The sequence below is a fragment of the Clostridium uliginosum genome (assembly GCF_900112485.1).
In the GTDB taxonomy this organism is placed as follows: domain Bacteria; phylum Bacillota; class Clostridia; order Clostridiales; family Clostridiaceae; genus Clostridium; species Clostridium uliginosum.
In genome coordinates, this window is record NZ_FOMG01000002.1 from 57,672 (window position 1) to 115,342 (window position 57,671).

Sequence of the window (57,671 nt, forward strand, 5' to 3'; positions counted from 1 at the left end):
TATCTTTTAATGTATAATCAAATTTTCCTTTTATTTCTGATTCATACATATCAGCTGGTACTGAATTATTAATATCAAGTAAAGTAACAACATCTTTGCTGATGCAAGTTCCAATATACTCACTTAATGCACCATAAATATCAACTTCACATGATACTGGAATTCCCATTGCTGTTAGACGACTATTTACATAACAAGGTACAAATCCAAATTGTGTTTGGAATGATGGCCAACATTTATTTGCAAATACAACATATTCTCTTGAACCCTTATGTTCTTCCATCCAATCTAATAATGTAATTTCGTATTGTGCAAGTTTTGGTAAAATACCAGGCATTTTATTTCCTTCTCCTAATTCTTTTTCCATGCTAGCTATTACGTTTGGAATTCTTGAGTCATTTTTATGAGCATTGAATGCAGCATATAAATCAAGTTCTGAGTTTTCTTCTATTTCAACACCTAAGTTATATAATTGTTTAATAGGTGCATTGCAAGCTAAGAAGTCTTGTGGACGAGGTCCAAATGAGATAATTTTTAAGTTCTTTAATCCAAGCAATGCAGTAGCAACTGGTACAAATTCAGAAATCATATCTGCAACTTCTGTTGCTGTTCCAACGGGATATTCAGGGATATATGCTTTTATATTACGAAGTGCTAAATTATAGCTTGCATTAAGCATTCCACAATATGCATCTCCACGACCATTAATTAAATTATCTCCAGTTTCTTCAGCAGCTGCAACAAACATTACAGGACCATCAAACTTTTTAGCAAGTAAAGTTTCAGCAGTTTCAGGTCCAAAATTCCCAAGGTATACTACTAATGCATTTACACCAGCTTCTTTAACTTCTGCTAATGCTTTTTCTATATGTTTTTCATTTTCAACAGCTGTTTGACATTCATAAATGTCTCCATTAGATTTTTTGTAAGCTTCTACTACAGACTTTCTACGATTAACTGATAACTCCATTGGGAAGCAATCTCTACTTACTGCAACAATTCCTAATTTTATTTCTGGTATATTATTCATTGCTAATTCCTCCATTTATTATAATATTTTTTACATACTTTTTATTAATTTATATATTTTTATAAATAACTTTTATTTTATTGATATATTTTCTCCAATTAATCCTATAAATGATCCTTGTTCAGCCAAATCAGTATCTTTATGTCCAATTAACCATTTATTTTTAGCAAATAGTAATGCATCTTCACCCACTTTTTCAATGTTATTTTCTAAAGGTAAATTAGTATCTCTTGGCAATACAACAACACACTTAAATCCATCTTCATTTGCATTGCAAGGTGCATAGTGTAGCGTAGTTGCATATACTTCTATTGTGCTACCAGCTGGAACCATAAAGGCTTCTATTTTTGAAGTATCATATGAGTAATCGTCTTCAATATCTTGCTGACAACCTATAAGTAAAATAAGATCTGTTACAGCTATATTTATTTCAGATGAACGGTGATATTCAACTGCATTTAACAAATAATTATTACCATTGCAATATCCTATTTGAATTGGTAATTCACCAAATTCTCTTTTTCTTAAATCTTCAGCAATTTTTAAATCTTCAAGTTCTTTTATAGATGGTTCATATATTACATCACTTGGTAATGGTGTGCTTTCCATCTTTTTAATTATCTCAGAGCAATCATAATTTTTTAATACTTGTCCATATTTTTTAAACTCTCTATCAGTAACATTTTTAATAAACATATTAATCATCCTTTCTAAATCAACACCTACATACTTATAACTCTTACATCTATTCCTTTAGCTGCTAATTTATCAGCAGATTTGTATTTTAATCATCAAAAACTTAAATAATATATTTTTAAAATTCATTTAATAAGTTTTTAAATAAATGGAGTAGTAAAATTTACTACTCTATTATTTAATTTCTAAAAATTCTTCTATCGGCATCATAGCTGCACCTAACAAATAAGATTCTTTAAAACTTGCAATACTAATATTACAGCTATTCTCATCTGTAAATAAATTATCCTTATAAATATTCTTTTTCAAAATATCTATCTTATCATTTAACAGATTATTTATGTCTCCACCTATGACTATGCTATTAGGATCTAGTATCATAATTAAATTTGATATTCCTAAGGATAATACCTTTAAATACTCATTCAATATCTTTTGAGCTACTTTATCATTTTGATTATATTTTTCTTCAAATTCACCTATATCTGTGATATTTGAATTAGTATCCTCATTATAACTATCAATTAAAGAATTCATAGAAGTATATGCTTCTAAGCATCCTTTAGCTCCACACTTACACTGTTTTCCATCCATCGCTATTTTAATATGGCCTAATTCACCTGATGAATTATTGTCACCTCTATATATTCTACCATTTATTATTATTCCTAGGCCTAACCCATCTGTTATTGAAACATATAATAAATTTTCTAATTTATCTTTTCTATTTAAAAATTCATAATAAGCTGATAAATTAGCTTCATTATCTACATATATTGGTATATTTAAATATTCAAACTTTTCTTTTAAATTAAACTCTTTAACTCCAAGAAAATATGAATATTTTATTATACCTTCTTTAAAATCTACAGTTCCAGGCAATGAAATCCCAATCCCTAATAATTTTTCAGAACTTATATTATATTTTTGCATAAGTATATCTATATTTTTAATGAGAAGACCTATTATATTTTCTATCCCATCCTTTTTATGTCTAATCCTTATATTTTCAATAATATTTTTCTTTAAATTAACTAGTGATATTTTTAAGTGATTTGATGTTAATGCTACTCCAATTGAATATTTACAGCTTTCATTTAGTTTAATTGCAATTGCTTTTCTTCCACCAGTAGATTCTAAAGATCTTACATCTTCTACAATACCTTCATTTTTTAGTTCAGTAATATTCGTAGAAACTGTTGTTATACTTATATCTAATTTTCTAGAAATATCTAATTTGGTAATTTCACTTTTTTCCAGTAATAATGCTATTATTTTTTTTCTATTAGTTTCTTTTATTTTACTATGGTTTATCTCTATCAAATTTAAAAATACCCCTCTCGCCTGCTATTATAGACAATAATAGTTTTTCTTAAATAATATCACTATTATAAGTTTTGTTAAAGTCTACCTAAATTCAACTAATTAGAAATACAAACAATTAAGTATGATTAGCATTTATTTTTATTTACCTAAATATTTTTTATTTTAGGATAAGCTGAGTTATATACATTATATACTTTTGAATATACTTCTTTTAAATCAGCGTTTGGATATAACATTGAATTTCCTTTTATGATTTTACTACAAGCATCCTCTACTGAATCATATATTCCTGCTCCAACGCCTGCAAGTATCGCTACACCAAGTGCTGGTCCTTCTGATGCTTTAACAGTAGTTAATGCATATTGGAAAACATCAGCTAATATTTGTCTCCAAACACTACTTTCTGCACCACCCCCACTTACTCTTATTTCACCAATACTTACATTCATATCTTCAATAATATCAAGACAGTTCTTTAAGCTAAAGCTAACTCCTTCTAATATACTACGTACAAAATCATCATGATTATTTATAAGTGATACTCCTAAGAATGCACCCTTTACATTTGGATCTATATGTGGAGTTCTTTCTCCCATAAGATATGGCAAATAAACTATTCCATTAGAACCTGGTCTTGATTTTGCTGCTTTTTTTGTTAGTAAATCGTATACATCAACTCCCAACTTTTCACTGTTTTCAACATCTTTAGCACAGAATGTTCTTTTAAACCAATTCAATGATAAACCTGCCCCTTGTGTAACACCCATTATATGCCACTTATTAGGTACTGCATGACATAAGGTATGAACTCTTCCCTCTTTATCAAATCTTGGTGTATCTGTTGCTGCAAATACTACTCCTGATGATCCTATTACAGTTGATATTATTCCTTCACTTACTATTCCATTTCCTATAGCTCCAGCTGCTTGATCTCCTGCGCCTCCAACTACTGGTGTATTTACTTCTAGCTTTGTAAGCTTAGCAGCTTCTTCTGTAACATGTCCACTAACAACAACTGATTCATAAACATCTGATAATATGTTCTTATCTATATTTAAATCCTTAAGTAATTCTTCACTCCAATTTCTAGTATTTATATCTAGCATTTGCATTCCGCTAGCATCTGAAACTTCTGTTGCAAATATATTAGTTAGTTTAAATCTTATATAATCTTTTGGAAGAAGTACTTTATATATCTTTTTATAATTATCAGGTTCATTATTTCTAACCCATAATAACTTTGAAAGTGTAAATCCAGTTAATGCAGGATTTCCTGTTATTTTTATTAATCTTTCTTTTCCTATAACTTTTGTCATGTAATCACATTCTTTTTCTGTTCTTTGATCACACCAAATTATAGAATTTCTAATCACTTTGCATTCTTTATCTAATAAAACAAGTCCATGCATTTGACCACTTAATCCAATACCTTTAATATCTGAAGCTTGTACATTGCTTTTTTCTATAACATCTTTTATCCCGTTAACACATGCTTGCCACCAGTCCTCTGGATTTTGTTCTGCCCATCCTACTTGTGGTTGAAATAAATCATATGCATATGTTGCAGTTTTTATTGTGTTTCCTTCTTCATCAAATAATGCTGTTTTAGTTCCTGATGTTCCAATATCCAAACCTAATAAATATCTCATAATTAAACCTCCCATTTTTATATACATATTTTTATTTATACTTAAATCATAACTTTTTGATTTTTATTTAAAATAACTTTTTAAATGTATTTTAATAAGTTTATTATACTTACTATTTTACTCTTAGTCAATATTTTTCAGTAAACTTTTACACAATTATTTAAAGTGGTAGTTATGACTTAATAACTACCACTTTTAATTTATACATATCGTGTCGTGGATTTCATGGTAAGGCGAAGCGTTACCTATATACCCTCGACCTTCTTATTAAGTTTTAAAAGATACTAATGCCATTTTTTTATCTAGCTCTCACCATTAAAGGCCCGGAATTTAAAGATACCTATCTAAGATAGTTCTAATACTCCAGTATAAAGCTGATAATATTTCCCCTTTTTCTTTATTAGCTCCTCATGTGTGCCTCTCTCAATTACTCTACCATACTCCAATACCATTATAGCATCAGCATTTCTTATAGTTGAAAGTCTGTGAGCAATAACAAATACAGTTCTTCCCTTCATTAAACTGTCCATTCCATTTTGAACAATTGCTTCAGTTCGAGTATCTATGCTAGAAGTTGCTTCATCTAATATCAACACTGGTGGGTCAGCTACTGCTGCTCTTGCAATAGCTAATAGCTGTCTCTGACCTTGTGATAATTCTTCTCCATCTCCTAAAATCATTGTTTTATATCCATCTGGTAAAAGTTGAATAAACTTATCTGCATTAGCTAGCTTTGCCGCAGCATAAATTTCTTCATCAGTAGCATTTAACCTTCCATAACGAATATTATCCATAATTGTTCCTGTAAAAAGATGTGTGTCTTGAAGTACTATTCCCAATGATCTTCTTAAATCATCTTTTTTAATCTTATTAATATTAATATCATCATAACGAATCTTTCCATCTTGTATATCATAAAAACGGTTAATTAAATTAGTGATTGTAGTTTTACCTGCACCTGTAGATCCAACAAATGCGACTTTTTGTCCAGGTTCAGCATCTAATGTAATATTATGTAGTACCATTTTATCATCATTATAACCAAAACTCATATCAAAAAATTCAACATCTCCAAGCAATTGTGTATAGGTGATACTTCCATCATTATGTGGATGTTTCCACGCCCAAATTCCTGTTCTTTTTTCTGATTCAACTAGATTATCATTATGATCAAATTGTGCATTTACTAAAGTTACATATCCCTCATCATTCTCCACTTCTTCATCCATTAAATCAAAAATTCTTTCTGCACCTGCCAATGCCATAACAATAGAATTAAATTGTTGAGAAATTTGACTAAAAGGCATATTAAAACTTCTTGTAAACTGTAAAAATGAAGCAATTGCACCAAGGGTTAAGCTACCTACTCCACTTATTGATAGAAGTCCACCAATAATAGCCGTTAGAACATATTGCAGATTCCCAAGGTTACTCATAATTGGCATAATAACATTTGCATATTTATTTGCATTAGTAGCACTATTACAAAGTCTTTCGTTAAGATAATCAAATTGAAACTTAGTTTCTTCCTCACGGCAAAAAACCTTGATTACCTTTTGCCCACCCATCATTTCTTCAATATAACCATTTACTCTACCTAAGTCATATTGTTGCTTAATAAAATACTTTCCACTTTTACCTCCAAGTATTTTAGTAAGCAGTGTCATAATACCTACAATTACAACTGCAACCAAAGACAAATGTATACTTATTGCAAGCATTACACAAAAAATCGTAACAACTGTAACAAGTGCAGAAAATACCTGTGGGATACTTTGACTAATCATCTGTCTTAAAGTATCTGTATCATTAGTATAAAGACTCATTAATTCACCATGTGAATTTGTATCAAAATACCTAATTGGAAATCTTTGCATATGTTCAAACATTTCATCACGAATTCGTTTTAAGACGCCTTGTCCTATATTAACCATCAACTGATTATAAATATAAGTACAAATTACACCAATATAATAAAGTACTGCTAGTTCCAATACAGTATGGGACAAATAAGTAAGATTAGGATTCTGCTGTCCAAGTAATGGGGTAATAAAATCATCTATCAAATACATTAAAAATAATGGACCAGCCAGTCCAGCCAATGCACTAATAATGATTGTAACAACTACAAAAGTAAACTGCATTTTAAAAGTACTTGCTACATATCCCATTAATCTTTTTGCTGTTTTTCCATAATGATTTTTCTTTTGCAAATTATTCTTCATCATTACTTCCCCCCTTAACCTGAGATTTATATACTTCCTGATAAATCTTATTACTCTTTAACAATTCATCTGGTGTTCCAATAGCGTCAATTCTTCCATTGTCAAAAACAATTATTTTGTCTGCATCTTCAATAGAAGAAATACGCTGTGCAATAATAATTTTTGTTGTATTAGGTATTTCCTCACGAAAAGCCTTACGAATTAAAGCATCAGTTTTTGTATCAACTGCACTAGTAGAATCATCCAAAATTAAGATCTTAGGTTTTTTCAATAAAGCTCTTGCAATACAAAGCCTCTGTTTTTGTCCACCAGACACATTCGTGCCACCTTGATCTAACACAGTATCATATCCATTTGTAAGGCTCTGAACAAACTCATGTGCTTGTGCTAGTTTGCAGACACGAATAATTTCTTCATCTGGTGCATTCTGATTACCCCATTTAAGATTATCTCTAATTGTCCCAGAAAACAGCACATTTTTTTGTAATACCATCGCAACTTCATTACGAAGTGTTTCCAAATCATATTCCCTAAGGTCTAAGCCTCCAACTTTAATACACCCTGAAGTGACATCATATAAACGTGGAATTAATTGAACAAAGGTTGTTTTTGCACTGCCTGTCCCCCCAATTATCCCAATAGTTTCTCCAGATGCTATATGAACATTTAGTTCTTTTAGTGCTAACTTTTTAGAATCTCCTATATAACTGAAATGTACATTTTCAAAATCTATATCTCCACTTTCTACAGTATAAATAGGATTTTTAATATTCTTTAAATCACTTGTTTCATTTAATACTTCCACAATTCTTTTTGAAGATGTTTCTGCCATTATAATCATTACAAACACCATTGAAAGCATCATTAAACTAGAAAGTATTTGAGTTACATATACAATCATACTCATAAGTTGTCCTGTAGTCATTGTCTCAGAAATAATAAGCTTTGCACCTAGCCATGATATCAATAAAATGCTTGTATACATGGCAAACTGCATAAGGGGACTATTAAAGGCTACTATCTTTTCTGCAGATTTAAATTGATGATAAACGTCATTTGATATTTCATGGAATTTTTCATTCTCATGATCTTCTCTGACATAAGCCTTCACAACACGAACTGCAGTCAAATTTTCCTGAACAACACTATTTAATTTATCATAACGTTTGAATACTTTTTCAAAATATGGATGTGCCTTTATTACAATCCAGAAAAGACCAAATCCAAGAATAGGAATTACAAAAAGAAAAACAATAGATAACTTCAAGTTAATACCCATTGCCATAATTAATGCGAAGATAAGCATAATTGGCCCACGAATTAATATACGAATAACCATTTGGTAAGCATTTTGTACATTTGTAACATCGGTTGTAAGTCTTGTTACAAGACTAGCTGTGGAAAATTTATCAATGTTAGAGAAAGAAAAGTTCTGGATATTATAGAACATGTCTTTTCTAAGATTTTTTGCAAACCCAGCTGAAGCTCTTGCTGCAAATTTACCTGATAATGCTCCAAAACATAATGACATTATTGCTGCAATTACCAATATGAAACCAATTTTTATAATGTAAGGCATATCTCCGTTTGCCATACCAACATCAATAATATTAGCCATGAAAAGTGGAATAAGCACTTCCATCACCACTTCTAACACAACAAATAACGGGGTGATCAAAGAATCTTTTTTATATTCTCTGACTGATCCCGATAATTTTTTTAACATAATTAATTCCTCCTTATCTAGTTAAAATATAATTGTAAGGAACCTAACTATATGTGTAAAATTTTTTTATTTTTTTATTCCAAGTTTTTTGACATTTGATTTATAACTTTAAAAAATAATTCTAAGTCCTTATCTGAGATATTTCTTTTTAACTTTTCCTCTAATAAATGTATTTCCTGTAACACTTGTCCTTTCATCTGCATAGCTTTCTCAGTTATGATGATTTTTTTTAACCTTGCATCATATGAAACACTCTCACGTCTTATTAAATTATTCTGCTCCATTAATTGAAGAACTCCAGTAGCAGAAGAACGTCGAAGATTGAATTCTTCCTCAATATCTTTTTGAAAAATATCTATTTCCTGAGACTGTGCCAAAATAAAGTGAAGAACTTTTCTTTGAACACCAGTAACTCCATTAACAGAAGTAGTGTTATCAAATTGTCGTCTTATTTGGTTAGAAAGAATACTTATCCTTCTTCCTACATCATTATTATTATTCATTATTTACCTCCATAAATAATTGTTAGGTTGCTAACATATATGATAATAGCAATTTTTTCTATTGTCAAGTTTTTATTGACTTGTAATCACCAATACTGTTCAAATCATACCCTTCACTTAAAGCTTATGCCAAACAAAAAGTTAATGAGTTGTCATATTGATATGCTCCCTTTATAGTAGACAGTTAAAATAATAAAACTGTTTCTAGAAAGTGGGTATTTTGATAGTTCTCTAATGCTTGTACTAGAAGTTTACTTTCTAAAATTTATTTACAAAGATGAATAACGTAAACTTCTTCCGTGAATAATAAAAAATAAAGTAAGGTGGTGATGCTAATGGGTAATTCTCAATACAACAAGAACAAGAATGATAAGAGTAATACTGACAAAAATAAAAATAACAATAACAAAGATAAAGGCAATAATAAAGTAAAATAAAATATATTGCAAATATACTTTGTATAAGTCGAGGAAATCTGCTCATAACAGTAAGCAAAGTGACAGCAAATCCATTTTTAAAATGAAAAAGTAGCCCTTTGTGACTACTTTTTTTGATGTTGCTCCATTATTGAATTATGCTTATATTAACTCAAAACTTCAGTAATAAAGAAATAAAACATAAGTTAAAGAATAAATAAAGTATCAGATATAATAATATAAACATTAACTGGTATAAAATATTTATATTAATTTTAAATTACTTGAAAAAAGTCTACGTTACTATAGGTGCGGTTCACCTTTATAGCTACTAAAATTATTTAGATTTTTGCTTTTAATATAATATATTTTCAAAGTGCTTTTTATGTTCTTTAGCTATAAGAGGTTTGATTTCTTGTATATCTTTATAGAACTTAAACATCAAACCAGCGGTAGTAGCTTGAGCCATTGTTAAAACCTTTGAAGTAATTATGTGAAACCTAACTTGCCTATTTTGCACATGGGAATGCTTTCTGTATATATTTATGGCTTCTTTGCTATTAAAATCAATATAATGTTTTAAGGAATTAAAATATATTCCCCCTTCTTGAATTTTAAACTCATCATGATATCTATGGGTTCTAATTACCCAATTCTCATAACTTTTATGATTATTTAATAAGTGAACATTAGCATGTTGAGGAACTGTCAAGTCTTGAATTAAATGACAGGCAACACCTAAATAGAACATTGAATCTTTAATGTTACCATGGAAATATTCATTTAATGCTCTAGTATAGTAAGATATGCCTTCTTTTTTTGCATCACTACTACCGTATAATCCCTTGTTCGTATATGGATTATAAAAATGATTACTGCTTTTTAAATCCTGATCAGCCCAAACTACTCCAGCATTAATATCACTTATATATGATTTCATAAGTTTATAAGCTTCTATATGTCCATCATTTTTTAATACTATTAAAGACTGATTATTTATAAATTTATGAACTATACACTCAGCTTTCATTATTCTCTTCTTTACAGGATTTACAGTTTTTAGTACTTTTTTAAATACGTATGAATATGATTTTTCTAAAACTTTCATAATTATCATCCCTATGAATATATTTGTAATCTAAATTATTATAAACATATATTTTACTATTATTCATGTGGCATGTGAAGAAACTGTATGCCTTCATGCTATAAAATTGAATAATAAAATTATTTATGAAGATTACGGATTCACTATAAACAAGTGTGATAGTAATAGAGTGTTGAAATTTCTGATTAAAAAAGTAAAGAAATAGAAATAATAAGTATAAATAAAATTAGGAGGGAAATTATGAAAGTTAAAATAGTAGATCCTAGAACAAATATGTGTAGAGAAGTAAATTTGCCTATGGAGGAACTTGAGATTAAGAGAGTACAGGGTGAGGTTCTTGATAAAGATAAGGATGGGATTCTTCTGCTTGCTAGGGACCTTGAATTTTATGATGAGGAGGATAACAGGCTTAATGAAGATATTTTTAAGATAAATAAGGATTTAAAAGGGTAAATTCTAAAAGGAACTGTTATTTTACAACAGCTCTTTTTTACTTGATTTTTATGATTGGTTTATGTATGGTGGAGGCGAACCACGATATTTGTATCCTCGACTCCACCATATTTTTTATGCAAAACTACCTTTCCTTGTTATCTAGCATGTTTTGAGATAACACTTTTTCTTTCTTACTTATATAACAAATTCTTTTGTTGAAAAATAAGAAGTACCTCTTTATATACTTCTTATCATTCTACTTTTAACTGTTATATCATATAAGAACATTATGTAATAACATATTAGACAAGAATTAAACTAAATTTATTCTCCATTCCTCTAAGTTATAACAAAATGTGTATTAATAATAACGGATATTTTGGTTTCAGTATTGAAAATTCAATTAGTTACTTGTCGCTTTTTATACTATTGATATGCTTTTATATTTAATAATTCATCAAGAGTAACTATTTTATAACCCTTTTTTTTAAGACCTTCTATTATAACAGGCAGAGCCTCTAGCGTTGCTTTTTTATCCCCATCGGAATGCATTAGAACAATATCCCCATCCCGAGCATTATCTAATACATTCTTTGTAATGTTTGAGCTTTCCTTTTGAGACCAATCAAGGGTATCAATGGACCAGATTACTATTTTATAATTGTTTTTTACAATTTCATCTATGCTGTTTTGAGAAAGTGCACCGTAAGGTGGTCTTATAATAGCTGGTCTTTTATTTATTAGTGAAAATATCCTATCTCCAGTACTTTCTATCTCACTATCAATCACTTCAGCCTTTTTATTAGATAAATCGACATGAGTTAAAGAATGATTCAAAATAAGGTTTCCTTCATTATAAGCTCTTTTTACTACCTCTGGATATAATATAACATTTTTTCCAATGAAGAAAAATGATGCTCTCACATTTTCGGCTTTAAGAACATCTAATATTTTAGGAGTTACAATTCCATCAGGACCATCATCGAAGGTTAAAGCTATTTGTTTTTTTTCCGTGGAGCCATTAATATATACCGAAGTTTTATTTTTCTTTGCAAGTTCTATAATACCATTCCTCCACCTCTTCATGTTTTCCTTTTCTTTTTTAGTAAGATTCTTTGATTCTCCAAGTATAGGTAAATATATAGGGACGTTAGAAAGCTTATTAGTACTATTCTGATTAATTAATTTATCACTAGAATTCTTATAATCTTCTTTAGTGCTGGTACTACCTAAAACATTACTTTGTCTTTTCATTTTTTTCTCCTAACTAATACAAGTAGTTTAATTTGATTTTTCTTTATTCTTATTTGCAAATTTCTGCATTTCATATATCGTGTCAAGACCAAATACTTTTATCTGATCCTTCCTATTTAATATACGAGATAATAACTGCAATAGTTCACTTTAAATTACTATTCTTCATGTTATATTACATATTTTTCAAGTATTTCTTCTCTAGTTAAATATATGACTTTCTTATACACAGTTTCTCCCTTAGCAACAGAAAAGACCACGTTGAATACTACTTCAACGTGGTCTTTAAATACTATGACTTCATCTACAAAGTCTTGTATGAATTTTTTTACATTCGGAAAATAAATTTTTCAGTAGAGTGTTAAACAGCAAATTAAAGTATTGCATTTAAGTCAAATTATTTAATCTTAAAAAGCTTATTTAATGGATTATTACAACAATAACAGGTGACAAGTTAAATGATCATGAATATATATTATATCGTGAGGATAAAAGCAATAATACAGCATTTTATGAATGTGTAAGAGTTGGAAAAAGATATATATCTATATAGATATATATTTCCTACCATAAGTAAATCAAAAATCTAGATTCTATGAAATACGCTTTTTTCTCCAATCTTTTAATGCTTCAATATCATCATTAATCTTATATGCTTTTTCTTTATATAACAAAATTAAATTATTCTGCTCTTTCAAATTGTTAGTGATTGCTACAATGCTATTTTTTATTACACCTTCATACTTCATAATCTGTTCATCTATAACATTCATAAATCTTCTTACATATGAATTACTGCTTTCTATATCTAAATCCTCATTACATTTATCAATTATCATATCTTGTGTATCAAATAATGAATCCACATATGAATCCCATATCTGTTTCTTTATATCTTCTATATTTTCATTGGAAGATCCAAAAAATTTGCTTCCTATATATCCTCCTATTAAAGCTCCTATAGGACCAAACATCATTCCGATACCTGCGCCAATAAGTGCTATTTTAACATTATATCCGGAATTTACATTAATATTATCTATTGAGCTGATATTATGTACATTCAGATTTGTGCTATATCTTAAAAGCTCTTTGCTATCAAAGACTCCATTAAATGAAAGCTGCTTATATAGTTCCTGAAAGACTTTTATAATTTCATTTATAATTTCTTCACCTATCATCGATAATTCTTTATACTTAATTTCGCTAATTGAATCAACTGCATCACCTAGAATTGTTTCTGCATAAGATTTAGCATTGCTAAGTTCAGTTTTTGTTTCTGCCATTTGAATCCAGTTTAAATATTTATTTTTAGTATATTCAAATTGTTCTTTTATATCAGTATCAAGTTTACTTATATAATTATCTTTAAGCAGAATAAGTTTTCCAAATACTTCATTTTCAATATGATCTCTAAATAATTTAGGGGCACTAGGAAGAGATGTATTTAACTTCCTTTCTTTATCCTCAAGTCTTTCAATGGACTTAATATAATTTGGCATTATCTTTTCTGATACTCTTATTGCTTCTTTTGCTGCCATATTAATTAATAAATCTAATTTTTTGCTATCAGACTCCTGAAACACTGCTTCTTTTACCTTTGAAACATTATTATAATATTCCTTTATTTTTTCTTTATATGATTCCTTATATACAGATGTAATAGGATATACGTACGCATCTTCAATATCCAAGTGACGTTTTATCTCTATCTGTACTCTGCCTATAAGCTCTCCTGCTACCTTCTCAATAAGAAACTCTTCACTTTCTTCGCTATTATCAAGGTCTTCATCATATGTAACAGAATCCATTTTATTTAATAAAAATATTACCTTTCCAGCCTCATCTTCAATTAAATCAAGTATTTTCATTTCATTCTTTTTAAGTGCATTTCTTGCATCAATAAGAAAAAGACATACATGTGCATTTAATATTTCCTTTTTTGCTATATCAGTTCTCTTTTCATTTGCATTAAATCCAGGAGTATCTACAATTACAACATTTTCTGGCAAGTCTTCTATTGGCAAGTAAACTTTTACTTTATTTACCCATACTAAAGTTTCTTCACCTACTTTAGTATGCTTGGCTACAAAATCACGTGGATTGATATTTTCTAATGTTTGTAATTTTTCATCTTCAGCAGATAGAGTCTCAAGTAATTCAATGTTATCATAGTTACTTTCAACATCTGCATTCTTATTAAACCAGGTTCCTTTATTGGTATTATATGCACTTCTAACATTATTTTCTTTATCCAATACTTCAATAGATATCTTCTGCCCTTTTCTTATCTCAGTTGCTACTCCTGTTGCTTCTTCCTGAGTTGAAAAAAATAAATCTGTGTTAAACATAGCATTTAAAAATGTAGTTTTTCCTGCGCTCGTTTCACCAACTACTGCTATTCTAAGTTCATTATTTTCTAATTTATCTTCTATTCTATTTATAGACTCTATTATTTCCAAACTTTTTCCTTGCTCTATTTGATTTTGATCTTCTGCTATTGATTTAAATCTTGAAATAACACTGTTTATTAAATTTAATGCATCATACTCATTTTCAATTTCCTTAGTTATATTTTTATTACTTTCAAGTAGCTCATGAATCCATTTTACTTTATCTTTTGGTATAGAATAAATAGCTTTTTTCATTTCATGATAAGAGTCTAATGCCCATGCTTCATAGAAGTCAGCTATATTTCCAGAATATAAATATATCTCATGAAAACTTGTAATAGTCCATTGTCTTAAATATTTTCTTAGTTCAGTAACTTTTTTTAAGCACTCTCTTTTCTTATCAACTAATATATGAATTTCAAAGCATAAAATATAATAAACTATATAAGCTAAATATTCACGGTCATTAAAAAATCTTCTTTCCTGTCCATCAATTAATTTTTCTATTTCATTTAACTGTATTAATAATTCAACTGGTGTATAGCTTTTATTACGAAGTTTTGCAAACAAAGTAAATATTTTATGAGTACATTCTAATTTATAATTATCTGCTATTGAATATTCCTCAATAAATTCAATACTATAATCTTCAATTTTAGATAATTCTTCTTCATCAAATTTCAGATTTCCTAATTCTCGAAAGTTATTGTCATATAAACATTTTTCTAAATTATTACCCCAATCCCTTGCAAATTTCAATGGATCTTTTTTTAATTCATTAAAATGACCAGTCATTATATCTGAATTTTCTTTTTCATTTTCATCTTTTGCTTTTAATGCTTTTAATGATAGCATTTTACATCCCAAATCAAAAATAGCATCTAAAAGTTTTGATTTATTATCTGGCCCATAATACTTTATACAGAATTTAAAACTTAACAATATTGAATCATTAATATTTCCTTTTTTAAGAAGAGCTTTTATAATATTTAATGCATATAACATCATCAATTCATTATTATCTTCCATATTTGACTTTATGTATGATAATAAATTCCTATCAATATTATCTAAATTGCTGCTAATTGAAGGTAGATAATTAAGGGCCTCCTTATTCCAGTCAATAGAAATAACTTCATTTATTAAGCTTTCCTGACTACAGCAGCTTAATTTTTCAAAATTTCCTGCTACTAATAAAGCTACAACATCTTGCTTTCCCATCATCTTATAAACTTTATTTTGTATAATTTGTGTTATCCCATTTAAAGGATCGAGTTTGTCAGCTTCTTTTAGACATTTAAGTGAATCTTCAAATTTATATTTATAAGCAAGGTCTACTGCCCTATCTATCATTGGATAAATACATTGCATTGGATACTTATATCTATATATTTGAACTGAATCAAAGTTTTCTAAAAGCTTATCATAATTTTCACTATTTAAGATTAATAAATCATAATCTTTTTCCAGCTCATTATAACTTTCCATGTTAGTTATTTTTAAATGAACATTCTTATTATTATCAAAATATAAATTTCTTATATAATCTAATAAAGCAAGATTATATACTCCTCTTTCAGTTACAAAACCTACTCTGTGACTGCTTATAAAAAACGTCACTTTAGTTTCTTCACTTATATCGCAATATTTACATATAACCTTTTCCTGTCCTTCATAAAATATATCTTCATCGTCTATTTTAAATTTAAATAAAAGTGCCTTTAATATTTTGTTATTTACATCCACACTTTTCATTGTATAGGGCCTCCACGTTTCTATAATAATGATGGAAATGAAATATTATTTACATTATGTAACGGGTCAACATTTACACCATTAAAAACATTATCATGCCATGATATATGATTTCCATGTAAATCTGTAAAAACACCACCGTCTGCCGTAGGTGATGCATGTCCTATATAACTGTTATGATCATTATAATAATCAATACTATGATCAGCATTCATGTGAGATGAAGCAATCATATGATTATTTGAATCATATATATTATCTCCCCCAAATCCATTAGCATCACTATGGCCTATTATATGATTATTTGAATCATAATAAGTCTCATGTCCGTAACTATTAGACTGTGAATGTCCACTAACATGATTATTATCATCATAATATGTCTGTCCTTCAAATATATTTGATGTACTGTGGTTAAAGTAAGTATTATCCATTATTTTCTCCCCTTTATTTTCTATATATTATTTACTAATAATTCAAGTTCTGTTTTTAGTTGTTCTAGTTTTTCATTTTTATTTTTCAGTTGCATATCATTATTTTCCTGTGGTTCTATATTTAACTTTAAATTTAATTCACTATTATTATTCTCATTCATGATTCTTACATTTTCAAAAAGTTTATCAAAACATTTATCAATTGATTCATGAACACCCTGTGAATATTGTCCTAAAGTTTCTTTTAAATAATCTGGCATTTTTCCAATTAATTCAGCTCTTAACTGCTCATTTTCTTTTTCCCTTTTAGACACACTTATTATTTGACCTGCTGCCCCTCCAAGTATCGTTCCTATTCCAGGCATAAAAATCATCCCAATAACAGATCCTATAGTAATTGGTAGCATATTTTTAACAAAAGGATTTAGGTCTTCACTTGGTTTATAATCAAGCTGCCATTCTGGAATCTCAACGCCTTCAAATTTTAATTCTTCCATAATTGGAATCTTAAAATTTTTATTATACTCATTAACAATATGATTGGTGATCTTAGATAAATACATATAAATTTCCCTTGCCTTTTCTTCACCAAATCTTCTAAGCTGCTTTTCTATTACTACAGGCATTATTCTTTCATAATAATTTTTAACATTATTATCGATCCTTAGGGCATCTATACAGTCTTTTGTAAGATTCTTCAAGAAAACTTCAAAGGATTTATCAAATATTTCATGAAGTGTAGTTCTCCCTACATATTCTCCACTTAAGATTAATTGATCGAATTTCACTTCATTTTGCTTACACATAGCCAATACTTTAGTTTGGGCCTGTTGAAGTTTTTCTCTATCTAAAGCATTTATAGACTGAATGTTTCCTATTTCATCTATAACAAGCTTTACTGCATACTTAAGATTTTCTTTTTCAGAGTATTCTTTTAAGTTTTCTGCATCATATCTTAATTCATTAATATAATCTAAAAGATTAGTTTTATATGAATTAATTACTCCTTCTCTCTCAGACTTAAAAACTTTCCTTGATGAATATGGCATAATAGGCGCATTATATCCTAAAACTTTATTTATTCTTGATTTTGCTCCTTCTATAGATTCTTCTAACTCATCTTCATCCAGCCTGTCTGCTTTTGATATTATAAACATTAATGCTTGTAATTTATATGTAAGTATTTTGGTCTCTAAAAATTCTGATTCGCTTTTAGTTAATGGAGATGCAGCATCTAGTAAAAATATTGCGGCATCACAGCTTGGAAGAATATTTTTTGTAACTTCTACTCTTGACTTAGATATATCATTAACACCTGGTGTATCTATTATTACCATACCTGTTTTTAAAAGTTCATTACAAATTCCTATTTTTATGTGACTTATATTATCTGTATCAATACTACTTTCAGCAGTAAATTTTTCTAGATTCTCTTTAGTTAATTCATACCTTTCACTTTCTCTGTCAGTAAAGATAACTTCACAATATTCCTCATAAGAATACTCTAATACATTTATTGTAGCTGTTGTAGGTAATATATCACTTGGAAGAAGATCTTGTCCTAAAATTGAATTTATCATTGTTGATTTTCCTCTTTTAAATTCTCCAACAAATGCTAAATAGAATCTATTATCTTGTTCTTTACGGATTATTGACTTACATAATCTTTCTGCTGCATTACATGGCACCTGTTTTAATACCTGCTGTAATACTAATACTTTTTCATATATTGAACTCATTTTTTAATTCTCCTTCAAATTCCTGTAATTTCAAAACTATGCCATTACAATTTTCTATTTTTTCTTTTATTTCAACTTTTGAATTATCAAGATTTTCTTTTCTATTTTTCAAATCTTTTTCTTTATTTCCGAGACTTTTTTCTATCATGATTAACCTATTATTAAGCACTTCCTTATATTCACATGATATCTCATTGATTTCATGTGCTGCTATTTCACCTGCTTTAGCTTGTGATTTACTTATAATTGCATCAATTTGTACAATTATATTTTTCATGAAATTTCTAGCATGATTTTTAGCTTCATCTCCTGATTTTGATTCTTTAAGTACATCATCTATGTAATTTGCCCCTACTACTGCTATTATCACTCCAACAGGACCACCAAAAAGTGCCGCTCCTACAAGTCCACATACTCCACCTAAAGCTAAAGACCTCACATCTGCCTCTTCATTTTTTTCTTTTTTAGAATTATTATTTGAAGTATAAGTTAACTCATCGATATCTTTAACCTCTAAATTTACCTGATTATTAGATGTAGTTATTAAACTTGTTTCTAAATTATTTTCTTTTAATATTTTATTTAAATTATTATAGAATTTTTCTTGAAGTTTTTCCTTGTGGTCATAAATAATTTTGCTTAACTTTTCTGTAATACTTCTAATTCCTGATGATAAGTCTGTTTTCAACATATTCAATTTTTCTTCACTGTTTATGGTATTAGCTTGATTAACTAATTTTACTTTTAACTTATCAAATTCAGTTTTAGATACACTGGTTATTTCCTTCTGTAGTTCGATTTTTTCTTTTTCAATGATCAACATTATATCCTTAAGATTTATTGTTAATATATTAGCTTCTGTAGCTAATTTTTCAAATAAAAAATCTAATTCCTCATTTGAACATTCTAATTTTAAAAGCTCACCCTTTAAATATGCTTGGATATCATTACATATATTTTTTAATCTTTTTATATGCTGTGGCATCTTTCCAGCTACTGCATTATTTGATACAAATTTTATAGCTTCACTTTCAAAACTTTTGAATGATTTTTCCCATTCTGAATCAATATTTTTATGTCTTGCTTTTAATGTTTCCCTTGCTGATACCCCAAAAACCTTTGGATATTCAAGTTCTGGAAGGGTTTCCTTTATAATGCCTATAATATGTTCCCTTATTCTCTTATAATTATTTCCATCAGGCATTTCATCAATATCATCAATTCTATTGATTACAAATAATAATCTATTAATATCATTTTTTAATACCTTATCTTTTATAAATCTACGTTCGCTCTCAGATAAAGGCTGCTGAGAATCAAGCAAAACTATACACACATCTGCCTGAGACAAATATTTAAATGTAACTTCTTCTCTTGCCTCATCCAAATCATTAACACCTGGAGTATCCACAAGCACACAGTTCCATTCTTCTAGATTACCACTGACATTTAATTTTATTCTTTCAATTTGTGCTACTTCTTCATTTTTAACTGTAACAAAATTATCTAAAAAATCTTTTAGCTTTTCATTTGGCAAATCAATTGTCTCACTATCCCTATCTCTGTAATATACATTCATATTATTGAGATTACTTCCTTCTAGTATATTTATTGTAGCCGTTGTAGGATTTACACTAGATGGAAGAATTTGTTTCCCTAAAATAGCATTTATAAAAGTAGATTTTCCACGGCTAAATTCTCCAACTACAAGAATATTCATCTTCTCATCATTTAAACGCTCTTTAGCAGAAGTTATCCTGTCTATAAAAAATTGTTCAAATGCACTATCTACTAATTCCTCTGTAATTTTATGTAATTCATCTTTTATTTCAATAAATCTATTGTCATTTATCATTTTTTATTCTCCAGTACAAAATATATAATATAATCATATTTTACCATAATCAATATTACATGTTAAATAATTACTTTATAAAACCATTTAAGCAAGCACCTACATATAAAGTTTCTGCTGCAATTAGCATATTTTCTGTTGCTGCTGCACAATCTGCTTAAGACATAAATTCGTTATTTTCTCCTGAAACTATGATAACTGTTAAATGGTGGTATGAATATTCACCAAATATGCCCATAAAAGATGTGGTAAATATAATTATGGATAATATTAAATTCGGAATGCATCATGCTTTTTGCAAAATTTCTAACCCTATTAATAGATAACATTCCTAATGTATAAGATAAAAATAACCCAAGACAACACTTACATTAGTATTGTCTTGGGTTTCATGATGGAGGAGAAGTGCGACCTTTAAAATCCACTATACTGTGAAAAAGTAAATTCATCTCCTAATTCATATATTCCTTTCTATGCCTTGTTCTATTTCTTTTATTATCCCATAAAAAAAGTCCTATTTTATATTATCTTCAGTTATATATTATTTACTTCAAATCTATTTATTCTAATTTTAAACTTTTAGTCATCTTCATTAATTTTCATTTTTAATTCAAATCATGTAATTATTCTCTTTTAAATTAGTAAAATTTCACAAATTCATCAACTGGCTTTCTGTATCCTCTAATTTTACTGCTACTCTTGTCCATTTTTCCCATAGTAATCATGATAACTGGTACTTCATTGTCTGGAATATTTAATAATTGACTAATCTTAGCCTTATCAAAATATATCATTGGGCATGTATCCCAGTCTTTATTTTTAGCTAGTAGCATAAATAGCATTGCTGATAAAGAAGCATTTCTTATAGCTTCATCATGCTGAAAACTTTCTCCCCAGCCTTCATAGAGATTTTTAATAGTATCAATCATGATATTATATTCAGTTTTATCAAGCATTCCAAGCATCATTGATCCTTCATAAATTTTATCTGCTGACAAATAAGCATGCTTGTCCCCTGTAACTATTATTGTTGCTGAAGCAGTTTTGGTTTTATATTGTTTAAATGCCGCATCATAAACTTTCTCTGTCAGTGCTTTATTTTCTACAACATAGTATCTAGCGTGTTGTAAATTAAAAGCAGAAGGCGCTAATGAAAGTTCTCTAAATATATCATTAAAATCCTCTCTAGGTATGGTAATATTTTCAATAAATTTATTAGCTGATCTTCTTTCTCTCACAATTTTTAAAAAATCGTTCATCATTTTAATCCACCTCTTTTGATATGTTTTTGTTTTATATACGAAATCCTATATTCATAAAAGCCAGTATGTGATTGCACACTGGCTTTTATGTATAAAGTATTAATCTTAGTATTTATTTAAGAACAGTTTACTTAAATACCTTGACACGTTCTTCTAACGGTTGGTACTCCTTTTCCTTTGGCTCTGCTGTTGGTTTTCCAAATGGCATTTGTCCAATAAGCTTCCAATTATCAGGTATGTTCCATTCTTTCTTTACATCATTTTCAATAAGTTCATTATAATGTTGTAATGATGCTCCAAATCCTTCAGTTTCTAATGCAGTCCAAATAACAAATTGATGCATTCCATTTGTTTGTTGAGCCCAAATTGGGAAATTATCTTTATAGAGAGCAAATTTTTGTTGCAGATCTTCTACTATACTATTATCGTCATAGAACAATACTGTCCCATATCCATTTTTAAATGAATTTATTTTATCTTCAGTAGTACTAAATTGATCAGCTGGTATAACTTTTCTCAAAGCTTCTTTTGTAATATCCCATAATTTATCATGATGAGTTCCTAATACTAACACTACTCTTGTACTTTGTGAATTAAATGCTGATGGAGTATATTTAACAGCATGGTCTACAATCTCTTTAATTCTATCATCTGAAACCACGGCCTCCTTGCTAATTCCATAAAATGAACGTCTATCTGCCACAGCAGTAAAAAAATCTTTTGACATTAATCATTCCTCCTAATTTATATATATATGTTCTATTAAAGATACTACATATATTTGTTAACTGTATGATAAATTAACTGTAGAATATTAATTAGAACTTATATAAAATGTTATTTTTTAATATAATTAATATATACATATTTAATATTAATATTCTTTTTTCATTTCTAAAATTAAAATATGGGAAGTTTCTTTTCCTTGGATTAAAATATCTTCCTCAATTATTTTCATTCCATCTCTATCATTTAACTCAATATCATTTATTATAGAAGTGCCCTCTATCTGAACTAGATATGCCTGTCTTCCTTCTTTAACCGTGAAATTAACCTCTTTTTCTTTTCCAAGTTCTAAAGAATAAACATTCATATCTTGATTTATTTTTATTGGTGCATTTCCATCTTTTCTTGAAATCATATGAAGCCATTTGTTTTGTCTATCAGTCCAATTAAACCTATAGTCTCCATATTCAGGATTATATCCTTGCTTATCTGGCAAAATCCATATCTGTAATAATCTCAATGTATCTTCTCTAAAGTTAAATTCACTATGATACACTCTGGTTCCCGCACTCATGTATTGAACATGACCACGAGTTATTGTGTTTTTATTACCCATGCTATCTTCATGTGTAAGTTCCCCATTAATTACATATGTTATTATTTCCATATCTTTATGAGGGTGAGTATCAAATCCAGTGTCAGGTTTAATTAAATCATCATTTATAACTCTTAAAGCTCCAAATCTCATATTATATGGATTGTAATATTCTGCAAAAGAAAAATGGAATTTAGTTCTTAGCCATCCAAGATTACTATTACCCATGTCGTCACTTTTTATCTTACTTAACATTCTATATCCCTCCTCCTGATTATTATTTAGAATTTTAACTTAAAACATTACTGAGCCATTCTATAATAACTTTACTATCTTACAAAAAATTATTTTAGTATTTTATTCAAGTTAGTTACATTTAGTAACTAACTTGAATTGATTATTACACATTTATTATAATTAGTCAAGACCTTTTTTATAATAAATATTCAGAAATGTTTTTAAACTTTCCTTTTTATTTAGACAAAAATAAAAAGAATCCCTAAAATTAAAAGGAGATTCTTTATAAGTTTTTACATTGTGTTAATTACATCCATTTTTCGGCCCATTTTTGAATTTCGTCCATAACAACTTGCAGCTCATACCCTTTTTCTGTTAGTTCATACTCTATACGTACTGGAGTTTCTGGATAAACTTTTCTAATAATAAGTCCTTCCTTCTCCAGTTCCTTAAATCTTTCTGTAAGCATACGAGCGCTCATATTAGGAATTGCTTCTGCTATATCCGAAAATCGATTTTGTCCATTCAATAATGTTCTTATAATCAATCCGGTCCATCTCTTTCCTAATAATTCAAAAGCATTTTCAAACCTTGGGCACATGTGATATTTTTCCATATCTAATCACCACCTGCTATTATTCTATCATACTTAATTAATAAAAATAAGTAGCTTATAATATTATACCAACACAATGGTTTCGATAGGATTGGAAATACATGAAAATTTTCACTTTTATCATTGGCTTATTTAAAATTCGTTTAATTATACTATACTTATACCTACTAACTTTGCTTATAACTTTCACGCCTTGACTATTTTTAAGCAAAGAAAAAGACACATTGAAGATAACTTCAATGTGTCTTTATAAACTACAACTTCTTTTACAAAGTCTCTTGTTACCTATTTATCTCCATGACTCACCACTGAATGATTTGACTAAATCTTTTCAGAATGGATTTTCACCATTTATATTACATACCCTTGCTCAGCCTCACCGGTTCACCTTTATTAATTCTAAAACATTTTTTATTTATACCTTTTTAATACATTCTTCCTTTTTCAAATGTATATAAACTAAAACAACCCACAAAAATCCAAATTTTAGATTTTCGTGGGTTTCATGGTGGAGGCGAGGGGTATCGAACCCCTGTCCGAAAATAGCTGAATCTGAATTTCTCCGAGTGCAGTCTATAATTTAAAATTCCCTCGAGATAGCGCCTATAGACAGGCTCCATCTTTTGGTAGCTTCATAAATACCCCTTTAGCTCAAAGCTTTGCTAAACTTCGTTTCCTACTTAATGACACCAGTTATCCAAGCCGTAGGCAACTCGGGCTGATGAGTAGCTTATATTAAGCTGCTAATGCAAAATTGTCTTCTGCGTTTACATTTATTGCATACTTGATTAACGAGGACACATGCTTCCCTCGACTCGCTTAACAAACCCATCCTACCCCCGTCGAAGCCAAAACGCCCCCATGTTAATAAGATGTTTGTAAATGTAGATATTCAATTTTGTTTCTGTTTCTAAATTATATAGCATTAAAATTTTTATGTCAAATTATAAATTATTCCTTTTTAAGTTTATTATTTATATATATCTATTATTTAAATTTTATGCTTATTAACTCTTGTCATTCCATCTTTTTTACTTCCAATAATTCTCTAGAAATATCACTTCTATTTACTTACTATAATATTTTTATTCATAAAAAAAATCATCATTTCCGTTTCAAATGCAACAGAATTTCTAGTTATACTGTATTATAATTAAAGCATCAAATGAAACATTTTATAAGTAAACTGTTAGCAAATAGTATGTTTAAAAATTAATAAAAATACAGATATATATGGGGGTAAATTATGATAAGAAAAGTAATTAAAATTGATGAACTTAAATGTAATGGTTGTGGGCTTTGTGTTTCCGCATGTCATGAAAGTGCAATTGGACTAGTTGATGGTAAAGCAAAATTATTACGTGACGATTATTGTGATGGGCTTGGAGATTGTTTACCTTCCTGTCCAACAAATGCAATTTCTTTTGAAGAGAGAGAAGCTTTAGAATATGATGAAGAGGCAGTAAAACTTAATATTCAAAAGAAAGAAGCTGAAAAAAAATCTATAAATTCACCTTGTGGATGTCCTGGAACACAGGCAAAAGCAATTGAACATAAGACCTCTTCTAATGAATGTACAGTTGAGACTATGTCTTCTCAATTAAATCAATGGCCCGTTCAAATTAAACTTGTATCTCCAACTGCATCATATTTAAAAAATGCTAATCTTTTAATTGCAGCTGATTGTACTGCATATGCTTATGGAGATTTTCATAATCGCTTTATTAAAAATAAGATTACTCTTATTGGATGTCCTAAACTTGATGAAGGTGATTATTCAGAAAAACTAACTGAAATTTTAAAACATAATGATATAAAAAGTCTTACAGTTGTACGTATGGAAGTTCCTTGTTGTGGCGGTATTGTAAATGCGGTTAAAAATGCACTTATGGCAAGTGGTAAACTTATTCCATGGCAAATCGTTACTATTTCAACTAATGGACAAATTATAGAGTAAATCTTTCATATTAAGGCACGTGAAAGAAAATAATAGACCAAAGATGCGTCGTATATTTGGTGTCAGACAAGAAGGCAAGTTTAGTTAATAGCGAGCTATTAGCTGAATTTGCTGACGTAGTATGACGCAAAATAGACAAGCATACTGGTCTATTATTTTTTTAAATGTGCCTAACAAAGGCAACGATTTTTTTCATCGTTGCCTTTACTTGATTGTCTAGTTCAAAAAATTCTAATAATTTTTGACTAGTTCTTTATTTTACAATACCTTATGTATTTTTTTCATTTATAAAATAAATTATTCCCCTATGAATAATTTTTCTACTAATTCATATTCATTATAAATATCTTTTTTAATATTCTCAAATAATTGTTGCATATTCTGGAAGCTAGTAAGCGTATCGATGATTCTATTTAATTTGAAGCCACTGAAAAAGTATCATTTTCTCTAAAATCAAACCTTATAGACCGCATGGCTACGTTGTGATTTTATTAAAATAGTGACTTCTTCAGTGGCATCTTTAATTTAAGAATCATCTTTTCTATATATTAATCTATGTTTCAGTTTTTCTTATTATAATTTTATTGATGTAATCCAAATCCACTTATAACTAATACTGCCCAATCATTTTTTTCACTTTCAATCCACTTATATTCAATATCAAGTGTCTTAAGCCATGCATTAAGTCCATTGCTTTTTTTACTCACATTTGGCGCTCTTCTTCCAAACGTTTCTTTTATAGTATTTAGTAATTCTGTTTGCTCACTTTCTCCAAGGTTCTTGTCTAATACTTCTTGTATAACCTTGCAGCACTCTTCATATGATTTACTATCTTCATAATATAATTCATCTGCTAAAATTTGTCTTTTCTTATTTAAAGTATCAATAACTTCATTAATTTCTTCTACATTTGATAAATATTTCTTAGCTACTTTCATAGATTCAATATCATTATCTATTCTGATTATAGATTTTTCTAATTTTTCATTTCTCATTTTCACTTCTCACTTTACATTTTTATTTAAGCATTAGTTAATGCTGATGAGTTTATTATATCACATATACAACATCCTATTATTTGCCATTGACTTTCACTTTTAAATAAACTATACTAAGTACATAGCTTAGAAATTTAATATCGCGGGGTGGAGCAGTTGGTAGCTCGTCGGGCTCATAACCCGAAGGTCATAGGTTCAAGTCCTGTCTCCGCAACCATAGAGAAACACACTATAATTGTAGTGTGTTTTTTATTATATAAAAGTTTATTCTTAATGAATTTTACACAATTCTTTTCAAATATAATTCACAAACTCTCCTCCTCTAGATTCTAAATGCAATTAAAATTATTTTACCATCTAAATACATATCAATATGTTTTCCTTATTTATCTATTATATTTATGAACATTTAAATATTATCTATATAAGAAATTATAATATTTTTTATATACTATTGACAAATTATAACTCCAGTTGTACTATTGTATTAATTAGTTAGTACAATAGTACAAAGGAGATGACAATATGATATGGGAATTTAAGGATGAACGTCCAATCTATATACAACTAATGGAACAGATACAACTTAAAATTGTATCAAACATGTATAAAGCAGGAGAAAAAATTCCATCTGTAAGAGATTTGGCAAGTGAAGCATCTGTTAACCCAAATACTATGCAAAAAGCACTTACAGAATTAGAAAGAAAAGGTTTGGTGTTCAGCCAAAGAACAAGTGGTCGATTTATTACGGAGGATGTACAGATGATTAACAATATGAGAAATGATTTAGCAAAAGAAAAAATTCAAGAATTCTTTTTTAGCATGGGAAAAATAGGTTATAACAAAAAAGAAACAATTGAAATTGTAGAAAAAATAGTAAAGGAGATTAACTAATGGATAATCCTATATTAGAATGTAAAAACTTAGTAAAACATTATGGCGGAAAAGAGGCATTAAAAGGAATAGACTTAACAATTAATCGTGGTAGAATTGTAGGACTTTTAGGTCCAAATGGTAGTGGTAAAAGTACATTAATAAAACTTGCAAATTCACTATTAACTCCAACAAGTGGCGAAATATTAATTGGTGGAAATAAACCTGGTATTGAAACAAAAAAAATTGTTTCTTATCTTCCTGAAAGAACTTATCTAAATGATTGGATGAGAGTTTCTGATATAATTAACTTTTTTAAAGACTTTTATGATGATTTCAATTGTGATAAAGCCTATGACATGCTAAAAAAATTAAATATAAACCCTATTGATAAACTAAAAACTATGTCTAAAGGTACAAAGGAAAAGGTACAACTTATTTTAGTAATGAGCAGAGAAGCAGAACTTTATTTATTAGATGAACCAATAGCCGGTGTTGATCCAGCTGCTAGAGATTATATTTTAAATACAATTATTAGCAATTATAATGAAAATGCAACTGTTATTATTTGTACGCATCTTATTTCAGATATCGAGCAAATATTAGATGATGTAGTCTTTATCTCTTACGGAGAAATATTCTTATCCAAAAGTGTTGACGAAATCAGAGAAGAGCATAAAAAGAGTGTTGACGCTCTATTTAGGGAGGTATTTAAATGTTAGGAAAATTAATTAAATATGAAATAAAGGCAACCGGAAGAACTCTTTTACCACTTTATGCAGTACTTTTGATCTTTGCACTTATAAATAAAATCTTTATTGGTGATAATCTTCATGCAGCTAGTTCTAATTTTCTAGGTGGAATACCTTTTATGCTTAGTATGTTGGCTTACATATGTACTATGGTAGCAATTTTCATAGTTACATTTTTTGTAATCATACAACGATTTTATAAAAATCTACTTGGTGATCAAGGCTATTTAATGCACACATTACCTGTGTCTTGTTCTAAAAATATCACAAGTAAACTTTTAGTTGCAGTAATTTGGAGTATAATAAGTACTATTGTAGCAATAACTTCAATAATTATTATGGCATTTAATCCTACAATGTTTGTTCAATTTTTCAAAGACCTTGCAAATGCATTATCACAAATAAATGCACATTTTGGAATCAGTGCATATATGGTAGGTATTGAATTTATAATAGCAGCATTACTACAAGTAGCAGTTGGTACAATGATGATTTATGCTTCTATTTCAATAGGTCATTTATTTAACAAGAGAAAAATACTATCTTCATTCGGTGCATTTATATTATTAAATATTATTATGAATACAATTGTTTCTGTTTTAGGAATAAATTTTTCATCTAAATTAGAAGCATATTTTAATATAGCTTCAAATTCTTCACTTGCACCCCTACACGTAGTTTTCGGTTTAGCTATTATAATTAATATAATTTTCTTTATATGTTATTTTGTAATAACGAACTATATTATAAAAAATAAATTAAATTTAGAATAAAAAAGTTTTTATTTGATATTATAAAAAAAGAGTTGAGATTTTATTTAATCTCAACTCTTTTTTATTTATAATTATTATATTTTTATAGTTTTTTACCTACTGTCCACTCTAAAGCACCTACTGGTACGTTTTCCCCTATTAACTTTGATAAAACTTCAACTATATCACTAAGATTTGGTAACATGCTTATTGTTGTTGTATCAGATTCTACATATCCCCATGATTTATTTAATCTTTCTATTCTCTTATCTCTTAATTTTTCTAATCTATAATTAAGTAATCGTACTATATCTTTGTCTGTAATATCTTCAAGTAATATTAATCTATCAGATCTAGAATCCCATAATATATTCATATAAGCATTATTATACTTTTGACACATATCCATCGCTTCAAGCTCTGTATATTCTTTGTCTACACTTATCGTAAAGGTCTTTAGCTTAAGTACATAGTTATTTCCTAATAATGTGATTATATATAAATTACCCAATATGTAATCACTTGTTATGTTTTCTATTTTTAATATACTTGTATTCTCGCCATTCATTATATTATACATTTTACATTACCCCTTTTACATAGTTCAATTATATTTAAGTGTATATTTTTTATTGAATTTGATTACATATTATCTGACATTTTTAGTTCTACTTATAGTTTTTTTAAGTTTTGTAATTATCAATTTGTCGATTTTTATATATTTTTACTATTAAATTTTTATTTAATTATTATTTAAGCTAATAATTTATATTTTCTACATTTATATATTACTATATTTATACTATATTCGTCTAGTATATTGTGTATTCGTCAATTCTTAATATTTTCTTCTGTATATCACAAAATAATACTATCGTAATATAATCTATCATTTTTTAATTTTTCTTTTTGTTTCTTGTAGTATTTACACTAAGTTCTGCTGATTTATCCTGATAAGTTGTATGAAGCAATTTTTGTGCCTTTTCACCATCAGGATCACCCATATAATTCTTATACATATTTTGAAGATTCTCATTTTTATCTGAAATTCTTATTTCTGATGATTTATCAATATCTTTTAAAACATCAGACCTTAATTTTATATAATTTTCATCCAATGACTTACCTGTAGCTTTATCATAATATATCATTTTTATAGCATTGGCTCTACAAATTTTGCTACATAATGTGCAACCAACACATTTTTCCTTATTATTTTCCGCCCTTCCTCTTACGTTATACTCTATAGCTCCAACCGGACAATTTTCTATGCAAGTACCACATGCTATACATAACTTTTCATTAATTTCAGATTTTTTCTGTATTCTTGGAGTTCCTCCTCCATTTATACAACCTCCTAAGCAAGCCATAACCTCAATGAATACATATTCTTTCCACTTATCACTCTTTAAAAATTTATCAATCTCACTTAATCCACTTACAATTGCAACTTTTTTCTCTTGTCCACCTAAATTAACAGTTGATTCTTTTATATCATGATATCCTTCTATTGTATTAAATTCGATAGATTCAATTTTTGATACATCACCTTTTAAGTAATAAGTTACTGTTCTAAGTGTTGCCTGCATAACTCCTCCGCTTGAACCAAAAATCACTGCTGCTCCAGTATAATCTCCCATAAACGAATCTGATTTTTCATCTGGTATAGCAGTTATATCTATCCCCTTCTCTTTTAAAAGCTCTGCATATTCTCTAACAGTCAAAACAACATCAATATCTCTATATCCATCTCTTCCCATTTCATCTCTTTTAGCCTCATATTTTTTAGCAGTACATGGTTTTATTGATAAAGTAAATATATTGCTAGGTAAAACATTATACGTATCAGCAAAATATGTTTTTATTGAAGCTCCCATCATCTGTTGTGGAGACTTTGATGTTGAGATATTTTTTAATATTTCTGGATGAAAAAGTTCAGCATATCTTACCCATGCTGGACAGCAAGATGTAAACATAGGTAAATTTTCTTGACTAGAAATCCTTTTTATAAGCTCAGTACCTTCTTCTAAAACTGTCATATCAGCTCCAAAATCTGTATCAAAAACATGTTGAAATCCTAACTTTTTAGCAGATGGCGCTATCTTTCCTGCTACATTTGTTCCTATTGGAAGATTGAATTCTTCTCCCAAAGTTGCTTTTAATGCTGGTGCCGCCGTTGCAATTAAATACTTTCCACTATTTAATGCTTCTTTGACTAATGCCACATCATTTCTAACGTTAATAGCTGTTGTTGGGCATATAAGCGTGCACTGCCCACAATATATACATCCACTTCCTCCAAAAGTTCCTTGTTTGGGATCCACAGTTCGTTTACCATTATCAACTGCCTTTAATACTGATATTCCAGTTCTTTCAGCACATGTAAAAGCACATCCTGTACATCCAATACATTTTTTCTTATTTATTTGTATAATATTATCTTGTTGAATTCTACTAATTTTTCTTGATTTACTCATATCAATACCCCTTAATTATTAATATACTTATAGATACCTCTCAATTAAGCTTATTATTACTTTTCTCATAAAATGCATTTAATAGTATTTTTTTACTACAAGGCTCTTTTTTGAATATTAGGCATCTCCAAATAAATAACTAATCAGTCTTCTTAAATTTAATGTATCGTTTTAGCCTTAACTATAATAAAATACATTAATCAGTAATAAATATTTGAGGTGAAAAAATGAATCCTTTATTAAATATGTTGTTCAGTGCTCTTTTTTCTAACAGTGGTATGGGAGGCATGATGAATTCTAATCAAATGATGAATAACCCATTAATGAATATGATGAATGGAAATAATAATTCTAATCAAATGATGGGTAACCCTTTAATGAATTTGCTTATGGGTGGTATGAATCCTAATATGAATCAAAATAATAATATGAATGGCAATCCTTTAATGAATATGTTAATGGGTAATCAAAATAACAATGGTGCTTCACAAAATAATAATATGAATGGCATGGGTGGTATGAATCGAAATAATAATATGAATAACATGAATGGAATCAACCCACTTTTGAGTATGTTAATGGGTAATCAAAATAACATGGGAAATATGAATAATATGAATACTAATAAACACTCCCATTCAAAAAGATAATTGAAATGCCAATAGGAGCCTTAATTTTTAAAGCTCCTATTGAATATGCCTAATATAAATTTACATATATTATTCTATATCTAATATTGTTCCTGTTCTATTAATAAATGAACCTTTACACTCTTCATTAAATATATTAACAGCTTTTTCTCCAGTGCAATGAGACAAGCCTAATATAGTTACATCTGAATTATTTAAATGTTCAACTGATTTTCTTATTCTCTCATCACATGCTTCTATAAGATGTGTGCCACCGATTATTCCTACTATTTTTTCTTTAGTTCTATCCTTAATAGTATTTACCATATTTAAAAATCCAGGATGTGCACATCCAAGTAAAATAACTAGTCCTTTTTTTGTTTTAAGACCTAAGGCAATTTCATCATCAAATGTATCAATTATATAATTGTCATCAAGTTTGAGTTTCATATTTTCATTTACTTTTTCAAAATCATAATACTTATTAAAATTAGAAAAAACAAAAACATTATCAGTTAATTTTAGAATATCAGTTTGCACAAAATTTATAGAAATATTTTTATCCTCTATATACTCTTTATTAAAATCTGTTCCTATATATTTATAACCCACTTCTTCTGAAAAATCTGATTTCAGTTTACCATCAGAATAATGATACTTATCACTTCTTTCAAAAAAATGCTCACTTACTATAAATTTAGGTTTTACATTACAGGTTTCTAAAAATTTTCTTACTCCACCACAATGATCATAATGAGCATGACTTAAAATTAAAATATCAGTGTTTTTAATATCTACATTTAATTTTTGAGCATTTTCAATAAAATCTCCTGTTTTTCCTGTATCAAATAAAATATTACATTCTTCTGTCTCAATAAACATAGAAAGACCATGCTCATATTTTAATTTTTCATTTTTATCCTGTGTATTTTCTATTAAAGTTGTTATTCTCATTTTAATATACCTCCAATCTACATTTTAGCCGCAAATTCCTTTAAAATTGCTGCTGTAGAATCAAGCTGTTGAACTGTTGCTGTAATTTCCTCAAGTCCTGAGGCTTGGCTATCTAATAATGAATTTGAAGCATTAAACCTCTCAAAAATTTCATTTATTGAATTTTGCATATTATTTAATATTTCACTTACTTGATTTATAGACTCTTTACTTGATTGAGAAAGTTTTCTAATTTCATTTGATACTACACTAAATCCCTTTCCATATTCTCCAGCCCTAGCTGATTCTATAGCTGCATTTAATCCAAGCAAATTCGTTTGCTTAGCAATACTTTCAATAAAATTTAATACACCATCAGTTTTGTTAGAGCTTTCATTTGTTATTTCAATAAATTTTTGAATATCTGAGTTTGTTTCAGATATTTTTTGAATTCCAGAAGCCATATCAAATAAATTAGTACTTATTTGTGATATTGACTCTGATAATGAATTTGACATATTAGATATTTTTTCTTTTTTAGCTAAACTCATACCTATTACCATAGTCCCAACTATTTCATTATTTACAAAAACCGGAACTGCCATTGTTTTTAAAGGTACTCCAAATACATCTTCAGGTACTATAAGAGATATTGCTTTCTTTGCTTTTAAGCACACATCTGCTGCACAACCACTAGGTATTTTATCACCTGTTCTTGATGCCATTTTCAAATTTTCACTATCTTGTACTAAAAGAAAATTTTTGGTATTAGATATTGTAAATATCAATTCTTCATCAAAATAATGCTTAAAATATGGGATTAAATTATAAAAAGATTTAATTAATTCATTTTCGTTTACTTCAGTTATCATTAGATTTTCCTCCTAAGGATTTATTTTCATTAAATATTTGCATTTTATATATAGGCTCAAGTTTTCCTTTAGCTATACTCTCTCATTTAAATTCTATCCCCTACTCAATAGAATTTGGTATCAAATTCATAAGAGATGTGAATTATAATACATATTTATTACTAAGATATTGAACCTAATACTTCTTGAATTCTTTTCTTTGTCCTTTCATCTATTTCTCTATAAGTTGTAAATTCAGAATTTTCTAAAGTAATATTAGACTTAGGCATTCTTGATGATTCCTACCTACACCTTCTGAATTGTTCGCTTATTTAAGTTTTCGCATTAAAATTAGAACACTTAAGTAAAATTTTAGTTTATGTTGTATATTTTTCTATATTAATCTCATTCTTTAACATAAAAACAAAATGCGTCAGCTTAAGAAATTTTAAATTTCCCTACAAACGCATTAAATCAACAAAGCTTGGAATTATTATTGATGTAGATCAATCTTAGTGGTTATTCTCACAAAATATACTGCACTAATTTTAATATTATTGTAACCCGCAATTTTACTATAATTATTATCCATAACATATGGCATTAAAATTACAGGTACAAGCGTAATTATTAACATTATCTTTATTAATTTTCTCTTTTTTAATTTTCGTTCGCTAGTATTGTTATTATCAACAAGATACATATCTGCATCTTTACAATACTTCCTTTTTTCTCTAAATATAATTCCCCCCCTTTTGAATTCTACCATATTTTATGTTTTTTATATTAAACTTCAAAATTTGAAATGCCTACTTTAAGGGTTATTTCTTATACCATAAAATAGGATTCCTGAGGTTCAATTTAAATAAATAAAAGAAAATAGAATTTGAAATATACAAAGCATACTTCAAATTCTATATATACATATTATAATAGAATATCTATTGCATTCATGCAGATGGAATACCATGCAACAAGCGCTGCACTTGTAAATACACCGGTATAAATATTTGCTGTTTTCTTGTAAAAATACGTTGATATCATACTTGCAAATGCCATAAGAGGAATTAACTGCCACTCAGAAATTGCCAACATAAGTGAAACGGCGTCACCCCATTTGACTGCACCTGTTTGAAACAAGGTAATGTATTGGATCAGGTTAAGTACTATGAGACCCCCTACTGCAATTAAAGCATTTGCCAAGTATGGAATAATTGCCTTTTTCCCAGTAAACTCCTTCATTTTAAACCAACTGTTTGCAAGCATTGAAAAAACAAAGAAAAATATTAATGAAGGTATTAAATAAACCAGAAAAATTTTAAAGTGAACAAAATCCATTGGGTGTAACATTACAACAATAAACCTATAATCTAGGTGACATATATTATATACTATATAAAGCAGAATATATGGAATACCTAGTGTGATAATTGCAAGTAGCAATGATTTTCCGATATATCCCCATTTGAATTGAGGATTTTCATTACTTGTTGAAAGACCATATGCTATAACATTTTTATCATCTGCTGATTTAGCAGTGGCAAAATGCCAAATCAAGAACAGTACAAGGAAAATTATTGCACAGCCTACAGCCCATGTAAAAGTAATGTTAGAATACACTATGGGCAGCAGTTTAGATGGTACTATTTTTGAGCCAATATTACCGAATTTTAAGAATGTTAATCCAGGTATTGCTGCAATAACAACTGCAGCTATCCACCAATATATTCCTTTAAGTCCAGAGCTCTTTGATGGAGCTTGTACAAGTGTGCTAAAATATTTCGTCTTTAAAAGCAGAGAAGCTACGGCGAAAATTCCAATTCCAAAACCTACCAATGTTAGCAAAGTACCAAATTGATGCCATTTCCATATCTGATTGTATGGATCAATAGGATTAGGTGCAGGAGATGATTTCTCCAAGAAGCTTATTGTTTGAGCAATAGGCTGAGTGTTGAAAAGATCTCCTGGATGCGTATTGCTAGGCATAAACCACTGTCTTACAGTTCCATCTTTAAAAGAACCATAAACCTTGTCTACAACTACAGGGTCTTCGGTATTAAATACCTTCTTCATATTTGGGCTGTCTTTGGCTTCTGGAATCGTTTTAGCACCATTAATGAAAAAATGAGCGCTCTCATCATACTTACTTAATAAAACTCCGACATTACATTTAGAAGTAATATCAAACATTGGGCAATATCCTAATAGCATCATTGCTTTTACTTTATCAGGATTAGTTGCCTCTGCTACTTGACAGTTAAATGCTCCAAGTGAATGTCCTATAAGTGATATGTTTTCTTTATCAACAAAAGGCATATTATAAAGGGCCATTAAATCGTAATTTACTCCACCAGAAGCTCCTGGTTGTTGCATCATTGCACCATCTTCTGCTGCACGTTCAGAATACCCATGTCCAGACAAATCAGGTGCAAGAACAACATATCCTCTTCGCGCAAGCTCTAAAGCGTATTCAGTCATATGCTCTTTCGCATTAACATATCCGTGAACAGCAATAACCGCAGGTGCAGGAGTTTTATTGGTTGCAGTGTTCGGTACAAATAAAAGAGCACTTAAAGTTTTACCATCCTCTGAAGCAATTTTTATATTTTTAATACTTACCTTTCCTCCGACGGTCTGTACTCCAAATCCTATACATACCCCGAGGAGTGTGATAATAAGTGATATAACTAATAGCCATTTGGCTTTTTTCACATTGATTCCCCCTTTTTTTTATTTTTCATAACCCCCATTCAAGCTGAAGTTTTATTTTGCTTATAGTCTGTACGTTATAGTAAATAACTTTAAAGGTAAGAAGTAATCACAAATTGTAAAATTAAGTAATATACTAATTTGTAGTTGCTACAACAGATAAATAATAAGTACTACTAGAAAATCCGAGCATGTCTCATTTGGATTGAGCCACGCTCTTGAAAACATCAAATTATCTTAGTGGTAAAAAATTTGCAGTATTTGCAGCTGTCATCAAAACTAGTAAAATGGTGTTAACCATAGCTCCAAGATAAACTTTTCCTGTTACCTTAAACAGATATCGTGAAATAGGTGCAGATACAAGAAGTAAAGGAATCAAATTCATTCCAACAAAAACGCGAAGCCAAGAGCTACCACCCTCTCCTCTAAACAGAGTTACTCCAGTAGCAAAAACATATCCATACTGCAATGCTGTCATTATTATTACTGGAAGTGCAGTCACAACTGCACAAAGCAGGATGTTTTTCCATTCCTTTTTACCCTCAATGCGGTATGATCCATTAATAGTAAGAGAACTTGCAAAGTAAAATACAAAAAACAGAGGCATGTATTGCAATGCAACCCATAATTTAGTTGAGCTAAATGTTTTAAACGCAATGTTCCATAGCCTGAAGTCAGTATGGAAAATATAATTAGCAGCAATAACTAGTTGGTAAACAAAGAAAACGCTGGTTACCGCTAACAACAAATATTTGAGTACTTCTTTAACATTAGTCTTTAACCCCCACATTTCACTGCTTATACCGTTCTTTTTTCCGTGAATTTTATAATTAATTATGAAAAGAGCAATAATAATCAATCCAGTAAAACAAGCCCATATCATAATAAAGTTCTCAGCATTGAGAGGAAAAGCTTTACTTGGGGCAAACTTAGCAGGATCTGGCATAAGTATTTTGTCTAAGTTTCCAATAGGAAGAAATGCTATCGTACTTATTGCCGTAGAAATCAATATTGATCCCCAGAAAATCAATTTGCTCTTACCATTGGCCAATGCTGGAAGTGCTTTCGGCTCAGGATGTTTAAGAGACTCAAACACAGGAACTTTAAGCAACAGCTGTGTTAAAGGGAAGATGAAAAGGAACACACCAATCATTCCAATAAAATTAAATATTTCTTTCCACAACCAAACTTGGTTTGATACAGGAATAGGATTGTTGATTTGAAAAGCGTTAGTGAAAAAAGTAACTATATCACCTGCTGTACTTGTGGAAAATGTATTAAAACCATGAATTTCTTTGGGATTAAACATCATTCTTAGAGTTCCTTTGGAAGCATCCCCATATTGCTTGCCAACCTCAATAGCTGAAACCTGGTTGTCTTTAGGAAGAACTGAATTAACTATAGCCAATGATTCAGCAGTATTTGTCAAGTCGCCTTTGCCAGCTTCAAAACTCCAAGCATTTTCATCATAATAGCCACTTAAAACTCCAAAGTTAATATAAGTATCTTTCATCATACCCATATTAAACTCTTTCTGCCCAAGGAATCCCATAGGTAATGCTGCAGCCACCTTATTAAGGCTTAGTGCATGTACCCTTTCAGCTTCAGTAATAGTAGTACCACCATCCGTATCATTGCCTTTGGCATCTTCTAATGCTTTACTGACCAAGGTGCCGTAGTGATGCATTGTCATCCAGGTGGCAAAACCGCCCATGGAATGTCCACTAATGCCGATCTTTGATTTGTCGATATAATCAAGACTAGTATTGTTATAGCAGAATTCTACCATTGGAATCATTCCCTGATCACATTCAGTCTTATTATCCAACACTGCAGAATCGGATGAACTTGAGTCACCATGGTAATATGCATCCATTGCTAATACAGCTATACCTCTTCGCGATAATTCAATGGCCCCACTGTCCTGCATCTCTTTACTATTGTATAATCCATGTTCAATTATTACCAATGGAACCTTGTTCCCAGCTGTGGCAGATGTAGGTTTAAAAATATTAGCTGTAATCCATTTGCCACTTTCAGTCGGAATCTTAATACTTTGTATCTCTACCTTACCACCTCCAGTTTGTAAAATTGATGCTCCGATGCAACTGAACAACACTAAAATTAATGAAATGCTTAACAGTCTTATCGTCCAATTTGTTTTTTTGCTATGTTTTGTTTCGCTCTCTAGAGTTGCCATATTAATACCCTCCTTTTTTATTTTGCTTAAACCAATTCAGTTCATAATAAAATGGCTAGTGGAGAGTTCATTAGTTTAATTCCCCAATTTTCGTGCCACTATATATACTGTTTGACATTTAATATTATGCTATAAATATAGTTGTAAATATTCTCCATTGGGGCACACCTGCTTTCAGCTACAACCTTGAAATATTAGTAAACCTTTACAGGATTTTTGTTAAATATATCTTATTTTCTACCTATGGAGAAAACAAGACCTTAACATTTTATATTATTATTCTATATGACCTTCCAATGGAGCACTCATATTTTCAAGATAATTTTAACCCTTGAACTACTTAGGCAAATACTGTCCCCCATCCGTACCAATGATTTGGCCGGTTAGATGTCTTCCTGATACATCTGAAGCAAGATATAGCGTTGCCCACGCATGATCCCATATTGCTCCATTTTGTTTTAGTGGATTCTGAGATGCTAAATAAGCGTCAATATCCTTAAACTTTTCGGGGTCTTCCATAAACCCGTGAAAGCAAGAACTTTTGCTTATTTTACTTTTGTCTTCAGGTGATGTAGCTCCAGGAGCAACTATATTCATCCTAATACCATATTTGCCTACATCCATTGCAATTGTTTGCGCCAAATGAATTAATCCAGCTTTCAATGCACCATATACAGGTTCCATAGAAGCATGCATACGTCCCATAGTAGAACCGCAATTTACAAAGTTTCCATGTCCCTGTTTTATCATAATTGGAAGTATATAATGCCAAGCATTCATTTCAGCTTTAAGGTTAACTTCATATATCTTATCCCATAATCCTCTGTCTAACTCAAAAAAATTGCCAAAAACATCATATGCAATTCCATGATACACTATATCAAGATCACCGAAAGTCAGAGCATAATCTGCCGCAGCTTTTGTTTCTTCATAGCTGGTAGCATCGCATTTTATTACATTAGCTCTCATTGCACCATATTTTAATGCCTCTTTGGCAACTTTTTCTCCAGTTTCGGTATCACGGCAAGCAATTGTAATAGCTGCGCCCTCCATACCAAAGGCACATGAAACTGCTCTTCCAACATTAGAGTGACCCCCATACAACAGTACGTTTTTCCCTTTAAGTTTTAAATCCATACTTTTTACCCCCTTAATTAATTTTTGATCTGTTAAATTATATGAACAGTGCTCTTCTCAACTCTAGAAAATATAATAACTTAGCTAACAACCAAGTTTCCATCAGGTTTTACTGTTTATGTAGCTTGTACTAGTGTTGCTGTTCCTGCCATTCCTTTTTTAAGATTACCTCCAGCTGCTTCAAATACTATGTCTGCACCTATTACTCCATAACCTATAACAGAAGTTATTGGCTTAAGAAACAGTATCGGTATCTCTGGAATAGGAAAGCCAAGTCCCCTTTATTTATTTTATTTTCATTTAACATCATTTACGTTGTATAAAAAATTAAATATAAATAAAAAGTAATTGATTACAATGTGATACCTGCATCTATAAAACTATGGAATGTGCTGCAAAAAAGGTAATAGACATTAGAATTAACCATGTTCATTGAGTACTTAGTTAATAGATGTGGCTGTTTGATTGCTTTACTGATATTAACAAAGACAATTTCTATTCAACGGCATGCAAATATTATTGATGATTTTTTATTAAGGATCTTATACAACACAAATGTTTAGCTACTTTGTTCACCACCTTTATTATTTAAATTATAAAACAAAAGTTTGATTAATTATAAATTTATTATTGCGTATTGTTTTGTTTTTGTCAATAGCTTTATTTTTATATTAGTATTTTAATATTTGATAACTACAAGACTTGATTAACAATAGTAAAATGATACTTTATATTCAAATATGTCGCTTCAAATGAGGCTTTTTGATGGATCATCAGACTTTTACACTCTTAGTGACGTGGTGATGAACATTTATACTCTGAATATTCCTAGCTACAACTTATGTGTGATTCTTTGAATGTTCTCAGGTTCATAAAATATGTACTTTTCCTATCTGTAACAGCAAATATGCAGTTATAAGAAAAAAGCATCTTGACGGAAGTTATACTTTGCTTTTAAAAAGCAATAAATGAACCATAATACTAGTAATTACAAGACATTGAGAGTAAAATAGATTTTAGAAGTCATTAGTATTTCTGAAAAGATTCTGCTATTAAAAGGAGGAATGCGGTCATCTATGAGTAAAATACCTGTTATAGATGCAATAACTTCTCAAGAAGATATTGAAAAGATTAGAAACATTCTACATAAAAAGCCCCGTAATCTTCTTCTCTTTGAATTGGGAATTAGTTCAGGGCTTCAAATTACTCATCTTCTTCAGCTTCATGTATTTGATTTATCTGAATATAAATCAAACACGAATATAAATGTTTGTATAGGAAATAGCTATTATAATTTTGTCTTAAATGATCATATTATTAATGCTTTTGTTCGTTATCTTGATGAAATTCAACCTATGCCGAATGACTATATCTTTAAATCTAGAAATGGAGACCATCCACTCGACCTGTCTTCGGTTTCCAATATGGTTAAGTCATGGTTCATAAAGGCAGAATTGCAAGGCCACTTTGGAAGTCAGTCTTTACGTAAAACATGGCAGTATTTTAAAAAGCAAAACAATCAAGAAGATAATGAAGATGATATTGATTTAGAATTGAACATCCTCCCACCTATTGAAAGGCAAACTGTACAAAAACAAATATGGGACAGATTGTATGAGGGCATAATTACGGGAAAAATTCCCCCTGGAACGGAACTAAAAACAATAGAACTGTCAAAACAATTTAACGTTAGTCTCACCCCAGTAAGAATGGCGTTAACATGGCTTCAAGTACAAGGACTTGTTACAGCTCCAAAGAAGAAGGCGTGTGTTGTAAAGAAACTTACTTATGAAGGAGTTATAGAAATATTTACAATCAGGTCTGTATTAGAACCCTTGGCATTTAAGAATGCCTGGCAACATTTTCGTCAAGCAACTATCTCTAAGTTAGAGAATCTTATAAAGAAATGTGAAAATTCAAATGATTGGGCTACTTATCAGCAAGTTCATAAACAAATTCATTTGACATTGTACCGTGATTCACATATGCCGCTTCTTTTAGAATATATTAATAATCTGCTTGACAAAACTAATGCACTGTATATTAATTACTATTCAAGTCTTAAGGATAGTGAAAATAAAGAAATTCTCAATAATAATCTTAGTAAACATAAAGAAATTCTTAAACATATTAATAAAAATAATTTTGATCAAGCTATTGAAATAATAAAGAAAGATATTTTGGAAGGGCAAGATAGAATCATCCAGTATTTTTTAATGGTTTATGATAAAAAGCATACAAAGTAAGGTTATAAAATATTTATATAAACTAAGCAATCCTCCTATGGTAGAATAGTAAAACCATAGGAGGATTTTTTTGAATAATTATACGAAATCTTAACTTAGTATATTTTATTATATCTATTGATCATTGAAATTACTTTACACCTCAGATTGAAAATATCATATATTTACATATTGTATTTTAAAATACTATATCATATCTTACTGATATCCTGCAAAATATTGGCATTTCCAACTTTGCCGACCATTCTACAATTAAGTAATATCAATATTTAATGATTAATTACAATTATTAAAATTACCTTTTAGTCTATGCAATTATGCCTTTTATAAAAAATTAAAATAATATAAAAAGTCTAAAGTAGAAATTTATTTAAAATATATTTTCTACTTTAGGCTAAAATTTTTGATGTTTTTATATCCATTAAAATACGTAACTTGTACCTGTAGATATTTTATCTTCTATTCCTATAAATTTCACTTTATTTTTATAACTAACCTTTTACTACTATTAACATCATTTTAAATTTTTCTGTTGCTTCTAATGCATGAGGAATATTAGCAGGCATAACTATAAAGTTTCCTTCTGTAACAATTACTGGCTCATTATCTCCAATTGTTATAGTAACTTCCCCTTCTGACACATAAACTAATGCATCTCCCGGTGCTGAATGTGAACTTATTTCCTCTCCTTTATCAAATGAAAATAAAGTTATACCTACATTTTGTGTTTGGACTAATGTTTTGCTAACTACTTGTCCTTCAGCATAATTCACATCTTCTTTAAGTGCTAACACCTTTGCAAATTCTATATTCTTGAAAAATTTTCCATTCATTATATTTTCCTCCTAAAATTTATTATTTGTTCTTAAAATTTATTTTTACTTAACTTATGATCTTATTATAGCTTTATTGATTTTAATAAAATGTGATTTAAATCAAAACTCTAATTAAAATTTATTTTTTATCTATTATGTTGATATTATCATCACTTAAGATATATTTATAACACACTAAAAAGCTCTGTATAATAAAAATAAAGCTCATCATCACTAAATAGTGTAATAACGAGCTTTTGTTTTAAATATATATATTCTATTAAAATCTGCATCTATTTAATTATGGTATGATGAATTAGTACTGTAGAATCTTAATTAGATCTTAAATATAATCTTTTAAGCCTTCTTCATCTAAAATTATAATATTCTTTGTTCCTACTATTTTTATTAATTTCTCATCTTCAAACTTTTTTAATTTTCTACTTATAGTTTCCCTTGTTACTCCAATAAAACTCGCCATATCTTCTCTTGATAGAGGTAATTTTATAGATATGTTTTTTTCTATTGACTCTCCATATCTTTCTATTAAATCTGTTAGTAAATAAGCCATTCTTGAATCCACATCATTAGTTGCAAGATTCTGCACAAGATTTTCTACTTTTGCTAATCTTTCTCCTACAGTTTCTAATACTTTTATTCCAATCTCTGGCTTTCTCATAATTATATCTTTCATTTCATCTTTAGTAAGAGTACATATCTTAGAATTTACTATTGCTTTTGAATTAAATCCATACTTAGAAGGTTTTATCAAATCTAATTCTCCAAAAAAATCTCCTTCTGAAAGTACATGCAATATCTGCTCCTTACCATCTTTAGTATACTTATATAATTTTATCTTTCCTTCATTTATAAAATAAAGCGTATTGGCTACATTTCCTTCAGTAAAAATAACATCTCCTTTACTATATTCCTTATGCTTAATAGTTTTTACAATCTCTATTAACTCTTCATTATTTAAATTTTCAAATATCGGAACCTTGCTTGCACAAAGTTCTCCCCTACAATTATTACAGCAATTGCTACAATGATTACTCATAACATCACTCTCCCTTGTATTTATATATCTTTTTCTTATATTAACAATTTATTCAGATAATAGAGCTTTTTCACCTAATATTAGGTACATTAAAAAAATAATAGATCAGTATACTTGTCTATTATTTTCTTTCATGTTCCTTATAATAAAAAATACTCAAAGGATAAATTTAATTATCCCTTGAGTATGTAAGGCAGATTCAAAAAAGTAACAGACCAGTATGCTTGTCTATTTTGTGGCATACTGCATTAGTAAGTTTCACTAATAGCCCGCTATAAGCAAAACTTACCGCCTTGTCTGACACCAAATATACGTCGTATCTTTGGTCTGTTATTTTCTTTCATATGCCTAATATTATTTAAATATTAGCTTTCCATAAACATCTTCATATCATCTTCTACAGTAGTAATTCCACCAATTCCAAAGTTATCTATTAATACTTTAGCAACATTTGGTGAAAGGAATGCTGGAAGTGTTGGTCCTAAGTGAATATTTTTAACACCTAAATGTAATAATGATAATAATACTATTACAGCTTTTTGTTCATACCAAGCTATGTTGTATGATATAGGTAATTTGTTTATATCATCTAACCCAAATACTTCTTGAAGTTTTAGTGCTATAACAACTAATGAATATGAATCATTACATTGTCCTGCATCTAATACTCTTGGAATTCCTCCAATATCACCTAAGTTTAATTTATTATATTTGTATTTAGCACAACCTGCAGTTAATATAACTGTATCTTTTGGTAACTTTTCTGCAAAATCAGTATAATAATTTCTTGATTTAGCTCTTCCATCGCAACCAGCCATTACAAAGAATCTCTTTATAGCACCAGCTTTAACAGCATCTACAACTTTGTCTGCAAGAGCTAAAACTTGGTTATGAGCAAATCCACCAACTATTTGTCCTTTTTCTATTTCTGTAGGTGCACTACATTTTTTAGCCATTTTTATAATTTCAGAGAAATCTTTTGTTCCTTTAGAATCAGCTTCTATATGAGGACATCCTGGCATTCCAGTAGCACCTGTTGTAAATAATCTATTCTTATAAGAATCTTTTGGTATAACTATACAGTTTGTAGTCATAAGTATTGGTCCATTAAACTTTTCAAATTCTTCTTTTTGTTTCCACCATGCATTTCCATAGTTTCCTGAAAAATGTTCATATTTCTTAAATTTCGGATAATATTGTCCAGCAAGCATTTCTCCATGAGTATATACATCTACTCCAGTTCCTTCTGTTTGCTCAAGTAGTATTTCTAAGTCTTTTAAATCATGCCCTGAAATTAATATTCCTGGATTAGTTCTAACTCCAATATCTACAGTTGTTATTTCAGGATGTCCATAGCTTTCAGTATTAGCTTTATCAAGTAATGCCATACCGTCTACACCAAATTTACCAGCTTCTAATGATAATGCAACTAAGTCATCAACAGTTAGACTATCATCTATTGTAGCTGCTAATGCTTTTGCCATAAATTTATGAACTTCTTCATTGTTATATTTTAAGTTCATAGCATGCTTCATATAAGCAGATAATCCTTTTAATCCATAAGTGATAAGCTCTCTTAAGCTTCTTATATCTTCATTTTCAGTTGAAAGTACTCCTACTTTTTCAGCCTTTGCATCAAATTCTATTGTATTATCAGCAGTCCAAACAGCTGCCTCTGGCATTATCATTTCTGAAGTTTGCATTCCAAGCATTTTTTTGAAAAAACCACCATTTACTTTCACTTCTCCAACTTGACCACCAGCTTTAACAACTTTAACTTTTAAGATTTCTCTTAATTTTAAAGTTTCTCTTACTCTATCTAAAATGGAATCTCTATCGAAATTAGCATTTGTAATTGTTGTAAATAAATTTTCTGTTATGTATTTATCAACTTTACTATCTGTAACTCCAACTTTTCTTCCTTCGTTACTTACTATAGCTAGTCCTTTAGTTACATATATTAATAAATCTTGAGCCTTTGCTACATGTTCATCTTTACCACAAACACCTTTTACAGTACAGCCTTTACATCCAGCAGTTTCTTGACATTGATAACAAAACATTGACATATTATGTCCCCCTATTTCTTTTTTTATATTTTAATATATAAGTTTCAAAAGCATTCTACATTTTCATTGTTTATAAGAAATTAGATATAGAATATTAATTAACACCTATATGAATTTATAATTTATTGTTATTATTTTGTCTCTTCGACAATTTAAAGTTTACTATAATCTTTTCTTTATTTCTGTAACATACGTTACTAATTTAAAATTAATAATTTATTATGGTTATTTAATTATTCTGGCTTTTTTCCAAGTGCAGCAAGGTATACTACAAATTCTTCATCTCCATCTAGTTGTAAAATCTACTATTAGATATTACAGATTATCAGTTGAGTTGTAATGTATTCCGCACCAATATACGCAATCTTTCTTTATTACCTTTGATCCTAACTCAACTCCATCTAATGCCCATTTCTTATATTCTTCAAAGCCAACTCTATCGATTATATATCCTATGTGTTCTTTTCTAGCTGGAGCTTCTGGATCTATATATTTTTCTGCAAATTTATATGTGTTTAAAATTATCTTTGTAATGCTTTCTTCATCAGCCCAGATTAGAAAATCTTGTGCAAGTCTTGGATTTTTCTTACCTGTTCTGCCCATTATAACTAGCTTATAATATTTTTCATTACTTCTAGTCCATGCTCTTGTTGGACATTTAGTGACACAAACACCACAACCTACACATTTTTCTGTATTTCTTACCACTTTGTAATTTTCAAAAGATAAAGCCCCTACAGATAATTTTTTACAAGCCTTAACACAAGCTCCGCAGCTTATACAACGATCCGCTTCATATTGAGGTTCTGTCATACCTATTATTCCAAAGTCCTGCATTCTTGCCTTTGCACAGTCATTAGAGCAGCCAGTAAGAGCAATCTTAACATGTAAGTCATTTGGGAAAATAGCTTTATCTATTCTTTTTGCAAATTCTGCAGTATTATAATTTGCAAAAGGACAAACGTTATTACCAATACATGCTGAAACATTTCTTGTACCTGAAGATTCATATCCGTTTTCAGTATCTACTTGGTTTATTTCTAATCCTTCTATAATAGGTTTCAAAAGAACTTTTACAGCTTCCATGTCCTCATATTTTATGCCTTCAATTTCAAAACCCTGTCTTGAAGTTAAATGAACGATGCCATTACCGTATTTTTCTGATATTTCTTGCACCATTCCTAAAATTTCAGATTTTAAATATCCACCTGGAACTCTGATTCTTGAAGCACCAATACCTCTAACCTTAGAAACTCTAAAGGCATTTTTTTTAAGTTTCTTTGTATTTATATCCATTACTACCCCTCCTAATCTATTAATTGTTTTCCTTTAGTGTAATTAAATACTGGACCATCTAAGCAGATATATGTGTCATCCATTTTGCAATGTCCACATTTACCAAGACCACAGCACATTTTTCTTTCTTGAGAAATCCAAATATTTTCTTCTGGAACTCCTCTTTTTAATATTTCTGCTACTGTAAATTTCATCATTATAGGAGGTCCAACAACTACAAATGCTGTATTTTTAACATCCTTAATTTCTAGTCCTGGAATAAAAGTAGTAACTAATCCAATTTTGCCTTCATAGCCTTCTTCAGCTTTGTCGACTGTTAAAATTAAATTTATATTTTTTTCCCACTCTTTTAAATCGGCTTTAAATAAAACATCATTAGGTGATTTAAATCCACAAATTAAATTAAATTTTTCACACTTATCACTGTTATTTGCAAAATAATCTACTACACCTCTAACTGGTGAAAGTCCTGTTCCTCCAGCAACTACTGTAACTTCTTTGCCTTCATAATCTTTTACATCAAAGCCATTACCATACGGTCCTCTCAAAAATAACTTATCTCCAACATAATTAGTAAATATTTCATTAGTAACTTTTCCAACTTTACGTATTGTTAAATCTACAGTACCTTCACCAATACCACTTACTGAAATAGGCGCTTCACCAAATTTAGGCAGTGAAACCTCAAAAAATTGACCCGGTTTAACTTGTCCTTCATAAATCATTCGAAAAGTATATTCTATATCAGTATGTTTAATAACTTCTTTTATTTCTGATAAAAATGGGATATATTCATTCTTCATTTATTCCACCTCATTCATAGCATTTTCAAGTTTATTTATACAATTTGAAAAAGATATATATTCAGGACAAACATCATCACAACGTCCACATCCTACACACATATGATATCCAAAACGTTTTTTATAATCATAAACTTTATGCATAACTTTAAATCTCATACGTTGACCTTGTGGTTTTCTAAATGTAATTCCACCAGCCATATCTGTATATCCATCAATTTGACATGAAGCCCAAATTTTACGACGTTCTCCAGTCTTTCCATTATCCTTATAGAAAATATCCTGCATAGTAAAGCACGTACAAGTTGGACAAACAAAATTACAACGTCCACAACCTATGCAACGGCTTGTATATTCATCCCATATCTTAGAATCTACTATTTTGGTTGATAAATTATCTGGTATATTTACATGAACTTTATTTTCTATAATAAAGTTTGGATTTACTTTTTCTTCTTTAAACTTTTCTTCTTTTATAAGATTCTCTAGCTTTTCCCATTTGCAATCTATTGATGTGAAGTCTTCATTAACTTTTATGTAAGCATCATACTCATCTGTTGTATTAGTTTTCATATCTACACAGAAACAATTATCAAATGTTTCATTACATCCCATAAGAACAAACTTCGTATTTTCTCTAAGTCTTTTATAATAAAAATCTTCTGGTCCATTATTTAAATAAATTTGATCCATACGCTTTAAAGCATGTAAATCACAACTTCTTAAGAAAATAATTGCTCCCTTTTTAGGTGCGTCTGCGGACTTTACTTCATCCTCTGTAAAATAGAATAAAGTTTGTGTAATAGGTAACAGTATTTCTTTAAATGAATAATCAGATTTTCTATCAAAAACAATTTCCTCTATTGTTGATATCTCACCATATCTGACTGTATCTGTATCTGAAAAACATCCATCGCCTTTAAAAACTTTTGGTGCATAAATTAAGTATTCTTTTGAAAGCTTATTCAAAATAGAATTTATATTTTGAGTAATTATTTGATATCCCATTTTAACACTCCTTTTTCTTTGTTAATTTTTTCACTTAATATGGTATTTAAGTTTATTACAATTAACTTATACTAATAGAATACTTAAAATAAAAAATAAACACCGTGATATATATCACGATGTTTTAAAATAATCAGAAAGTTTTTGTAAATCAGGTATAAATATTCTTTTGTCCTTATAATAAAATAGCTTTTTATTCTGTAATATTTTTATAGCTCTTGAAACTGTTTCTCTCTGACTTCCTAGCAAATCTGCAAGATATGTAATACTTATATTCATGTCAATCATAGTTCCATCATCACAACTAATTCCATAATCTTTTCCTAGCTTATATATTTTAGCAACAAGCTTCTTTTCTATCTTTATAGAAGATGATGTGTTCTTTAATTGCCTATACATACGTCTAACCTTATTTGATAATGAATCTATAACTGCTTTTGTGAGCTGAAAATCACTTTCCATTATGTCTATGAATGTATCTCTATAAATTTCTAATATTTCAGCCTCTTCAAATACTTCACAATTTATTGATTCTGTAATATCTTCAACTATAACTTCGTTGATTATTTTTCCCTTATCCAGTATAAACAAAACTTTTTTCTGTCCATTTTCGTTAACTTTATACAATGATACAGCTCCACTCATCACTACATAAATCAAATTTATACGTTCCTTGTCTAAAAAAATCATACTTCCTGCCATATATTTTTTTATTTTTCCGTGCTTATATATTAAATAAATAGACTTATCTGATATCTCCGAAAAAATTTTTAATTTCCTAAGTTCTTCTTCTCTATACCCCATACATACTCCTTCTAAAAACATATTCAAAAAATAATATTAATAATCATTCTATCACATTTTAATAATAACTTAAAAAAATAATTTAAAATCATTACCATTATAATTATTGTTTATAGAAAGCTTTTAGGCACAACAAAAAAATAATAGGCCAATATGCTTATCTATTTTGTATCATACTACATCGCATCTTTAGCCTATTACTTTCTTTCATATGTCTAATTTATTTATTTAACGCTTCTAATAATTCTTCTAAATTTAGTCCATGAACCTTAGTAGCATCTTCAATTGTTTCTGCTTGTGAAGATGGACATCCAACACATCCCATTCCAAAGCTCATTAAGATTTGTGGTGCATCTTCCTTTGTTCTTATTACTTCTCCTATTGTTAAATCTTTAGTTATCATATTTAATCTTCTCCTCTACTTTAATCTAATTAATTTTCTTTAACTTATGAATTTAATATATTATTAAATTCATAAGTTAGAAATATTTATCCTATATTTCATAGTATATTACTTAACTACCATTCAATCTGTAACCCATGTTACAATTTATTTTTTATTAATACCTTTTTAACTTAGGCTATGTTTTAATATAGTGTTGATATTGTTACATTTTTGTTCAGTGGGCATTAGAATTGGACTTTTAGAACTCTTAATGAGTATTGTCACATTAGTTGCTTGTCCGAAGCTTGTCTTTGGAGCAAGCTGGAATGGGACTATACTCATTTAGATGTTCTTAAGTGAGAGTCAAAATTTTATATTTTGTTGCTCGAACTTACTCAGCGAATGAATATGAGTCGAGTTTCCTATATTAATTCTTTAGCCCACTGAACAATATCAACACGGTTTTAAAACATAGCCTTAACTTATTGTTTAAAAAATTATACTTTAGGTGTAAATCCACAATATCCTATTTCATCACACCGTCTCTTCATATCCTTCCATATTTCCTTTTCTTTTATAGATTCTATTGCTGTAGGATATAAAATATAATTCTCTTTAAATATGTGATCTCTTAAATTAAAAATTATATATTTTGCTGTGTCATCAACTTTTTCTTTAAACTCATTAAATTCTAATTGAGAAACTTCTTCAGCTGTCTGTTTTAAAAACTTTTTCTTAGCTCTCAAATCATCATGTTCCATTCTCATAATTCTAGTTGGACCAGTGATCTTTCTATCTTCCATCTCAGTAAACAACACTTTTTCTTCTCTTTGGTGGTGATTTTCTGCATCTAATATATTATTTACAACAGTTTTTAATGCTTCAAATTCTTCTAAACTGCTGTTATAGCTTTCTAGTTTTTGAATTTTAGAATTAATTTCTTCGAGTTCGGTTAAAAACTCAAGAATTTTATCATGTTCAGCAATAAGTGTATGCACAACATGACTTGGTTCAATTTTTGTTTTAATTTTATCAAGTTCGCCTTTTAGAACTTCCATGTGAATATCACAAAGATGCCTTAAATCTTGAGGATTCATTCCTTTTTCTATTAAATTTTGTTCTGCAATTGACAGCTCAATAGGATTTATATTTGAAACAATATCTAAAGCCTCTTTTCTTAAAGCTTCCGTTACGCCCACCTGATTTAATTTTTGTAAAACTTCAGTTAATTTTTCTATCTTTCTATTATCCATTTTTAATTCCTCCTTATATAAAACTTGTTTTCAAATGCTACATTTCTATGTCCTAATTCTACTTAACTTTGATTTATAAAAATGTGATTTAAATCAAAGTTAAAAAAGTTTTAAATGAAACCAAAGGATTCTTATAAAGATAGAATCGTTTCTATACTTCTTGTTAGGTAGGATTGCATATAACAAATGATGAAAACATAATATAATAAAAACTACTGTAACAATTGTTACAGTAGTTTTTATTATATTATGCTATGATAGTTTAAATATTAAGTTTAAACATATGTTTGCAAAATAATTTTCCATTTTCTGTTTTAAATATTTTTTTATAAGTGCTTTCTACTGCATTTATTCCAAAATTATCTTCATATAAATTTACAAGAAAATCTGCTTCAACTAAAATTTGATAATCAATATTGTCTATATTGCTATACGTATGATGATGTCCAACTAAAAAGCACACTCTATCAATCACTTTTTCATCATAGCCTAAATTAGTTAATAAATCTTTTGCAAGAGCTGGTCCTTCTTTTTCCTGAAGCTTTCCATTACAATCACCATTATATTTTTCTTCACAAAATCTTATTTATATATCATGAATAACAGCTGCTGTTTCAAGTATATATAATGTATCTTTATCTAAATTTTCTAAGACACCAATTGTCTTAGAAAAATTGTGTACTTTTATAAAGTGTTGAATACGCTTTGGATCTCCTTCATAATATGCAATCATTTCTTTAATCAATTGTTCTATCATCCTTAGTTTCCTCCTCAATTCATATTTATATATAAAATCCATTTTTATTTACATTATAACTATTTTTATGTAAATATACAGTAACGTATGTTACCCTATTATATTATTTAAGCAATTATTTATTTATCTTGCTTTACTTCAATCTTTATACCCATATCTGTATCCCCTTCAGGTCAGTTTTGCCATACATTTATCCGGACTTTTTATATGGTATTATTGAAGGTGAAATCGAAAAAAGGTATGAAAATAGGACTAAGGAAGTTCTATCCTTAATCCTATTATTATTCTATCTTAGCCCTTGATATATGTGCTTTGTCACTAATAATGACTACATGTTTAATTCTCGCTTAATCATCATTTTTTCTTGCTTATATCCACCTACTTCTGCACAGTTTTTTCAATATGACAGATGTCTTATCAAAGTAGCAAGACTTTTTTAGTTGATTATGCTTTGGTAGTAGGTTTCATAGGGACAATATTAATATTCGTATATAAGGAATTAGCTGATTTCTCATCAAGAAGGCGCAAAAATACAGGAGGACAAGGCAAATAAGAGTTAAAACATGAATTAAAGAGGTTTTCTTCATTATAAAGAAAACCTCTTTAATTGTTTAATACATTAAATAAGAATTGGGGCACCAGTTTTATCCACAAGTATTATTGGTCAGTGACATAAATCCAGAAGATTAATAAAATTCAAACAACATTATTTTGAAGTTCTTTTTAAAATCGTACCATCAATGTGTCCTAAAAATAGTGGAATTTTTTCGATATAAACATCACTAGTATCAAGCCCAAACCATTTTGCTGGAGAAACAGTAAATCTTTTTATAAATAATTTAGATCTAAGTATAAACGAATCCCAAAAACCTAGTCCTGATTCATATGAAAGTTGTTCTTGAGTTAAAATAAAACGAAAATCACCAACTTTTCGGTCAGGAAGTGTGGTGTAAGTTCTAGATTGAAGTTTTATTTCTCCACTCTCAACTAATTCAGTTGAAATTTGACGTAAGAAAACATTTAATTTTTGCTCTACTCGGAATCCAAGCTTTAGTCGAACTCTTACAATGTTGGATGTTCCAAAAGTATCTACACTATAATCTGATTGATAAGGTTCATCAGTAACAGAAATATGAACAAACCAGTAAACATCTGCTTTCTTAGGTCTTTTATCAAAGATAGAGTACATTATTGTCCTTTCAATTTGTTTAGGATCGTGAGTACTAGTTAAACATACAAGGTTAGTTGTATATTTAGGGCGATCAGGATCTTGGCATAATCTATTTAGTTGATTTATATGATCTTCAATTAGAACATTATCTAATAATCTCATTTTAATATTGTAGCCTTTGATCCAAATATACATAATAGCTAATATTGCAAAAGCAATTAAGACAGCTACAAATCCTCCATGCGTAAATTTAACAACATTTGCAATCAAGAAAGAAAATTCAAAGCTAGCAAAGAAAATAAGCATAATTAGAGCAATAATAAATGGAGTCTTTTGTTTTAATAAATAGTTAAATAACAGAATAGTCGTCATTAACATAGTAACTGTAATTGCTAGTCCATATGCTGCTTCCATATGTTCTGAATTTTTAAAGTAAAGAACAATTCCAATACAAACAATCCATAAAAATCTATTAACTGCTGGTATATAGAGCTGGCCTTTAGAACTAGATGGATACATAGTATGTAATCTAGGAAATAAGTTCAATTTAATTGCTTCAGATACAAGTGTAAAAGACCCTGAAATTAATGCCTGCGAAGCAATAATTGCAGCTAAAGTTGAAATTATTATACCAAATATCAAAAGACTATTTGGCATCATTTGAAAAAATGGGTTTAAATCTTCCAAATTAAGAAACTTAGGATTGTTCTTGGCTGCCAATATCCAAGCTCCTTGACCAAAATAATTTAATAATAAACATATTTTAACAAAAGGCCAAGTGCGATAAATGTTATTTTTACCAACGTGTCCAAGATCTGAGTAAAGAGCTTCAGCACCTGTTGATGATAAAAATATACTACCAAGGATAAAGAATCCTAATTTATTTTCACTACTAAAAAGAATGCTAATGCCATAGTGCGGTGATAATGCACGTAATAATGTCCAATCATGAGAAATATTAACAATTCCAAAGAATGCTAAACTACAAAACCAAATAAGCATAATTGGACCAAACACTTTCCCAATTAAATCAGTTCCAAAATGTTGAACAAAAAAGAGAATACTTATAATTGTTATTACAATTGTAATAATACTATTTTGATGGCTACCAAAAACCATATTAAACTTTGGAATTAGCTTTAGCCCTTCAATTGCTGAAGTTACAGTTACAGCAGGTGTCAACATTCCATCAGCTAAGAGTGCAGATCCACCAATCATAGCAGGAATAATAAGCCACTTTGCACGATTACGAACTAAAGTGAAAAGAGAAAAAATGCCACCTTCACCCTTATTATCTGCTTTTAAAGTGATAAGAACATATTTTATTGTTGTTAAAATAGTAATTGTCCAAAAAACCAGGGACAAAGTTCCAAGAATAAAATTTTCAGATACATTTTCTAAACCACCATTACCCTTGAGGACTGATTTCATTACATAAAGTGGTGAAGTTCCGATATCTCCATAAACCACACCTAATGTTACTAAAATCCCGCCTAAGGTCAATTTAGAAATATTGTTTTGTTTCATAATTGATTTCATATTTAATCTTCCTTTTCTGCATTTAAAATAGTAATATATAAGTTCTAATTACGCTTATATATTTGAATTAATTTTTTTAAGTTACTCTTTAAACTTGTTATACATTGCAAGTGTATATTATTAATTCAACACATTTATTATTTGCTTATTGTTGAAATAATATTTATCATAACACGGTTAAAAAATAAGTCAATCTAATTTTGACAAAATTAGCAAAATTAGATTATAAATTTTAATAATCTTCATTTTTATTCTTAAATCTACTTTAATATTTCATATTTATTGTTGAAGGCCGTCATTTTCTGACATATAATGTAATTGTGCTTTTGTTATGGTTCCGTTTAAAATTCTAACAAATTATATACACCCATTTCTTTAATATAATAAGAGATTATTTTTCTAAAAGTTTCTAATATCTTATTATTATTTTTGTCCAAATTCACTTCAACAAAAATTCAAAATAGATGAGCTAATTTTCTCAACCTTTTTCTCTTGATTTTTTCATAAGAAAAAAGCCCACAGGCATAGCCTGTAAGCTGTAAAATGAAAATTTTATTCTCATGTCACAAAAAAAATGTCTGATGAAAGTGTTAAGTTATTTGAATTGACAATAAATAAAAAACTTCCGTCATCATAATTCTTAAGGTGTAAGAATGGTGGAAGACGGAAGTTTTTTTATACTTTTATCCTTTATAAATGGCTCTATTTCTTGATTAGTTTCACTACAGTTTCAGCGTGAGGTGTGTTAGGGAACATATCTTTAACTTTAGTTTGTATTATCTCATATCCTCTTTCTGTTAGTGTCTTTAAATCTGTCACTAAAGTCTTAGGATTACATGAAACATATATTATTTCTTTAGCATTAAATTTTATTACATAATCTAATGCTTTTGGATGTACTCCACTTCTTGGCGGATCTAATATTATTATGTCTGGTTTATCTTTAACCGTTTTTATTATTTCCGCTACATCACCAGCTAAGAATTCACAGTTATATAATCCATTAATCTTAGCATTTTCTTTTGCTGCTTCTACAGCTTCTTCTATAAGTTCAATTCCTACAACCTTTTTTGCAGTAGGTGCTACTATTTGACCAATTGTTCCTGTTCCACAATAAAGATCAAATACTACTTTATTTTCTGCACTTCCCATAAAATCTCTAACTATTGAGTAAAGACTTTCTGCACCTTTTGTATTGGTTTGGAAAAATGAAAATGGTGATATATTAAATTTAAGTCCTAACACCGTTTCTTTAATGTAATCTCTTCCATATAGTATGTTAACCTTTTGTGGAATTACTGCATCAGATAATGAATCATTTTCTGTATGAAGTATTGATACTAATTTGCCTTCATAATCTTGATCTTTTAAAAGTTTTACATATTCACTTAAATCAAAATCTATTTGTGTTGTTGTAACTAAATTTACTAATATTTCTCCAGTGTTTTGAGCTTTTCTTATTACTAAATGTCTTAAGTAACCTTCTCTTTTCATTACTCTATAATAAGGTAAATCTTGTTTTCCAAAATAATCTGCAGTTAATTTTATTATTGTTCTATAATCTTCATCAACAATTTTACAATTATCTACAGTCATTATCCCAAAAGATTTAGCTCTCATATGCATTCCTATCGAAAGCTCCCCACCTTTTTCTTCATCTCCAAAGGTGAATTCCATCTTATTTCTATATTCCCATTGATTTGGACTTCCTAATACTCCTAAGTATTCTCCTGTAGGAACATCTGCTTCTTTGAACAAAGCTTTAACTTCTTCACCTAAAAGCTCTAATTGCTTTTCATAAGGCAGTGTTTGAGATGAACAACCACCACATACTCCAAAATGAGGACATTCAGCCTCTATTTCATAATCTGTCCTTTCATCTACACTGAGTAACTTTACTTCGGAATATTCTTTTCTATTTTTCTTAACTCTACCTGTTATTACTTGACCTGGAAAAGTATTTTTTACATATACTATCTTATCTTCCACGTATCCTATTCCTATTGAAGGAAATTGTGACTTTTCTATCTTAACTTTTACTTCGCTTCCTCTTCTCATTAACATACTCCTACAATCTTTAGTCTATATTAAGAATTCTTTTTCCTATGCTCTTTTTTAATCTTGTCTTTTCAACTATTGGTGTATATAAAACGTTAACTAAATAATAAAATATTAATAAAAATGCCAATGGCATTAATACATTGTATCCTATTACCTTTA

Annotated in this window: 45 protein-coding genes, 1 tRNA gene, 1 other RNA gene and 1 pseudogene (2 of these 48 cut by a window edge); 8 read left to right on the forward strand and 40 right to left on the reverse strand. The window is 29.0% G+C overall.

The genetic code is table 11. The features are described from left to right. From BM027_RS01790 to BM027_RS01825, 8 genes are all read right to left on the reverse strand, one after another. Positions 1-1,030 carry the 5' portion of an L-fucose/L-arabinose isomerase family protein gene (locus tag BM027_RS01790; protein ID WP_090088257.1) on the reverse strand. The gene continues 452 nt to the left of window position 1, outside the view, so only the first 1,030 of its 1,482 coding nucleotides appear in the window; it begins with the start codon at positions 1,028-1,030; the stop codon falls past the left edge of the window. A gap of 72 nt (positions 1,031-1,102) precedes the next feature. Beyond that, the gene (locus BM027_RS01795; protein ID WP_090088259.1) at positions 1,103-1,726 is read right to left on the reverse strand and encodes a DUF4867 family protein; all 624 of its coding nucleotides are present in this window, start codon (positions 1,724-1,726) and stop codon (positions 1,103-1,105) included. 174 nt (positions 1,727-1,900) lie between these two features. Then, positions 1,901-3,049 carry an ROK family transcriptional regulator gene (locus tag BM027_RS01800; protein WP_090088260.1) on the reverse strand — a complete coding sequence of 383 codons (1,149 nt, stop codon included), beginning with the start codon at positions 3,047-3,049 and terminating at the stop codon, positions 1,901-1,903. Positions 3,050-3,198: 149 nt separating this feature from the next. After that, positions 3,199-4,701 carry a xylulokinase gene (gene xylB, locus BM027_RS01805; protein ID WP_090088261.1) on the reverse strand — a complete coding sequence of 501 codons (1,503 nt, stop codon included), beginning with the start codon at positions 4,699-4,701 and terminating at the stop codon, positions 3,199-3,201. Positions 4,702-5,045: 344 nt separating this feature from the next. Further along, on the reverse strand, positions 5,046-6,929 hold the full coding sequence (locus BM027_RS01810; RefSeq protein WP_090088262.1) for an ABC transporter ATP-binding protein: 1,884 nt from the start codon (positions 6,927-6,929) through the stop codon (positions 5,046-5,048). After that, entirely contained in the window at positions 6,916-8,652 is a 1,737-nt protein-coding gene (locus tag BM027_RS01815) for an ABC transporter ATP-binding protein (protein WP_090088263.1), read from the reverse strand. The genes BM027_RS01810 and BM027_RS01815 overlap by 14 nt, the downstream gene beginning before the upstream one ends. 74 nt (positions 8,653-8,726) lie before the next feature. Next, the gene (locus BM027_RS01820) at positions 8,727-9,155 is read right to left on the reverse strand and encodes a MarR family winged helix-turn-helix transcriptional regulator (protein ID WP_090088265.1); all 429 of its coding nucleotides are present in this window, start codon (positions 9,153-9,155) and stop codon (positions 8,727-8,729) included. Positions 9,156-9,926: 771 nt separating this feature from the next. Further along, positions 9,927-10,679: a zinc dependent phospholipase C family protein gene (locus tag BM027_RS01825; protein WP_090088267.1), complete on the reverse strand. Its 753-nt coding sequence runs from the start codon at positions 10,677-10,679 to the stop codon at positions 9,927-9,929. 240 nt (positions 10,680-10,919) lie between these two features. Between BM027_RS01825 and BM027_RS01830 the strand changes: the two genes are divergently transcribed. Beyond that, positions 10,920-11,132: a hypothetical protein gene (locus tag BM027_RS01830; RefSeq protein WP_090088268.1), complete on the forward strand. Its 213-nt coding sequence runs from the start codon at positions 10,920-10,922 to the stop codon at positions 11,130-11,132. Between the two features lie 408 nt (positions 11,133-11,540). Here the strand turns inward: BM027_RS01830 and BM027_RS01835 are convergent, their stop codons facing one another. The 10 genes from BM027_RS01835 to ssrA all read right to left on the reverse strand — a co-directional run bounded on the left by BM027_RS01835 (position 11,541) and on the right by ssrA (position 24,841). Then, entirely contained in the window at positions 11,541-12,368 is an 828-nt protein-coding gene (locus BM027_RS01835; protein ID WP_090088269.1) for a polysaccharide deacetylase family protein, read from the reverse strand. Between the two features lie 593 nt (positions 12,369-12,961). Continuing rightward, positions 12,962-16,516: a dynamin family protein gene (locus tag BM027_RS01840; RefSeq protein ID WP_090088271.1), complete on the reverse strand. Its 3,555-nt coding sequence runs from the start codon at positions 16,514-16,516 to the stop codon at positions 12,962-12,964. A 20-nt stretch (positions 16,517-16,536) separates the two neighbouring features. Next, the gene (locus BM027_RS01845; protein ID WP_090088273.1) at positions 16,537-16,950 is read right to left on the reverse strand and encodes a hypothetical protein; all 414 of its coding nucleotides are present in this window, start codon (positions 16,948-16,950) and stop codon (positions 16,537-16,539) included. Positions 16,951-16,970: 20 nt separating this feature from the next. Next, positions 16,971-18,689 (reverse strand): dynamin family protein, encoded by a 1,719-nt coding sequence (locus tag BM027_RS01850; RefSeq protein WP_090088276.1) that lies wholly within the window; start codon positions 18,687-18,689, stop codon positions 16,971-16,973. After that, positions 18,673-20,544, reverse strand: coding sequence for a dynamin family protein (locus BM027_RS01855; RefSeq protein WP_090088278.1), 1,872 nt, complete (start codon positions 20,542-20,544; stop codon positions 18,673-18,675). The genes BM027_RS01850 and BM027_RS01855 overlap by 17 nt, the downstream gene beginning before the upstream one ends. 638 nt (positions 20,545-21,182) lie before the next feature. Continuing rightward, complete coding sequence (locus tag BM027_RS01860; protein WP_090088587.1) at positions 21,183-21,803, reverse strand: nitroreductase family protein; 621 nt, start codon at positions 21,801-21,803, stop codon at positions 21,183-21,185. A gap of 130 nt (positions 21,804-21,933) precedes the next feature. Continuing rightward, positions 21,934-22,533: a nitroreductase family protein gene (locus BM027_RS01865; RefSeq protein ID WP_090088279.1), complete on the reverse strand. Its 600-nt coding sequence runs from the start codon at positions 22,531-22,533 to the stop codon at positions 21,934-21,936. 147 nt (positions 22,534-22,680) lie between these two features. Further along, positions 22,681-23,382: a pirin family protein gene (locus BM027_RS01870; protein ID WP_090088280.1), complete on the reverse strand. Its 702-nt coding sequence runs from the start codon at positions 23,380-23,382 to the stop codon at positions 22,681-22,683. Between the two features lie 289 nt (positions 23,383-23,671). After that, the gene (locus tag BM027_RS01875) at positions 23,672-23,980 is read right to left on the reverse strand and encodes a winged helix-turn-helix transcriptional regulator (protein ID WP_090088282.1); all 309 of its coding nucleotides are present in this window, start codon (positions 23,978-23,980) and stop codon (positions 23,672-23,674) included. 506 nt (positions 23,981-24,486) lie between these two features. Next, positions 24,487-24,841, reverse strand: a transfer-messenger RNA (tmRNA) gene (gene ssrA / locus BM027_RS01880). 385 nt (positions 24,842-25,226) lie between these two features. Between ssrA and BM027_RS01885 the strand changes: the two genes are divergently transcribed. Beyond that, positions 25,227-25,937: an ATP-binding protein gene (locus tag BM027_RS01885; protein WP_090088283.1), complete on the forward strand. Its 711-nt coding sequence runs from the start codon at positions 25,227-25,229 to the stop codon at positions 25,935-25,937. Between the two features lie 581 nt (positions 25,938-26,518). Here the strand turns inward: BM027_RS01885 and BM027_RS01890 are convergent. After that, positions 26,519-26,932 (reverse strand): hypothetical protein, encoded by a 414-nt coding sequence (locus tag BM027_RS01890; protein ID WP_090088284.1) that lies wholly within the window; start codon positions 26,930-26,932, stop codon positions 26,519-26,521. A gap of 144 nt (positions 26,933-27,076) precedes the next feature. Between BM027_RS01890 and BM027_RS01895 the strand changes: the two genes are divergently transcribed. From BM027_RS01895 to BM027_RS01910, 4 genes are all read left to right on the forward strand, one after another. Continuing rightward, a tRNA-Met gene (locus tag BM027_RS01895) sits at positions 27,077-27,152 on the forward strand. Between the two features lie 308 nt (positions 27,153-27,460). Next, positions 27,461-27,829: a GntR family transcriptional regulator gene (locus BM027_RS01900; RefSeq protein WP_090088285.1), complete on the forward strand. Its 369-nt coding sequence runs from the start codon at positions 27,461-27,463 to the stop codon at positions 27,827-27,829. Beyond that, complete coding sequence (locus BM027_RS01905; protein WP_090088286.1) at positions 27,829-28,530, forward strand: ABC transporter ATP-binding protein; 702 nt, start codon at positions 27,829-27,831, stop codon at positions 28,528-28,530. The genes BM027_RS01900 and BM027_RS01905 overlap by 1 nt, the downstream gene beginning before the upstream one ends. After that, entirely contained in the window at positions 28,524-29,333 is an 810-nt protein-coding gene (locus BM027_RS01910) for an ABC transporter permease (protein ID WP_090088287.1), read from the forward strand. The genes BM027_RS01905 and BM027_RS01910 overlap by 7 nt, the downstream gene beginning before the upstream one ends. A gap of 82 nt (positions 29,334-29,415) precedes the next feature. Here the strand turns inward: BM027_RS01910 and BM027_RS01915 are convergent, their stop codons facing one another. Both BM027_RS01915 and BM027_RS01920 read right to left on the reverse strand, forming a co-directional pair. Next, complete coding sequence (locus tag BM027_RS01915; RefSeq protein ID WP_090088289.1) at positions 29,416-29,892, reverse strand: hypothetical protein; 477 nt, start codon at positions 29,890-29,892, stop codon at positions 29,416-29,418. Positions 29,893-30,208: 316 nt separating this feature from the next. Then, positions 30,209-31,789 (reverse strand): [FeFe] hydrogenase, group A, encoded by a 1,581-nt coding sequence (locus BM027_RS01920; protein ID WP_090088290.1) that lies wholly within the window; start codon positions 31,787-31,789, stop codon positions 30,209-30,211. Between the two features lie 227 nt (positions 31,790-32,016). On the opposite strand from BM027_RS01920, the gene BM027_RS01925 reads away from it, so the two are divergent. Next, the gene (locus BM027_RS01925) at positions 32,017-32,439 is read left to right on the forward strand and encodes a hypothetical protein (RefSeq protein ID WP_090088292.1); all 423 of its coding nucleotides are present in this window, start codon (positions 32,017-32,019) and stop codon (positions 32,437-32,439) included. 69 nt (positions 32,440-32,508) lie between these two features. Here BM027_RS01925 and BM027_RS01930 read toward each other — a convergent pair whose 3' ends face one another. From BM027_RS01930 to BM027_RS01955, 6 genes are all read right to left on the reverse strand, one after another. After that, positions 32,509-33,372: an MBL fold metallo-hydrolase gene (locus BM027_RS01930; protein WP_090088293.1), complete on the reverse strand. Its 864-nt coding sequence runs from the start codon at positions 33,370-33,372 to the stop codon at positions 32,509-32,511. A gap of 17 nt (positions 33,373-33,389) precedes the next feature. Continuing rightward, positions 33,390-34,223: a methyl-accepting chemotaxis protein gene (locus BM027_RS18650; protein ID WP_090088294.1), complete on the reverse strand. Its 834-nt coding sequence runs from the start codon at positions 34,221-34,223 to the stop codon at positions 33,390-33,392. A gap of 472 nt (positions 34,224-34,695) precedes the next feature. Beyond that, on the reverse strand, positions 34,696-34,971 hold the full coding sequence (locus BM027_RS01940) for a hypothetical protein (protein ID WP_090088296.1): 276 nt from the start codon (positions 34,969-34,971) through the stop codon (positions 34,696-34,698). Positions 34,972-35,129: 158 nt separating this feature from the next. Further along, a complete protein-coding gene (locus BM027_RS01945; protein ID WP_175559920.1) occupies positions 35,130-36,914 on the reverse strand; it encodes an alpha/beta hydrolase in 1,785 nt (594 codons plus the stop codon). A gap of 229 nt (positions 36,915-37,143) precedes the next feature. After that, complete coding sequence (locus BM027_RS01950) at positions 37,144-39,111, reverse strand: alpha/beta fold hydrolase (RefSeq protein ID WP_090088300.1); 1,968 nt, start codon at positions 39,109-39,111, stop codon at positions 37,144-37,146. A gap of 336 nt (positions 39,112-39,447) precedes the next feature. Beyond that, complete coding sequence (locus BM027_RS01955; RefSeq protein ID WP_207647592.1) at positions 39,448-40,215, reverse strand: SDR family NAD(P)-dependent oxidoreductase; 768 nt, start codon at positions 40,213-40,215, stop codon at positions 39,448-39,450. A gap of 1,097 nt (positions 40,216-41,312) precedes the next feature. Here BM027_RS01955 and BM027_RS01960 point away from each other — a divergent pair. After that, positions 41,313-42,494: an FCD domain-containing protein gene (locus tag BM027_RS01960; RefSeq protein ID WP_090088303.1), complete on the forward strand. Its 1,182-nt coding sequence runs from the start codon at positions 41,313-41,315 to the stop codon at positions 42,492-42,494. 491 nt (positions 42,495-42,985) lie between these two features. Here the strand turns inward: BM027_RS01960 and BM027_RS01965 are convergent, their stop codons facing one another. The 13 genes and pseudogenes from BM027_RS01965 to BM027_RS02025 form a co-directional block, all read right to left on the reverse strand. Continuing rightward, the gene (locus BM027_RS01965) at positions 42,986-43,327 is read right to left on the reverse strand and encodes a cupin domain-containing protein (RefSeq protein ID WP_090088305.1); all 342 of its coding nucleotides are present in this window, start codon (positions 43,325-43,327) and stop codon (positions 42,986-42,988) included. Between the two features lie 325 nt (positions 43,328-43,652). Further along, a complete protein-coding gene (locus BM027_RS01970; protein WP_090088307.1) occupies positions 43,653-44,366 on the reverse strand; it encodes a Crp/Fnr family transcriptional regulator in 714 nt (237 codons plus the stop codon). 365 nt (positions 44,367-44,731) lie between these two features. Continuing rightward, positions 44,732-46,435 (reverse strand): hydroxylamine reductase, encoded by a 1,704-nt coding sequence (gene hcp, locus BM027_RS01975; RefSeq protein ID WP_090088309.1) that lies wholly within the window; start codon positions 46,433-46,435, stop codon positions 44,732-44,734. 315 nt (positions 46,436-46,750) lie between these two features. Further along, the gene (gene asrC / locus BM027_RS01980) at positions 46,751-47,731 is read right to left on the reverse strand and encodes a sulfite reductase subunit C (RefSeq protein WP_090088311.1); all 981 of its coding nucleotides are present in this window, start codon (positions 47,729-47,731) and stop codon (positions 46,751-46,753) included. Positions 47,732-47,742: 11 nt separating this feature from the next. After that, on the reverse strand, positions 47,743-48,534 hold the full coding sequence (gene asrB, locus BM027_RS01985; protein ID WP_090088313.1) for an anaerobic sulfite reductase subunit AsrB: 792 nt from the start codon (positions 48,532-48,534) through the stop codon (positions 47,743-47,745). Next, entirely contained in the window at positions 48,535-49,542 is a 1,008-nt protein-coding gene (gene asrA, locus BM027_RS01990) for an anaerobic sulfite reductase subunit AsrA (RefSeq protein WP_090088315.1), read from the reverse strand. Positions 49,543-49,656: 114 nt separating this feature from the next. Continuing rightward, positions 49,657-50,346, reverse strand: a complete 690-nt coding sequence (locus BM027_RS01995; protein WP_090088317.1) for a Crp/Fnr family transcriptional regulator — start codon at positions 50,344-50,346, stop codon at positions 49,657-49,659. A gap of 220 nt (positions 50,347-50,566) precedes the next feature. After that, on the reverse strand, positions 50,567-50,749 hold the full coding sequence (locus BM027_RS02000) for a DUF1858 domain-containing protein (RefSeq protein WP_090088319.1): 183 nt from the start codon (positions 50,747-50,749) through the stop codon (positions 50,567-50,569). Positions 50,750-51,228: 479 nt separating this feature from the next. Continuing rightward, the gene (locus BM027_RS02005) at positions 51,229-51,984 is read right to left on the reverse strand and encodes a DUF438 domain-containing protein (protein WP_090088321.1); all 756 of its coding nucleotides are present in this window, start codon (positions 51,982-51,984) and stop codon (positions 51,229-51,231) included. Positions 51,985-52,246: 262 nt separating this feature from the next. Further along, positions 52,247-52,741 (reverse strand): annotated as a pseudogene (locus tag BM027_RS02010) (HD domain-containing protein). 706 nt (positions 52,742-53,447) lie between these two features. After that, positions 53,448-55,451 (reverse strand): KUP/HAK/KT family potassium transporter, encoded by a 2,004-nt coding sequence (locus BM027_RS02015; RefSeq protein ID WP_090088322.1) that lies wholly within the window; start codon positions 55,449-55,451, stop codon positions 53,448-53,450. A gap of 702 nt (positions 55,452-56,153) precedes the next feature. Beyond that, positions 56,154-57,509 carry a 23S rRNA (uracil(1939)-C(5))-methyltransferase RlmD gene (gene rlmD, locus BM027_RS02020; RefSeq protein WP_090088324.1) on the reverse strand — a complete coding sequence of 452 codons (1,356 nt, stop codon included), beginning with the start codon at positions 57,507-57,509 and terminating at the stop codon, positions 56,154-56,156. 19 nt (positions 57,510-57,528) lie between these two features. Further along, positions 57,529-57,671 carry the final stretch of an RDD family protein gene (locus tag BM027_RS02025; RefSeq protein WP_090088326.1) on the reverse strand. The gene runs 280 nt beyond the window's last position, so 143 of the gene's 423 nt are visible here — the last part of the coding sequence; the start codon falls outside the window, past its right edge — the gene reads right to left on this strand; the stop codon is at positions 57,529-57,531.

Bases quoted from the DNA above. Each gene is read 5' to 3' on its own strand.
- BM027_RS01795 (WP_090088259.1), bottom strand. From the start codon at position 1,726: ATGTTTATTAAAAATGTTACTGATAGAGAGTTTAAAAAATATGGACAA.
- xylB (WP_090088261.1), bottom strand. From the start codon at position 4,701: ATGAGATATTTATTAGGTTTGGATATTGGAACATCAGGAACTAAAACA.
- BM027_RS01810 (WP_090088262.1), bottom strand. From the start codon at position 6,929: ATGATGAAGAATAATTTGCAAAAGAAAAATCATTATGGAAAAACAGCA.
- BM027_RS01815 (WP_090088263.1), bottom strand. From the start codon at position 8,652: ATGTTAAAAAAATTATCGGGATCAGTCAGAGAATATAAAAAAGATTCT.
- BM027_RS01820 (WP_090088265.1), bottom strand. From the start codon at position 9,155: ATGAATAATAATAATGATGTAGGAAGAAGGATAAGTATTCTTTCTAAC.
- BM027_RS01825 (WP_090088267.1), bottom strand. From the start codon at position 10,679: ATGAAAGTTTTAGAAAAATCATATTCATACGTATTTAAAAAAGTACTA.
- BM027_RS01830 (WP_090088268.1), top strand. From the start codon at position 10,920: ATGAAAGTTAAAATAGTAGATCCTAGAACAAATATGTGTAGAGAAGTA.
- BM027_RS01835 (WP_090088269.1), bottom strand. From the start codon at position 12,368: ATGAAAAGACAAAGTAATGTTTTAGGTAGTACCAGCACTAAAGAAGAT.
- BM027_RS01840 (WP_090088271.1), bottom strand. From the start codon at position 16,516: ATGAAAAGTGTGGATGTAAATAACAAAATATTAAAGGCACTTTTATTT.
- BM027_RS01845 (WP_090088273.1), bottom strand. From the start codon at position 16,950: ATGGATAATACTTACTTTAACCACAGTACATCAAATATATTTGAAGGA.
- BM027_RS01850 (WP_090088276.1), bottom strand. From the start codon at position 18,689: ATGAGTTCAATATATGAAAAAGTATTAGTATTACAGCAGGTATTAAAA.
- BM027_RS01855 (WP_090088278.1), bottom strand. From the start codon at position 20,544: ATGATAAATGACAATAGATTTATTGAAATAAAAGATGAATTACATAAA.
- BM027_RS01860 (WP_090088587.1), bottom strand. From the start codon at position 21,803: ATGAACGATTTTTTAAAAATTGTGAGAGAAAGAAGATCAGCTAATAAA.
- BM027_RS01865 (WP_090088279.1), bottom strand. From the start codon at position 22,533: ATGTCAAAAGATTTTTTTACTGCTGTGGCAGATAGACGTTCATTTTAT.
- BM027_RS01870 (WP_090088280.1), bottom strand. From the start codon at position 23,382: ATGTTAAGTAAGATAAAAAGTGACGACATGGGTAATAGTAATCTTGGA.
- BM027_RS01875 (WP_090088282.1), bottom strand. From the start codon at position 23,980: ATGGAAAAATATCACATGTGCCCAAGGTTTGAAAATGCTTTTGAATTA.
- BM027_RS01885 (WP_090088283.1), top strand. From the start codon at position 25,227: ATGATAAGAAAAGTAATTAAAATTGATGAACTTAAATGTAATGGTTGT.
- BM027_RS01890 (WP_090088284.1), bottom strand. From the start codon at position 26,932: ATGAGAAATGAAAAATTAGAAAAATCTATAATCAGAATAGATAATGAT.
- BM027_RS01900 (WP_090088285.1), top strand. From the start codon at position 27,461: ATGATATGGGAATTTAAGGATGAACGTCCAATCTATATACAACTAATG.
- BM027_RS01905 (WP_090088286.1), top strand. From the start codon at position 27,829: ATGGATAATCCTATATTAGAATGTAAAAACTTAGTAAAACATTATGGC.
- BM027_RS01910 (WP_090088287.1), top strand. From the start codon at position 28,524: ATGTTAGGAAAATTAATTAAATATGAAATAAAGGCAACCGGAAGAACT.
- BM027_RS01915 (WP_090088289.1), bottom strand. From the start codon at position 29,892: ATGTATAATATAATGAATGGCGAGAATACAAGTATATTAAAAATAGAA.
- BM027_RS01920 (WP_090088290.1), bottom strand. From the start codon at position 31,789: ATGAGTAAATCAAGAAAAATTAGTAGAATTCAACAAGATAATATTATA.
- BM027_RS01925 (WP_090088292.1), top strand. From the start codon at position 32,017: ATGAATCCTTTATTAAATATGTTGTTCAGTGCTCTTTTTTCTAACAGT.
- BM027_RS01930 (WP_090088293.1), bottom strand. From the start codon at position 33,372: ATGAGAATAACAACTTTAATAGAAAATACACAGGATAAAAATGAAAAA.
- BM027_RS18650 (WP_090088294.1), bottom strand. From the start codon at position 34,223: ATGATAACTGAAGTAAACGAAAATGAATTAATTAAATCTTTTTATAAT.
- BM027_RS01940 (WP_090088296.1), bottom strand. From the start codon at position 34,971: ATGGTAGAATTCAAAAGGGGGGGAATTATATTTAGAGAAAAAAGGAAG.
- BM027_RS01950 (WP_090088300.1), bottom strand. From the start codon at position 39,111: ATGGCAACTCTAGAGAGCGAAACAAAACATAGCAAAAAAACAAATTGG.
- BM027_RS01960 (WP_090088303.1), top strand. From the start codon at position 41,313: ATGCGGTCATCTATGAGTAAAATACCTGTTATAGATGCAATAACTTCT.
- BM027_RS01965 (WP_090088305.1), bottom strand. From the start codon at position 43,327: ATGAATGGAAAATTTTTCAAGAATATAGAATTTGCAAAGGTGTTAGCA.
- BM027_RS01970 (WP_090088307.1), bottom strand. From the start codon at position 44,366: ATGAGTAATCATTGTAGCAATTGCTGTAATAATTGTAGGGGAGAACTT.
- hcp (WP_090088309.1), bottom strand. From the start codon at position 46,435: ATGTCAATGTTTTGTTATCAATGTCAAGAAACTGCTGGATGTAAAGGC.
- asrC (WP_090088311.1), bottom strand. From the start codon at position 47,731: ATGGATATAAATACAAAGAAACTTAAAAAAAATGCCTTTAGAGTTTCT.
- asrB (WP_090088313.1), bottom strand. From the start codon at position 48,534: ATGAAGAATGAATATATCCCATTTTTATCAGAAATAAAAGAAGTTATT.
- asrA (WP_090088315.1), bottom strand. From the start codon at position 49,542: ATGGGATATCAAATAATTACTCAAAATATAAATTCTATTTTGAATAAG.
- BM027_RS01995 (WP_090088317.1), bottom strand. From the start codon at position 50,346: ATGGGGTATAGAGAAGAAGAACTTAGGAAATTAAAAATTTTTTCGGAG.
- BM027_RS02000 (WP_090088319.1), bottom strand. From the start codon at position 50,749: ATGATAACTAAAGATTTAACAATAGGAGAAGTAATAAGAACAAAGGAA.
- BM027_RS02005 (WP_090088321.1), bottom strand. From the start codon at position 51,984: ATGGATAATAGAAAGATAGAAAAATTAACTGAAGTTTTACAAAAATTA.
- BM027_RS02015 (WP_090088322.1), bottom strand. From the start codon at position 55,451: ATGAAATCAATTATGAAACAAAACAATATTTCTAAATTGACCTTAGGC.
- rlmD (WP_090088324.1), bottom strand. From the start codon at position 57,509: ATGAGAAGAGGAAGCGAAGTAAAAGTTAAGATAGAAAAGTCACAATTT.